General features: G+C 58.5%; 45 protein-coding genes and 3 pseudogenes. 21 read left to right on the forward strand and 27 right to left on the reverse strand.

Going from position 1 to position 49,370, the window contains the following annotated elements; all coding sequences use genetic code 11:
* The 3 genes and pseudogenes from Q363_RS17885 to Q363_RS44270 form a co-directional block, all read right to left on the reverse strand.
* On the reverse strand, positions 1-437 hold a 437-nt coding region (locus Q363_RS17885; protein ID WP_035352840.1), incomplete at its 3' end, for an alcohol dehydrogenase catalytic domain-containing protein.
* A gap of 29 nt (positions 438-466) precedes the next feature.
* A complete protein-coding gene (locus Q363_RS44265; RefSeq protein ID WP_245632299.1) occupies positions 467-784 on the reverse strand; it encodes an alpha/beta fold hydrolase in 318 nt (105 codons plus the stop codon).
* A gap of 92 nt (positions 785-876) precedes the next feature.
* Positions 877-1,170, reverse strand: a pseudogene (locus tag Q363_RS44270) (alpha/beta fold hydrolase); the annotation flags it as partial.
* Between the two features lie 146 nt (positions 1,171-1,316).
* Here Q363_RS44270 and Q363_RS17895 point away from each other — a divergent pair.
* Both Q363_RS17895 and Q363_RS46425 read left to right on the forward strand, forming a co-directional pair.
* Positions 1,317-1,631, forward strand: a complete 315-nt coding sequence (locus Q363_RS17895; protein ID WP_035352843.1) for a hypothetical protein — start codon at positions 1,317-1,319, stop codon at positions 1,629-1,631.
* Positions 1,632-1,851: 220 nt separating this feature from the next.
* Entirely contained in the window at positions 1,852-2,001 is a 150-nt protein-coding gene (locus tag Q363_RS46425; protein ID WP_084080500.1) for a CGNR zinc finger domain-containing protein, read from the forward strand.
* Here Q363_RS46425 and Q363_RS46430 read toward each other — a convergent pair.
* The 7 genes from Q363_RS46430 to Q363_RS17935 all read right to left on the reverse strand — a co-directional run bounded on the left by Q363_RS46430 (position 1,991) and on the right by Q363_RS17935 (position 11,981).
* Complete coding sequence (locus Q363_RS46430; RefSeq protein WP_035352846.1) at positions 1,991-2,947, reverse strand: endonuclease/exonuclease/phosphatase family protein; 957 nt, start codon at positions 2,945-2,947, stop codon at positions 1,991-1,993. The two genes, Q363_RS46425 and Q363_RS46430, sit on opposite strands and share 11 nt — an antisense overlap.
* A 35-nt stretch (positions 2,948-2,982) precedes the next feature.
* Positions 2,983-5,490 carry a lysylphosphatidylglycerol synthase domain-containing protein gene (locus Q363_RS36275; protein ID WP_084080494.1) on the reverse strand — a complete coding sequence of 836 codons (2,508 nt, stop codon included), beginning with the start codon at positions 5,488-5,490 and terminating at the stop codon, positions 2,983-2,985.
* Positions 5,381-6,184, reverse strand: a complete 804-nt coding sequence (locus tag Q363_RS17910; protein WP_084080495.1) for a phosphocholine cytidylyltransferase family protein — start codon at positions 6,182-6,184, stop codon at positions 5,381-5,383. The genes Q363_RS36275 and Q363_RS17910 overlap by 110 nt, the downstream gene beginning before the upstream one ends.
* Entirely contained in the window at positions 6,181-6,924 is a 744-nt protein-coding gene (locus Q363_RS17915) for a hypothetical protein (RefSeq protein WP_035352849.1), read from the reverse strand. The genes Q363_RS17910 and Q363_RS17915 overlap by 4 nt, the downstream gene beginning before the upstream one ends.
* A gap of 2 nt (positions 6,925-6,926) precedes the next feature.
* Complete coding sequence (locus Q363_RS17920) at positions 6,927-9,368, reverse strand: TonB-dependent receptor (RefSeq protein WP_035352852.1); 2,442 nt, start codon at positions 9,366-9,368, stop codon at positions 6,927-6,929.
* A gap of 833 nt (positions 9,369-10,201) precedes the next feature.
* Positions 10,202-10,900, reverse strand: a complete 699-nt coding sequence (locus tag Q363_RS17930; RefSeq protein ID WP_051978945.1) for a MarC family protein — start codon at positions 10,898-10,900, stop codon at positions 10,202-10,204.
* Between the two features lie 181 nt (positions 10,901-11,081).
* Positions 11,082-11,981, reverse strand: coding sequence for an Fpg/Nei family DNA glycosylase (locus tag Q363_RS17935; RefSeq protein WP_035352858.1), 900 nt, complete (start codon positions 11,979-11,981; stop codon positions 11,082-11,084).
* A 110-nt stretch (positions 11,982-12,091) separates the two neighbouring features.
* Between Q363_RS17935 and Q363_RS17940 the strand changes: the two genes are divergently transcribed.
* A complete protein-coding gene (locus Q363_RS17940) occupies positions 12,092-12,721 on the forward strand; it encodes a response regulator (RefSeq protein ID WP_035352861.1) in 630 nt (209 codons plus the stop codon).
* Between the two features lie 106 nt (positions 12,722-12,827).
* A complete protein-coding gene (locus tag Q363_RS17945) occupies positions 12,828-13,337 on the forward strand; it encodes a Dps family protein (protein WP_035352863.1) in 510 nt (169 codons plus the stop codon).
* 848 nt (positions 13,338-14,185) lie between these two features.
* Here the strand turns inward: Q363_RS17945 and Q363_RS17950 are convergent.
* From Q363_RS17950 to serS, 3 genes are all read right to left on the reverse strand, one after another.
* Positions 14,186-14,851, reverse strand: coding sequence for a LolA family protein (locus Q363_RS17950; RefSeq protein ID WP_035352865.1), 666 nt, complete (start codon positions 14,849-14,851; stop codon positions 14,186-14,188).
* Positions 14,852-15,025: 174 nt separating this feature from the next.
* On the reverse strand, positions 15,026-15,418 hold the full coding sequence (locus Q363_RS17955) for a hypothetical protein (protein ID WP_035352867.1): 393 nt from the start codon (positions 15,416-15,418) through the stop codon (positions 15,026-15,028).
* 223 nt (positions 15,419-15,641) lie between these two features.
* Positions 15,642-16,967, reverse strand: coding sequence for a serine--tRNA ligase (gene serS, locus Q363_RS17960; protein ID WP_035352869.1), 1,326 nt, complete (start codon positions 16,965-16,967; stop codon positions 15,642-15,644).
* A 92-nt stretch (positions 16,968-17,059) separates the two neighbouring features.
* On the opposite strand from serS, the gene Q363_RS17965 reads away from it, so the two are divergent.
* Positions 17,060-17,983 carry a dihydroorotate dehydrogenase gene (locus Q363_RS17965; protein ID WP_035352872.1) on the forward strand — a complete coding sequence of 308 codons (924 nt, stop codon included), beginning with the start codon at positions 17,060-17,062 and terminating at the stop codon, positions 17,981-17,983.
* 175 nt (positions 17,984-18,158) lie between these two features.
* On the opposite strand, the gene Q363_RS17970 is transcribed toward Q363_RS17965, so the two are convergent.
* Both Q363_RS17970 and Q363_RS45540 read right to left on the reverse strand, forming a co-directional pair.
* A complete protein-coding gene (locus tag Q363_RS17970) occupies positions 18,159-18,518 on the reverse strand; it encodes a bleomycin resistance protein (RefSeq protein ID WP_035352874.1) in 360 nt (119 codons plus the stop codon).
* A gap of 57 nt (positions 18,519-18,575) precedes the next feature.
* Positions 18,576-18,782: a GDCCVxC domain-containing (seleno)protein gene (locus Q363_RS45540; RefSeq protein ID WP_084080497.1), complete on the reverse strand. Its 207-nt coding sequence runs from the start codon at positions 18,780-18,782 to the stop codon at positions 18,576-18,578.
* A 194-nt stretch (positions 18,783-18,976) separates the two neighbouring features.
* Between Q363_RS45540 and purH the strand changes: the two genes are divergently transcribed.
* The 4 genes from purH to Q363_RS17995 all read left to right on the forward strand — a co-directional run bounded on the left by purH (position 18,977) and on the right by Q363_RS17995 (position 24,739).
* Positions 18,977-20,593 (forward strand): bifunctional phosphoribosylaminoimidazolecarboxamide formyltransferase/IMP cyclohydrolase, encoded by a 1,617-nt coding sequence (purH, locus tag Q363_RS17980; protein WP_051978946.1) that lies wholly within the window; start codon positions 18,977-18,979, stop codon positions 20,591-20,593.
* A 163-nt stretch (positions 20,594-20,756) separates the two neighbouring features.
* Complete coding sequence (locus Q363_RS17985) at positions 20,757-22,814, forward strand: tetratricopeptide repeat protein (RefSeq protein WP_342667426.1); 2,058 nt, start codon at positions 20,757-20,759, stop codon at positions 22,812-22,814.
* Between the two features lie 27 nt (positions 22,815-22,841).
* Positions 22,842-24,047, forward strand: coding sequence for a dGTP triphosphohydrolase (dgt, locus tag Q363_RS17990; protein WP_245632295.1), 1,206 nt, complete (start codon positions 22,842-22,844; stop codon positions 24,045-24,047).
* A 50-nt stretch (positions 24,048-24,097) separates the two neighbouring features.
* A complete protein-coding gene (locus Q363_RS17995; protein ID WP_035352880.1) occupies positions 24,098-24,739 on the forward strand; it encodes a DUF4126 domain-containing protein in 642 nt (213 codons plus the stop codon).
* Here the strand turns inward: Q363_RS17995 and Q363_RS36280 are convergent.
* The 4 genes from Q363_RS36280 to Q363_RS18015 form a co-directional block, all read right to left on the reverse strand.
* Positions 24,736-25,614: a M23 family metallopeptidase gene (locus Q363_RS36280; protein ID WP_051978947.1), complete on the reverse strand. Its 879-nt coding sequence runs from the start codon at positions 25,612-25,614 to the stop codon at positions 24,736-24,738. The two genes, Q363_RS17995 and Q363_RS36280, sit on opposite strands and share 4 nt — an antisense overlap.
* A gap of 26 nt (positions 25,615-25,640) precedes the next feature.
* A complete protein-coding gene (locus tag Q363_RS18005; RefSeq protein ID WP_035352882.1) occupies positions 25,641-26,561 on the reverse strand; it encodes a DUF5996 family protein in 921 nt (306 codons plus the stop codon).
* Positions 26,562-26,614: 53 nt separating this feature from the next.
* Complete coding sequence (locus Q363_RS18010; RefSeq protein ID WP_035352885.1) at positions 26,615-26,971, reverse strand: hypothetical protein; 357 nt, start codon at positions 26,969-26,971, stop codon at positions 26,615-26,617.
* 72 nt (positions 26,972-27,043) lie between these two features.
* Entirely contained in the window at positions 27,044-29,896 is a 2,853-nt protein-coding gene (locus Q363_RS18015; RefSeq protein ID WP_035352888.1) for a TonB-dependent receptor, read from the reverse strand.
* Between Q363_RS18015 and Q363_RS18020 the strand changes: the two genes are divergently transcribed.
* Entirely contained in the window at positions 29,895-30,293 is a 399-nt protein-coding gene (locus tag Q363_RS18020) for a hypothetical protein (RefSeq protein WP_035352891.1), read from the forward strand. The genes Q363_RS18015 and Q363_RS18020 overlap by 2 nt on opposite strands.
* A gap of 195 nt (positions 30,294-30,488) precedes the next feature.
* Here Q363_RS18020 and Q363_RS18025 read toward each other — a convergent pair whose 3' ends face one another.
* Positions 30,489-30,863 carry a hypothetical protein gene (locus Q363_RS18025; protein WP_035352893.1) on the reverse strand — a complete coding sequence of 125 codons (375 nt, stop codon included), beginning with the start codon at positions 30,861-30,863 and terminating at the stop codon, positions 30,489-30,491.
* Positions 30,864-30,923: 60 nt separating this feature from the next.
* Here Q363_RS18025 and Q363_RS18030 point away from each other — a divergent pair, with 60 nt between their 5' ends.
* The 3 genes from Q363_RS18030 (at position 30,924) to Q363_RS18040 (ending at position 32,268) form a co-directional block, all read left to right on the forward strand.
* A complete protein-coding gene (locus Q363_RS18030) occupies positions 30,924-31,394 on the forward strand; it encodes a hypothetical protein (protein ID WP_035352895.1) in 471 nt (156 codons plus the stop codon).
* 138 nt (positions 31,395-31,532) lie between these two features.
* Positions 31,533-31,877 (forward strand): hypothetical protein, encoded by a 345-nt coding sequence (locus tag Q363_RS18035; protein ID WP_035352897.1) that lies wholly within the window; start codon positions 31,533-31,535, stop codon positions 31,875-31,877.
* A gap of 136 nt (positions 31,878-32,013) precedes the next feature.
* Positions 32,014-32,268, forward strand: coding sequence for a hypothetical protein (locus Q363_RS18040; protein WP_035352899.1), 255 nt, complete (start codon positions 32,014-32,016; stop codon positions 32,266-32,268).
* 2 nt (positions 32,269-32,270) lie between these two features.
* Here Q363_RS18040 and Q363_RS18045 read toward each other — a convergent pair whose 3' ends face one another.
* A complete protein-coding gene (locus tag Q363_RS18045) occupies positions 32,271-34,907 on the reverse strand; it encodes an AMP-binding protein (RefSeq protein ID WP_035352901.1) in 2,637 nt (878 codons plus the stop codon).
* Between the two features lie 781 nt (positions 34,908-35,688).
* On the opposite strand from Q363_RS18045, the gene Q363_RS18050 reads away from it, so the two are divergent.
* The 6 genes and pseudogenes from Q363_RS18050 (at position 35,689) to Q363_RS18075 (ending at position 40,082) form a co-directional block, all read left to right on the forward strand.
* Entirely contained in the window at positions 35,689-36,561 is an 873-nt protein-coding gene (locus Q363_RS18050; RefSeq protein WP_051978948.1) for a caspase family protein, read from the forward strand.
* A 159-nt stretch (positions 36,562-36,720) separates the two neighbouring features.
* Positions 36,721-37,224, forward strand: a complete 504-nt coding sequence (locus Q363_RS42885) for a DUF899 family protein (protein ID WP_211256238.1) — start codon at positions 36,721-36,723, stop codon at positions 37,222-37,224.
* 144 nt (positions 37,225-37,368) lie between these two features.
* Entirely contained in the window at positions 37,369-38,172 is an 804-nt protein-coding gene (locus Q363_RS18060) for a cyclase family protein (RefSeq protein WP_051978949.1), read from the forward strand.
* A 381-nt stretch (positions 38,173-38,553) separates the two neighbouring features.
* Positions 38,554-38,901 (forward strand): annotated as a pseudogene (locus Q363_RS38430) (transposase); the annotation flags it as partial.
* A gap of 177 nt (positions 38,902-39,078) precedes the next feature.
* Complete coding sequence (locus tag Q363_RS38435; RefSeq protein WP_211256239.1) at positions 39,079-39,375, forward strand: hypothetical protein; 297 nt, start codon at positions 39,079-39,081, stop codon at positions 39,373-39,375.
* A 302-nt stretch (positions 39,376-39,677) separates the two neighbouring features.
* Entirely contained in the window at positions 39,678-40,082 is a 405-nt protein-coding gene (locus tag Q363_RS18075) for an ACT domain-containing protein (protein WP_051978950.1), read from the forward strand.
* Between the two features lie 381 nt (positions 40,083-40,463).
* On the opposite strand, the gene Q363_RS18080 is transcribed toward Q363_RS18075, so the two are convergent.
* Positions 40,464-41,501 (reverse strand): LLM class flavin-dependent oxidoreductase, encoded by a 1,038-nt coding sequence (locus Q363_RS18080; RefSeq protein WP_035352913.1) that lies wholly within the window; start codon positions 41,499-41,501, stop codon positions 40,464-40,466.
* A gap of 188 nt (positions 41,502-41,689) precedes the next feature.
* On the reverse strand, positions 41,690-42,280 hold the full coding sequence (locus tag Q363_RS18085) for a MarR family winged helix-turn-helix transcriptional regulator (RefSeq protein ID WP_245632296.1): 591 nt from the start codon (positions 42,278-42,280) through the stop codon (positions 41,690-41,692).
* A 22-nt stretch (positions 42,281-42,302) separates the two neighbouring features.
* Between Q363_RS18085 and Q363_RS18090 the strand changes: the two genes are divergently transcribed.
* Complete coding sequence (locus Q363_RS18090; RefSeq protein WP_035352916.1) at positions 42,303-43,175, forward strand: SDR family oxidoreductase; 873 nt, start codon at positions 42,303-42,305, stop codon at positions 43,173-43,175.
* Positions 43,176-43,234: 59 nt separating this feature from the next.
* On the opposite strand, the gene Q363_RS45880 is transcribed toward Q363_RS18090, so the two are convergent.
* The gene (locus Q363_RS45880) at positions 43,235-43,555 is read right to left on the reverse strand and encodes a hypothetical protein (protein WP_035352919.1); all 321 of its coding nucleotides are present in this window, start codon (positions 43,553-43,555) and stop codon (positions 43,235-43,237) included.
* Between Q363_RS45880 and Q363_RS45885 the strand changes: the two genes are divergently transcribed.
* Entirely contained in the window at positions 43,451-44,038 is a 588-nt protein-coding gene (locus Q363_RS45885; protein ID WP_342667427.1) for a cupin domain-containing protein, read from the forward strand. The two genes, Q363_RS45880 and Q363_RS45885, sit on opposite strands and share 105 nt — an antisense overlap.
* On the opposite strand, the gene Q363_RS18105 is transcribed toward Q363_RS45885, so the two are convergent.
* The 3 genes and pseudogenes from Q363_RS18105 to Q363_RS40725 form a co-directional block, all read right to left on the reverse strand.
* Positions 43,986-47,372: a two-component regulator propeller domain-containing protein gene (locus Q363_RS18105; RefSeq protein WP_157467099.1), complete on the reverse strand. Its 3,387-nt coding sequence runs from the start codon at positions 47,370-47,372 to the stop codon at positions 43,986-43,988. The genes Q363_RS45885 and Q363_RS18105 overlap by 53 nt on opposite strands.
* Positions 47,373-47,413: 41 nt before the next feature.
* A complete protein-coding gene (locus tag Q363_RS18110) occupies positions 47,414-48,295 on the reverse strand; it encodes a LamG domain-containing protein (RefSeq protein WP_245632297.1) in 882 nt (293 codons plus the stop codon).
* Positions 48,296-48,847: 552 nt separating this feature from the next.
* Positions 48,848-48,971, reverse strand: a pseudogene (locus Q363_RS40725) (IS5/IS1182 family transposase); the annotation flags it as partial.
* Positions 48,972-49,370: the final 399 nt, after the last annotated feature.

Consider the following 49,370-nt stretch of genomic DNA (forward strand, 5'->3'; position numbering starts at 1 on the left):
ATCAGCAATGTCTGGCCTTTCACGAGCTCCAGATTGCGGAAGAGGCACGTCCATGCTGTCGCGTAAGACTCAGGAAGGGCTGCTAGTTCCTCCCAGGGAAGGTCCGACTCAAGTTGCACCACACCGTTAACGTCGGCACGCGTGTACTCGGCATAGCTGCCATTGATGGTTCTTCCCAGACCGCCCATCAAAGCGGCAACCTTGCTACCGACGGAAAACTCGCCGCTGGGACACGACTTCACAATGCCGACACATTCAATGCCGCTGACCGGCGCTGCTTCGGCCCATTCTCCGCGACGCATGTGCATCTCGGCATGATTGATTCCAAATGCCTTGACCTGAATAACGACTTTGCCTGGTTCTGGTTCTGGTTCAGGAATCTCCTTGATGACCAGACTGTCCAGACCTCCGAAGTGATCGAGTACGATGGCGCGCATAAATTTCTCCTTCCATATCCATATCTTGTCTAAGAAAGCGTCGCTTTAGCCACTTCAAGGATGATCTCTACAACCTTGTCTGGTGCGGTGAGCAACGGAGTGTGATCAACTGCGAAAGATCTCACAGTTGCCTTCATGCGTTCTGCCATGAAGTGCTGTGTATTGGGGTTAATCATTCGGTCCTCTTCTGCAACGAGGTACCACGTTGGCTTCGACTTCCAAGCCGGTGCAGGAGCCGGTTCTTGAATGCTCCTGACTGAGATCGGACGCTGCACGGCTTTAGACAACGCAATCTGCTCGTCAGTGGCGTTTTGGGCGAAGGCATTCGCGAACCCTTCGTCCGGCATCCAGATGAAGCCGTCCGAATCCGGCGCAAGTTGCGGCGCCTTTGATGAATTTCATCTCTGTAAAAGACCTCAGCAACAGTCTCTCCCTCGTTTGGTGCCAACGCTGCGACATAAACCAAAGCCTTCACGCGCTCGTCGTTAGCCGTGGCAATGACCGCACCAGCGTAAGCATGCCCTGCAACGATCAGTGGCCCCTGAGTTCGTGCGGTCGTTCGTTTCAAAGCGGCTGCGTCATCGCTCAAAGATGTGAGAGGAATCGGAGCGGCAATCACATTCAAGCCGCGCTCCTCGAGGGCATGTACAACGGCCCTCCAACTCGAACCGTCAGCCCACGCTCCGTGTACCACTACGATTGTCGCTTTCTCAGAAAAACTCATGATGTTCATCCTTTGGTAGTTCAACGTAATCCGCCTACAGGAATCAGATTATGTGACACCTATAAACGGTGCATTAGCGGTGTTATAGTTATCAATGGCCGAACCTGCTGGAGAACTGGCTGCGCGCGCTCGCAGTTGTTTATAGGGAGGGGCTAATGCGCGCTGCGTCTCAAGAGGTGAACGAATGGATCGATGGGTTCCTATTCGTGGCGAACAAGCCAGTCCTGGATCTGTTGAATATTACAAAGCCTGTGCTTGCAGACGGGCCCACGGAGTTGCTTTTGGATGTTCGCGCACTCGAAAGGTGGTTGATCGCTTCGGGGATGATGACCTCATCCAAGACTAAGGCCATCGTCCGAAGCTGGCGCCATTCAGCAGAGGCAGCCGCCTTTTTGGAACAACTAATTGTATATATATATATAGAGAGAGAGAGAGAGAGAGAGAGAGAGAGAGAGAGAGAGAGAGGCTGAGGGAGGTTGTCTTGCGGATAGAAAATGGATCATCCCCGACCGATGCTTTCCTCGCCGAAGTGAACTCGCTGTTGCTTCAGCATCCTCGTCATACTTCGCTTCACAAGCGAGACGGGAAGGTGATTCGGGAGACGTCGTTTGAGCCTCGTGAGCCCAGCGACCTCTTGGCGCCGATCATCATGCCACGGCAAATCTTCTCGCGGAAACAGAGTCGTCGCGCATTCGCAAATGCGAATCGTGTGGCGTTCATTTCTTTGACGCGAGCAAGAAGGGCTCACGTCGGTGGTGCAGTATGAACATCTGTGGTAACAAGCTCAAGGTGGCTGCTTATCAGAGAAGAAAACGTGGAGACAATGCCACTAAGAACTAGCCTCCCGGGCCGTAGAGATCGAATCCCGGTCAGGCTTCACAGATCGATAGATGAAAGCGAGCCTTACTGACAGTGGGTAGTGGTCGGAAGCGGAAACCGAGTTGTGAATTCGCAGGCCTGCGGCTCGAATCGATCCGCGCGTGAATATCCAGTCGATAGCCCGGGCCCTGTCGAACAGTGAACGCGGAGGTGTCGTTCGGACAGTCTCCTTCGGTGCCGTACTGAGAAACTGTGCTTGCCTTAGCGCGTTGGCGGCCATACTTAGGGAAACCTCGAGATTTAGGTCGCCCGCAAGGAGTATTGGTGTTATTGATTTGTAGCGCAGAGCATCGCTCAGGGTTTCATTGAGTTGGGAACAGCGCAAACCATCGTCGCCGCGGCTTTCAAGATGCAGGTTGTACGTCACCAATGTCCGCCCACCGATGCTCACGTCGCAGACCAAGGCCATTCGTCCACCAATTCTCTCTTGAAACGGCTCAATATTCGGAAGGAACCATCGCGGACGCCAGAAGTTTGATTGGCGGCGGAATCGGAGGATGCGGGGATTTGACAAGGGCCACGGGGAGAGTGTGGCCTGCCCGTGAAAGGCCGGCGAAATCCGTGTGCCCTGAGTGAGTTCCTGGAACTCGCGTCCGAAGATATAGTTCAGCTGCAGCTTTCGCGAAATCTCTTGTGCAACGTCGATCTTGTGAGTTCGCCTTGCGTTGAAATCCACCTCCTGCAGGAGAATCAGATCTGCGTTCGTGCTAGCCAGGAAGTCTATGATGCCTCCCAACTGAAGCCCGCGATCGATGTTCCAGTCGACTACCAGGATTGGGCTCCCAGGTCTGAACAACCGGCCTGTGGGCGCAAAGCTGCCGACTTCGATCTCCTGGTTGGAACTCATATTCTCGCTAATGAATAATTGAATAGTCGAAACCCACGTGCTGACCTCAAGCTGGCCCATCTTTGAAAATCAATACAACCGCACGGCCTGCACTTTCAGGCGGAAGTCTCAGAAACAGCAGAATTTCTTATCGGAGACCTACTGGCAAACGCAAAAGCGCAATAGGAGTAAAGGGAGATCAACCAAACTACATTCGAGCCAATTGCCGCCAAAAAGAAGACCACTTTCGTGAGGTTGAAGGCAGCGAAGAACAGGAGGGCATACGGCATGAAACAGCGCCGGATGACGAACTCGGTATATCGGCCGAAGTACAGAATTGGATTCGATCGCCGGCCTTCCGCCTTTGCCTGCCAGATACCCAGATACTGCTCGGGACGTCCCGAAGCGAGATAATGTCTCCCAAGTCCTGTTACCAGGAAACTCATAACGGCTCCAAAAAGAAGCAGGATTCCCCAGGTAACATACATCCTCTCGTCCGAACTCCGTATCAATCCGATCGCCATCCCGGCAAAGATAAGCAAGTAATACAGATAGTCGCAGACTGTCTCTAGCCAGCAACCAAAATCCGATTCCAGAAGCTTCAACCGAGCAACCTCTCCATCGCAGCCATCGAGAATGCTCGCCCAGAGTGACAGCACTGCACCAGCTAGCATGTTCCAATAACCACCGCACGCGAAGAATGCGCCGGAGGCAACGCCAACTCCAAGAGTAAACACGCTGACCATATTCGGTGTGATCGGAAATTTTATGAGTTGGCGGCTGATCGGCACGGATATCCTGCGATTCATTCGTGCGAAAACCCCGTCCGTGGGCTTCACGAGCCAACGGTCCAACTTCGCTTCCGCGGCGGTGCGATCTTCCGGAGTGAGCACTCGCTGCCACAAACTCCCGTCTACCGGTTTGCACTCGGCAGAGTGAGTTGAAATCAGCCAGGCATGTAGTTGGTCAAGGCTGCAGATCTCCGGCGGGCAGTGCTCTGCGGCGTCCAACGCGATATCGGCGGAGAGCGCGTAAATGCCAATAGGCTGGTCGTTGCCAGTCATCGTCAAGGCGCCGCCACTGTTCTTACTCCACTCCCTAGCCTGCCTGAACAGTGCCGGATAATAAGTGGCATTTCCCGCTACTAACATCATGTGATCGTCTCGGGATACGGATGCAATCTGCTTCAACAGTCGAGGCAGTGGCGTATTCGAACGTGCTTCGAGCCACCGTACAGAGGAGGGAAGCCGCCCTGTGCCCACCAGTTCGGACTCCACATATGATCTCGCGGTTGGATTAACGCACACTATGATTCGATTTCCAACAGCCTTTTGTACTGAGAGGATGTCTCGGAGCAGGAGGGGAAGCGCGCCGATCTGCATAAGTGGTGATCCGCCTTCGCCTGCTTCACGAAAGGCATTGGCAAAGATGATGGATGTGAACCCCGGGCTGGCTTCCTGGCCGTCCATTCCGGATTTCGGGGTATTCGTAACGCCTCTGAACATGCTTTCGCCGGAGTTGGCATGGGCTCGTGATTTGGATAACAGGAACAGGCAGAGGCCTCCAACAGCGGCCCAAAAGATTGCCCGCAGCCGTCTGGCGACTGCTACCGACAGCCCTACAGCGCCGGTGAGGCCGAGCATCTTTGCGATAAGCATATTTCCCCCCTCATAAGAGCCTACGTTCCCCGGATTGAAGGTCCCGACAGCATTCACCATCTTGGTAAAGACTTCAAATACAAGTCCGCCCAAAAGCCCAATTTTGACTCCCATCAGCCACAGAACCAGATACACCTCCAACACTGCCATGCCATGGCACGCCAAATTGAGAGCGAGGCTCGCCCAGAACAGGCCGGGCGTGTAGCGATGGAAATCGAAGACCTTTTTTTCGACAGAATGGATCAGCGGCAGTTTTGCTTCCACTCGGTGGCGCAGAAAGTACAATCGGCAAAATACCCGCGCGGACCGCGACACGAAGGGCCAGCGATTCAGCATTGCGAGCGCAATGGCAAAAAGTAGGCTGAACAATATCACGGTGAAGAGAACTGCGTACAAGCGCAGCGCATGAGTGAGCGGCATTGCGAGAACTGCGGCTACAGTCCCTACTAAGCTCACTATCGCGCCGGAGGCAATAAACATTGCCCGATCGAGGGTAACGGATGATATACGACTGTCGATCGGAATATTAGGGTCAAGGGCAGAGACTCGCAGCCCTTCTCCGAAGATCAGCCCCAGGGCTCCGGCCTGTCCCGCGGCTTCTGACGCCAGGCGAAGCTGGAGCATCCGTGTAAATGAAGCCTGGCCTCTGGAACTTGTGAGAGTGAGTCGCCAGGCCCAGGTCTTCACAAGATGCGCCACTCCGCCTAAAGCTATGACCAGTACAAGTCGCCACCCTAGCGTGGAGATATTCTGCACGAGACTTCCCGGTCCAACTCGCCAGATCAAGCAGGCCAGAAGCGCTGTGCCGGAAACGGCCGCGGCGGCCCGAAAAGCCGTTTGCCTCATCGTCGCCGACTTAGACATTGGTGTAACTCTCTGCGTAAGCAGTTCGGCAGAAGTGTTGGTCAAAGATGCTCTCCGCGTAGGCCAGCGCTTCCGGCGTGTCGACATCCTGCCACGCGCCATCCTCGATGTCGAAGGCGCGTAACCTGCCTTCCCGTCCCAGCATGCGCATGCCGTCCGACAACGAGCAATTTCCCTCCTTCTTTACCGACTCGAGAACGTCGAAGAGGGCAGGGCTGCACAGGAACATGCCTGTATCGTAGGCGTCGTACTTGGCGATCTGTTTGCCGATGTCCACAATGGAATCGCCGTCGCGTCGTACCTTCGTCGCGTCGTCAAGATCAAAGATGCGATCCAGTTTATGATCGACGGCCAGAATCACTTCGCCGGGCGCGAGCGGTTTTTCAAGGAGCGCTTTGGCCGTTCTCGACTCGAAGATGTGATCGGCCATGAGCAGCAGGAATGTGTCGCGGATGTGGTTCCTAGCTTTCAGAACTGAAACGCCGTTGTCCTTGTGGTACTCAAGGTTTTCCACCACATTTATCGAGACATCGCCAAGCTGGAGTTCGGTGAGCCACTCACGCATTGCGCCCGCACCATAGCCGACCACAATCACAAACCTGTCGATTCCGGCTTCCTTGGCTCCGAGGATTACATGTTCCAGCAATGACCTGCCGTGTAGCTGCACAAGAGGCTTGGGAGATCCTCCCGAAGCCTTGATGAGTCGGCTGCCGTTCCCTGCGGCCAAAATAAGACACTGATTGACTCGGGGCGTGCTGCGTCTAGCGGGAGGACGTAGGATTCCCATCTTTCTCATTGCGTATGACCTCCTGCCGACACCGCACTCGCTGTTTCGGTCGCTTGCGATCGATTCGGTATGTAGTCGAAGTAGTGAATGGTGAGGCTCGTTGCACCGAAAATACGCACCTCGGTGACACTCTCGGTAGAAACCGGGAACCAGAATGGACCGCTCTTCTGGTAGGTATGGACGAAGTGCACGCTGCTGGTCCAGAAGGAAGGATTCTTTGCGGGCTTACCCTCAACCCTGGCCAGCGCGTAGTCCTGGGCATCGATCCAGATCTGGCCCTCGAACAGTCGCTCGTCGCGTCGTCTGGGAACAACGTCGATGACGTAGGCCATGCGATCGCCCAACAATGCGGTTTGCGCCATGTGGAATTTGTAGTTTTCGGGACTCAGGCGAGTCTTAAGGCGGATCTCCGGAGAGGATGCTTCTGACTCCGTCGCGAGCATCCTTTGCAGAACATGTTTTTGGGCCGCCTTCCAGCCCTCCTCGCTGACAACTTCAAAGTGTTTCGTTTCGTCCGCGTCGCCTTCCACGCGTACCACCATCTCAGCATGCTTGTTCATGCGATCGTTTTCGAGGACGTATCGCCGCATTCCGTGATATCCCGCAAGCTGTCCCTGCCGCTCGACATTGTGTGCCAGCATTCTCGCCACAAGAGCGTCCGCGCTGGGAAGATCATCGCTCTCCGATATACCGAAGGCCGTGGCTGTGAACAGCAGAAGGAAGGTGCCGAAAATGAATCGATGTTTCATAGTCAGAACTGGAACACCAGCTTGCCGCGATACTCTCGCCACGCATTGTTGAAGAAATCGCCGAAGAGAGTGCTCTCTTCCACGTTCTGCACGTCGCGTGGGTTGAAGTGGTTGAAGACGTTGAATACGCTGAAGCCGGCCCGCATATGGAGGTGCCTCTCACCTAGGTGCAACGAGACCGGCCGCAACACCTGAAGATCTAATGACGAAAACCACGGATAACGCCTGTTATTCGGCGGGCCGACATATTCACGAAATTCATTTTTGGCCGAATATGGGAAGCCCGTGTGCAGGTCGTACACAGGAAGAAGCGACAGCTTCCATGGACCCTCGATATCACCCCAGGTCAAGAAACGATTCGGCACGTCGAAAGGCAATCGCGCCCGGGCATCCGGCGGAATCACTGCCTGGGGATAGTTTCCGAAGAACAGAGAAGGATCGTTAAGGTTTCCGTAAGCTCGCGAGTGGACATACGAACTATTCAAGGTGATACGCGAAAGCTTGTAGCGTCCCGCCACCTGGAGCTCCCGGTAAGAATCTCGTCCATAATTCGAGAGGGCAAGAATGCCTGAACTCCCATTGGAGGTGGGTGAGACCACGAAGACCTTGGAGGTGTTTCGCTGTTCATAGGCCACGCGGAGGGTAAGCGATTCCAGGACCTGCCTCTCGAGTGCAATGCTCCACGAAGTGCTTTGTGGATTGCGAAGTCCACCAGTGATCTGATTTACATAGGAGATTGAGCTGGACGCCTGGCCGTTCGTGTCAAGCAAGGACACTGTCCGATTCGGCAGTTCCTTAAAGATCGGAATTATCAGAGGCACGCGGTCGTAGAACATCCCCACACCGCCCTTGAGCAAGGTCCTACCGTCATTCGTCAGTGCAAGAAGAAAACCTGCGCGCGGAGCTACATTCGTGGATCCTGTTATCGTGTCGCTGTCGAAACGCATGCCGAGGTCGAACGTTATGCGTTGAGACAGTGCCCATCGATCAGACAGGAACCAGGAAGTCTCATTCTGAGAGATGTTGAACGAGGATGCATCCGTAAAATGGATGCGCTCTATGGGCGCACCCGATACGCCGATAATTTCGACCGGCAAAAAAGCTTCGCGGCCATCGTAAGAGGCGTAGGCATAATTCAAGCCGGCTCTCATTTGATGTGTGCCCAGAAAATGCCGCGGAGAGAACTCGTAGCTCTCGTTCCCCTCCAAGCGGTATGTCCGGCGCCCCTGACGGTTGAAGAATCCACCATTTGTTGTATCGATCAGAAGTTGATAGGGGTCATCGCTTTGCGCGGTAACATCGGCATCGTAGCGTTTGTAACTCAACTGCGAAACGAGGGCGCTTTCGGGCCCGGTCACATACCGATGCTGACCGTAAATCTGATACCCACGTTGATGGAAATCAGCCGTGGCTGGCTGAGGTGTAAAAGTGTCCAGCCCCATGTACTTCAGCTTTTGGGGATAGACCACGAACGACACTGTCGCCGTTTGTCTGGAACTTAGATTCAGGTCGAACTGTGTATAGGAGTTGTAGCCCTGCAGCGTCGTGTCTCGTTGCAGCGGGGGAAGGCTGTTTACCGGGGTGCGCACAAAGCGGTATTCCAAAGACTGCGTGAAGGCGATGCGGTTCTTGATCAGCGGACCGGTGAAGGTCATCCTTGGCGTGGCGGCTCCGATGCCGATGATGTGCCCATCGCGGTTTCGCCACCGCGGAAGCACATTCTGAATGGAGAAGTGGTATTTCTCATAATTCCCCGTCTTTGTCTCGACGGATGAGACCGCTCCCGTGAACTTTCCGTATTGCGGGTCATAAGGATTCGACATGACATGCACCGACGACACCACATCGATCGGCAGGTTGATGGCCGAAGAACCGGTTGCTGGATCTGTGACATTCGCGCCGTTGACGAGTGAGCCGCTCTGTGTACTGCTGGCGCCCTTTAGATTGATGTGTCCGTCAGGTCCGCGAACAACGCCGGGAACGAGGGGAAGGAGAGTATCGAACCGCTCATTCATATTGGGAGCGTCGCGAACTGTCTTCTCGTTGATGATCTCCATTGGAGCGGAGCTTTTGGCATCCGTCTCGCTCGCATTTACTGTCACAGAGGTGTTGACCTGTGTTGGCCTCAAATGGAGGGGGACCTGAACCGCCTGATTGGCCTGGACGGCGATCGTCTGTATAGCCTCGAGACCAGCGGAGGAGGCTTCGATCGTGTAGGTTCCTGGAGGCAGCGCGACAAAGACGAACTTGCCATCTGCGTTTGTCACTGTTTTGAACTGGACGGGGCCGTCGCTTGCCAGAACCTTAGTCCCGGACATATACGATTGATGACCTTCATCCCCCACAAATACGGTTCCTTCCAACCTTCCGGTCTGCTTGCCGTTGTCGTTAGCCAGCGCCTGAGGAGCGAACCCGCAAAAGACAAACATCAGGAAGATAGCCATCGGTGATCGCAACCATCGAAAACTCCACCATCGAGATACTCGGTGTATCGGCGGGTGGGCTTCGAGTCTCGTGGAAGTCGTGAGCACACTTCTTCCTTTCGTGATAGACGACCGCTAACCTACGACATCGAGCGGCCGAACGCCTCTCTACTTCGATTTGCAACGGGAGGGCCACTTGCAACTGATTGAATCCAAAGTCCCGGCCGACGAGGACTGATAGTCTTTTGACAGCAGGCTGTCAGAAGTGCCAATGAATGACCACGCCAGTTCCCTGTATTCATCTAGCAGGGCGCTGGGAGTCGATCGGGATTATTAGCCAGGGCAATCTATGCGCAGCAAAAGACTTATCCGCCGCAAATAGACGAATGGGGAGTTGCAATCTCCGTGTGGGCACGATCGTCGAAGCACAGAACTGGCCACGAAGCCCAAGGAATGTCTCGAATAGGTCGTGGTTCACGAAATGATAGGGGTAGATCTATTTTCACCGTCTTGCAGGTGCCGTCGATCTTGTACTAATCGATGTGCTGGGCGATGTCAGAGGTGTTTTCACCTAGGTTCTTCTCGTGGATGACTCCGTCCTGCGTCACGACAAAGGCTTGAGACGGCGAATACCGTCACCAGAGCAGTAAGTAAGGAAGACGGCTCCTCGGAGAGAAGGGCGATGGGTGAATCCTTGCATGATCACACCTCGCGACGCATAGGGATGCTGCCTGAGGTCTTCCGGGACACGGAGGGTCGATTCCAGCCGATTGTTTCAACGGAACGGCGTGAGCCCTTGAAGCAGCAGGATCACGTCAACCGAACGAAGCAGACAATGAGAGCCAGGCCTTATGTCAACTGCCGGTAAGCAAACCCAGGCTCTGCAAGCCTCGAAGTGTAATAGAGAGTCCGAGCGCGACCTGAATGATCCCCAGGACGGTGCCAAACAACATCAACGGCATCTGCAGATATTTGAGGATAGGACGCGCAAATAGCATGGCGACGAGATTCAACAGCATAAGCCCGAGGAGCGTGGAGTAGATTTCGATCTTTGTGACGTAGTCCGGCGTCAGCGCCGTGCAGACGATGACAGCCGCGACGCCATAGGGAGTGACGATCGTTGGGAACGCCAGCGGAGAGGCGGCGTATCGCAAATTCGGCTCATACTGCTTCGGGGCAGCATCCGGATCAGTGTTGAACTGTTCCAGAACGGAGCGCAACGCAACCAGGAAGAGGATGATTCCGGCGGCGATAGCGAGGACGGAGACTGGAATGTTGAATTTGCGAAGCGAGTTTTCCCCGATGAATACGGCGAGCAACAAAGCGGCACAGGAGTGGAGGAACGCGCGAATGGCCATCCGCCGGGCAAACGCAGCGTCTCCGTTTCGGGTGATCTGGACAAACGGGCCGAGGATCTTAATGGGACCGAGCATCAGGAAGAAGAACGTAAACATCTCTCCCAGAGAGAAGGTGGTCCTTAGGTAGCCGACCGCAGGAGCACTCTGCTGGCCGAACGCTGCGGTTGACAAGAGCATGGTTAGCGACGCCAGCATGAGGGAGTTTCTTAGGCGATTTCGAGATTGTCTTCGACGCATAGAGGTGACTTAGCCTTTCCGATAGGAATGGATTGGTTACTCGTCTTCTGCAGAACTCGAAGCTACGGAAGGTTGGTCTCATAGCGTATCCGTCCTTCCTCTCGACCGCAAGTGGAATAGAGGCCGATCGCAGACGAGGTCATCTCTGTTTGAGCGCCTCAAGCTCCTCGAGCGTCCGCGGCCAGTCGGATCCGAGGAGTCGCGAGAGGCTGCGGTCTGCGAGAACCTTTCCTCCGGTCTGGCATCGAGCGCAGTAGTTGGTCTCGTTGTCGGCGTAGCGGATGCGCTGGACTTTTTCGCCGCATCGCGGGCAGGGTTCGCCGAAGCGACCGTGAACGGCCATCTCTTTGCGGAAGGCGGTGACCTTCTCGGGGAAGGCTTTGTCGGCCTCGGCGTTCAGGCGGTCGATCCAGAGCTTGAGGGTTTCGCGGGTTGCTGCGTAGAGTCTTTCCCATTCCTCGGGCTTGAGCTTGTGGGTCAACGCGATCGGTGAGAGTTTCGCGGCGTGCAGGATCTCGTCGGAGTATGCGTTGCCGATTCCGCTGAGGATGCGCGGATCGGTGAGCGCTCGTTTGAGGGTGCGATTCTCGGCGGTGAGCGCGCGGCGGAAGGAGTCGAGGCCGCTGGAAAGGACCTCGACACCTCCGGGATCGATCGAGCGGAGGCTATCTTCTCCGCGGAGGACGTAGAGCGATGCGCGGTGTTTGCTGCCGGCTTCGGTGAGGACGAGCGAGCCGTCGGGGAAGTCGAAGGCTGCGAGGTTGCTGCGGCCTGCGAGCTTTGCATCGCGCGGACGCCAATGAAGGCGGCCTGCGATCATCAGGTGAAGGACGAGCCAGAGATCGTTGTCGAGTCCGATGGCGATGCGCTTGCCGATGCGGCGAAGCTCGCGCACGGTATGACCTTCAGCCTGCGCGATCGGCGGTTGCGCGGTGCGGAGCAGAAACGGGCTTGCCAAACGGACGCGCTCGAGTGGTTTACCGACGATGCGAGGTTCGAGCGCGTGGAGGTAAGCCGCGATATCGGGCAGTTCCGGCATCGCTAACAGCTTGCATGGAACGGTGAGGTTTGGCAACGCGGGTTTAATGGAGCTGGTTTGAGGGAACGATGTGTTTCGGGTAGCTTATGAGAGCGAGATACGAGGATGCTATGGACGAGGAGAAGCAGATTCGAGTGATGAGCGTGGACGATCATCCGCTGCTGCGCGAGGGCATTGTTGCTGTGGTGAACAGCCAGAAGGACATGCAGATCGTCGCGCAGGCAGCGACGGCGCGCGAGGCGGTGGAGCAGTTCCGCCTGCATCGGCCGGATGTTGTACTGATGGATCTGCGGCTTCCGGATATGAGCGGGATCGACGCGATGATTGCGATCCGCGAGGAGTCTCCGGAAGCGAAGGTGATCATGGTGACGACGGTCGAGGGCGATGCGGAGATCATGCGAGCGCTTGCTGGCGGAGCTCGCGGCTATGTACTGAAGAGCATGCCTCCGAAGGAGCTGGTGGAGGTGATTCGCCAGGTGAATGCGGGGAAGAAGCGCATTCCGAGCGAGGTTGCGGCGCGTCTGGCGGAGCACTTCGACGGCGACGCGCTGACTGCGCGCGAGGTTGAGGTGCTGGCGCAGGTGGCGAGCGGCAATCGCAATCGCGACATTGCGGACAAGCTCTTCATCACGGAAGAGACGGTGAAGGTGCACATCAAGCACATCATGGAGAAGCTGGATGCGAAGGATCGCACGCAGGCGGTTGCGATAGGAATCCGGCGGGGCATTATTCACCTCTAATTGAACGAGAGATGGTGCTGTAACATCATCGAGGTATCGGTGGTTTACGCATCGTGGGTTTCAGCTCGCGACCCTGAGTGCGAGTCTTGACGCAATGAAGGAGCGAATGATGAAAAAAGAGAATAAGACAGCGAAGATGGAGATGAGCAGCGATCTCGGAACTGAAGCGGTAACCGCGATCTCCGAAGATCTGCGTCACCTGCTGGCCGATGTGTTCGCGCTCTATCTGAAGACCAAGAACTTTCACTGGCATATGAAGGGCCCACACTTCCGTGACTACCATCTGTTGCTGGACGAGCAGGCCACCCAGATCTTTGCGATGTCGGACGATGTTGCGGAGCGGTCTCGGAAGCTGGGTGCGACGACGCTGCGGTCGATCGGCGACATTGCTCGCAATCAGCGGCTGAAGGACAACGACAAGGCCGGGCTTTCTCCGAAGGAGATGCTGTCAGATCTTTGCAACGATACGCAGAAGCTGATCGGGTTCCTGCGCTCGACGCACGAAGTGTGCGACAAGCATGGGGACGTTGCGACAGCGAGCCTGATCGAGGTCTGGATCGACGAGGCGGAACGCCGTCATTGGTTTCTGGCAGAGACTGTGGGAGGGATGGAGTAGGCCCCCCATATTTCTGTAAATTATCTGTTTTCAACGTCTTGCGCGATTTGCGCAGGGCAAAATATTGAAAACATGGGGTTTATGGGGCAAAATCTTGATTCTAAAAGGGAAAGCCCTGCGGGCTAGCGACCTGCGGGGCTTTTCTTTGACTCTGTAACCAGTATAGCGAGTGGAGGGTAATTAATCGGCACTTTATATCGCTTGTTATTTCATGGAGTTACGCCAAAGTGGGACTTGACAGGTTTTCCTGTGGAAAAAAGCGGGGCGATTGGTCTCCCAACGCCCCAGGGTTGCTGTCTTTCCGTTGATCTACTAAGGAAAGGGTAGAAGTAGAATTGGGTTTGCGCAATTGTGCTAAGGGATGGTTTTGAGCTACCCCTATGGGGTTAGTCTGTCTGGCGTAGGGGTAGGCATACGTGGGGGTAAGAAGGGATATCCCGGGGCTTAAGTTTGCTTGCTTTTTTGGGGCGAGCGAGACGCCAGGGCTTAAGAGGGTGCGGAAAAAGTGTCTCGCGGGGGACAACACGACCTCAGCGGCTAAAGCCGCATTCAAAACAGGGCAGTTGCGGCACGGCTGAAGCCGTGCCCTTAAGCAAAACGGGTTTTTCAGCACCCTCTAAAAGTCCTGTGGTACCCAGAAGCCCGTCCTGGGTTGCCTGGTGGGGAAGGGGAGTGCGGGCGTTCTGCGAAGAGATACGGCGATTCTTCCCCTTTGGCTGGGCTCAGGGCCAGAATGACGGCCGTTTGTTCTGGAACGTTCTATTGGAGCGGATGGCACCTGCGAAAAATGCAGGTCCTTCGACTTCGCCCTGCGGGCTTCGCTCAGGATGACAACCGTGGAGTGATGGCTATTTTTTGTATTGGTAGGGCGAGGTGTTGATGGACTGGTTGTAGCGGATGTTGGTGTAGGTGGCGGTCTGGTAGTCGCCAGATGGAGTGAAGAACTGCTGCTTGAGGGAGATGGCGCGGTTGAGGTCGACCCAGATGACGATGTGGGTGAACATGTTGCGTACGTTGGGGTCTTTGGAGACGAGGTCGAGCTTGGTGACGGGGGTGGTGGCGGCGCCGTCGGAAAGCTGCTCGGTGCCGAGGTCGGTGATGGTCCAGGCTTTGGCGAGTTCGGTTCCGCTGCCGCCGAAGCCGAGGGTTAGGAAGGACTCGTACTGGGCCTTGTTCTGGCCGGCGGTGTAGACTTTGAGGTCCTTGGTGTTGGGATCGAACAGGGCTAGCTTGCCGTCCTTGTAGGAGAAGAAGCGGGCGCCGGGCGGGAGGATCTTCGCTCCCATCTCAAGCTTCGTTCCGCTCTTTTTGAAGTAGATGCTTCCGCGCTGGGTGGTGGTCTCTTTGACGACGCGCTCGTAGAACTCTTTCTGGAAGTCGGCTTCGGCGGATTTGAAGCGTGTGCTGGCGGCGTCCATCTGACGCAGATCGGCGTCGAGCTGGCCCGGTTTGACTTGGGCGGGTAGGGCGAGGGGGGCGGCTAGGAGGAAGACGGCGGCCAGGCGGCGGGTCATTCGTTGTTTTCTCACGAGAGGATTAGATGCGGTCTCTTTTGAAGATGATAGCGGGTGTGGATTGCGGGGCGTGCCGATTTTTTCAGCAGCGAACGCGGTTCCGGACGAACTACTGAGATTCTTCCCCTTCGACTCGCTCTGCTCGCTCAGGGTCAGAATGACGGCTTCTGGGTTCTAGCGGGTGATCCAGGCGTCGTAGGCGACGATGTGGCCGTTGGCGTCGCGGACGGGCTCGTAGCGCTCGAGGGTGACCTCGCCGGCGATGGGCTCGATGATGCGGAGGATGGCGGCGCGGAGGTCGGCGTCAGAGGTGGCACCTTTGGTGGCCCGCTGGATGTCGTCGGCGCGGATCTGATAGGTGAAGCGGCTGGAGCCGTTGGTGCTGCCTGCCGCCTTGACGAGGACCTCGGAGGAGTTGAGGGCGACGGTCTCGACGGGGCGATCGTTGAAGTCGACGAAGCGGGGGCCGAGGAAGAGGAAGAGGAGGATGAGGGTGACCATGACGTCGTAGTGGAAGCTTCCGCGCTCGTAGGTCCACCAGAAGTAGGAGCGGAGGGTTTTGAACATGGCTAGCGTACCTCAGGGGCTAAAGCCCCTTTTGCTGAATGACGATTGCGGCACGGCTGAAGCCGTGCCCTTAAGCAAAACGGTTTGTGCTTGTGCGCGAATACCCACCTTAGCGCCTGCGGCGCGAAGATGGGGCACCCGGCGACGATGGTAGAGAAGCAGGTTTCTCCACCCCGCGCTTCGGGCTCCGGTCGAAATGACAATTTTGCATGGAGGGCCGTGGTCATCCGATGCGCTCCTGTTTTGTGATGACGGTCTGGCCGTTCATGTAGGGGACTAGGGCCTCGGGGACTTGGATGCTGCCGTCGGGCCGCTGGTAGTTCTCGAGGATGGCGAGGTAGGTGCGGCCTACGGCGAGGCCGGAGCCGTTGAGGGTGTGGAGGTACTCGGATTTCTTGGCTCCGGCGGGACGATAACGGATATTCGCGCGTCGGGCCTGGAAGTCGGTGAAGTTGGAGCAGGAGCTGATTTCGCGGTAGAGGTTCTGGCCGGGGAGCCAGACTTCGAGGTCGAAGGTCTTGGAGGAGGCGAAGCCCATGTCGCCGGTGGAGAGGAGCATGCGGCGGTAGGGGAGGTTGAGGCGCTCGAGGACGGTCTCGGCGTGGCGGGTGAGGGTCTCGTGCTCGGCGTCGGATTTGTCGGGCGTGGTGAACTTGACAAGCTCGACCTTCTGGAACTGGTGCTGGCGGATCATGCCGCGGACGTCTTTGCCGTAGGAGCCGGCCTCGCTACGGAAGCACGGGGTATAGGCGCAGAAGGAGATGGAGAGCTGGGATTCGTCGATGGTCTCGTCGCGGAGGAGGTTGGTGACGGGGACCTCGGCGGTGGGGATGAGCCAATGGTCGCCGTCCTGGAGTTCGCCGGTGTAGGGGCCCTTGTCGTCGCAGTGGAAGGAGTCTTCGGCGAACTTGGGGAGCTGGCCGGTGCCGAAGAGCGAGCGGGAGTTGACCATGTAGGGCGGGAGGACCTCGGTGTATCCGTGCTCGCGCGTGTGGAGGTCGAGCATTAAGTTGGCGAGGGCGCGCTCGAGGCGTGCTCCGGCGCCGTAGTGGACGACGAATCGGGAGCCGGAGATCTTGGCGGCGCGGTTGAAGTCGAGGATGTTGAGGGCTTCGCCGAGCTCCCAGTGGGGTTTGGGGGGGAAGTCAAAGCTGGGGATGGTGCCCCAGGTCTTTTCCTCGCGGTTGGCGTGCTCGTCGGGGCCTACGGGGACACAGTCCTGGGGGAGGTTGGGGATGGTCTGGAGGATGGCGCGGAGGCGCTCGTCGGCGGCGGTGGCGCGGGATTCGAGGGTGTCGACCTCGGACTTGAGGGATTTGGTCTGCTCAGTGACTGCGGAGGCGTCGGTGCCGGACTTGCGGAGGCGAGCGATCTCTTCGGTGAGCCTGTTGCGCTGGGCCTTGAGGGTCTCGACCTGCGTGATGGCGTCGCGGCGTTCGCGGTCGATGGTGGCGAAGTCGCCGAGGGCCTGGGCGGGGTCCATGCCGCGGGCGCGCAGTTTTTCCTCTACGACGGGCAAGTTAGCCCGGACGAATGCTAGATCAATCATTTGAGTTTTATTTTAGCGGGTTGTGGGGATGCGGGGGATTTTGCAGTCTGTTCGTGTCTGAACGGGATTTAGACTGCCGATAGACTGGAGCTATGAGCAAAGTGCCGGATATGAGCGTCGCGGTGGCCGGGGTGGAGCTTCGTTCGCCGGTGATCGCGGCCAGCGGGACGTTTGGGTACGGGGTGGAGTTCGAGGAGATCGTCTCGCTCGACAAGATCGGAGCGTTCGTGACGAAGGGGCTGTCGCGGGAGCCGATGGCGGGGAATCCTACGCCGCGGATCATCGAGACGGCGGCGGGGATGATCAATGCGATTGGGCTGCAGAACATGGGCGTTCGTGCGTTTGTGGAGGAGAAGCTGCCGAAGCTGCGCACGATAAAGGGCGCGGTGGTGATCGCGAATGTCTTTGGCTACACGGTGGAGGACTGCCTGGAGGTGATCCGGGTGCTGAACGACGCTGAGGGGATCGCGATGTATGAGCTGAATGCGAGCTGCCCGAATACGAGCCATGGAGGGATGGTCTTTGGGACCGACTCGGGGCTTCTGTATGAGCTGGTGACGCGGACGAAGGGTGCTTCGCGGAGGCCGCTGATGGTGAAGCTTTCGCCGAACGTGACGAGCATTGGGCAGATGGCGAAGGTGGCAGAGGACGCGGGGGCGGACGCGGTGTCGCTGGTGAATACGTTTGTGTCGCTGGCGATTGATGTGGAGACGCGGCGGTCGCGGATTGCGAATGTAACGGGAGGGTTGTCGGGGCCGGCGATCAAGCCGATTGCTGTGCGGATGGTTCACGACGCGGCGAAGGCGGTGCGGATTCCGGTGGTTGGGATGGGCGGGATTGTGCGGGCTGAGGATGCTGTGGAGTTCATGATGGCCGGGGCGACGGCGGTGCAGGTGGGGACGGCGAGTTATGCGGATCCCCGGGCGGTGGAGAATATTGCGAATGGAATGCGGAAGTGGTGTGTGGGGCACCAGGTGGAGCATGTGGCGGGGCTTACTGGGGCGGCGGTGTTGTAGAAAGATATGCGGTGCTGTAAGGGTCAGGTACGGCTCTGGGATCGATGGCGCAATCCTTCATCTCCACCGTTCGCGCATCGCTGGCGAAGGAAAGGCGAAATGCCTAACACGCACAATCCACGGGATCGTGTGTTCAAGTGTAAGCCTTCCTTTCAGGAGGTCTCTCTCTCTTGGGCTAGTTCTGAATTAGGCGCACAAGAGTGCCGTCCGGGTCGACCAAGGCACCGATGCGCCCGCCCCACGACTCGACTTTTGGCGGGTGCAGTCGGGGTTGCCCTTTGCACCCCTCTGGTAGACCGGAGTCTTTGCAGGTCGCGTAGAAGGAGTCGAGATCGTCCAGCCGCAGACAGCAACTAAACCAACTGGTCAAAGGATCTAGTTCAGGATGAGGAAAGAACTCCAAGGTTAGATCGCCGCGCTTCAGAATCATCCAGCCCTGGTCGCGCCAACTTTCGGAGAAGCCGAGGGCTGCGTAGAACCGGGAAGTCTTCTCGAAATCGCGTGAAGGCAAATTGGGAGTGGCAATATCGCTCATTCTGTTTCTCCAGTCCGAGGCCAGCATCATTATTGCTTGGGACCGCAAAAGCGAGGTTCAACCATTACAGCAATGACCGTGCGATTGCACCGGAGGACATTTTACCGAGCCGTAAGAGCGGAAGACACAGCAATCTCCCACTTTGGGCCTCATCAAAGCGTGGCATTGAATACATTCATGGAAGAAGCGGCAGGAATCCAGAGGTATCTCTTCCGATGTTGCATGGCCGCATTGCGGACAGGCCAATGTTGATTCAAGGATCACCGTGGGCGCCGTCGTTGCTTTTGTGCTCCGCTATGGAGGTGAGGAAGAACATCGTTCTGGATGCGGGGTTCAACCACGGATTAACGTCATCTTCCACGCAGTGGGAGGGATTTGGGTTTACGTATGTTCTGCCGCACCGGCTTTGGCGGGCGCGGGAGTGATGAATCGATGGATGGCGCATAAAATAGGAGGTGATGACCTCTCATAGTGCTCCTGCTGCTGTCTCCGTCGACCTTCGTCCTGTTCGCCGCGCTCTTTTGTCTGTTACTGACAAGACCGGCCTTGTTGAATTTGCCAAGGCGCTGGCCGGGCATGGTGTGGAGCTGGTTTCGACCGGGGGGACGGCGAAGGCGCTGCGCGATGCGGGGCTGGCGGTGAAGGACATCAGCGAGCTGACGGGGTTTCCCGAGATGCTGGATGGGCGGGTGAAGACGCTGCATCCGAAGGTGCATGGCGGGATTCTGCACATGCGTGGGAATGCTGAGCATGTGGCGGCGGTCCAGTCGCATGGGATCGAACCGATCGACATGGTGGTGGTGAACCTGTATGCGTTTGAGAAGACGGCGCAGAGGCCGGGCGTGGCGTTTGCGGATGTGATCGAGAACATTGATATTGGCGGGCCCTCGATGGTGCGGTCGGCGGCGAAGAACTTTGGGGATGTGGCGATTGTGACCTCGGTGGCGGACTACGAGGCGCTGGCGGGGGAGCTGGAGGCGAATAAGGGGAGCCTAACGAGGGCGACTCGGTGGCGGCTGGCGAAGCAGGCCTTTGCTACGACGGCGGCTTATGACACGGGGATTGCGACGGCTCTGGAGAGCATTGCGGCTCCTGAGGGGAAGGCGGAGTTTGGCGATGAGCTTCCCGAGACGCTGCGGATTGTGTATCCGCTGGCGCAGGCGTTGCGGTATGGCGAGAATCCCCACCAGAAGGCAGCGCTGTATGTGGACGGCAGCGGCAAGGGCGTGGCCGCGGCGGAACAGTTGCAGGGCAAGGAGCTTAGCTACAACAACATCGTCGATCTCGATGCGTGCTGGGAGCTGGTGCGGGAGTTCGATGCGGCGGCGGAGGCGGCGGTGGCGATCATCAAGCACACGAATCCCTGCGGGGCTTCGACAGGTGCGACGGTGCTGGAGGCTTACAGGCGGGCGCTTGAGGCGGATCCCGTGTCGGCGTTTGGCGGGGTGATCGGGATCAACCGCGAGGTGGACGGCGCGGCGGCCGAAGAGATAGCGAAGCTGTTTGTGGAGGCGATTGTGACTCCGGGCTTTACAAAGGAGGCTCTGGAGCGGTTTGCGGCGAAGAAGAATCTGCGGCTGGTGAAGATTGATCCGGCGGAGACGAAGCGAGTGGTGAAGCAGGTCTCGGGCGGGCTGCTGGTGCAGGACGCGGACCGGCTGCGGGTGACGGAGGCGGAGCTGAAGGCGGTGACGGAGCGCAAGGCGACTCCGGAGGAGATGCGGGCTCTGCTATTTGCGTGGAGGGTGTGCAAGCATGTTAAGTCGAACGCGATCGTGTATGCGCGGTATTCGGACGGGCACGGGCAGACGGTGGGGATCGGCGCAGGACAGATGAGTCGTGTGGACGCGGCGAAGTTCGGGGCGATGAAGGCGGTGCTCCCGCTGAAGGGCACGGTTGCGGCGTCGGACGCCTTCTTCCCGTTCCCGGATGGTTTGGAGACGATTGCGGAGGCGGGGGCGACGGCGGTGATTCAGCCGGGCGGCAGCGTGAAGGACGCGGACGTGATTGCGGCGGCGAACCGGCTGGGCGTGGCGATGGTCTTTACGGGGGTCCGTCATTTCCGGCACGGATAAGGGAAAGACGGCTATAATCACGGCCATGCCACTGGAAGGGCTCTGTCGCCAGGGGCTGGTTGCAGCCAAACAGGCACAGCGGTCGTCTAAATAGTGTGAGTTGTCCGACTAGCCGGTCTGTTTCGTTCTGGTCTATTCATCTTGGCGGCACAGGAATTTATTGATGATGAGTCTACGTTTGCGTGCCTCCACCCTACGCGTGTTATCCGCAGCGGCCGTTCTAGCCACAGTACCGATATCCGCGCAGACTGCCGCGACGGGTGAGACGGTGGACCGCGCCTCAGCGTACTACCACTACGGCCTGGCCCACATGTATGAAGACATGGCGGTGAATGCGGGCCGTCCTGACTACGCGACGCAGGCGGTGGAGGAGTACAAGCTTGCGCTGGTGGCCGATCCGAACTCGGCGCTGCTGCAGAATGGGCTGGCGGAGCTGTACTTCAAGATCGGCCGGATCCGCGAGGCGGTGACCTCGGCGCAGGACCAGGTGAAGAAGAATCCTGACGATGTGGCCGCGCATGAGCTGCTGGGCAAGGTGTACTTGCGATCGCTGGGCGATATGCAGAGCCAGCAGTCGGGTCAGATGCTGAAGCTTGCGATCGGTGAGTACGAGAAGCTGGCCGAGCTGAAGCCGAACGATGTGGAGACGCGCCTGCTGCTGGGGCAGTTGTATGGGCTGAATCACGACTCGACGAAGGCGGAGGCGCAGTTCAAGGCGGCGCAGAAGATCGATGGCGGTTCGGAAGAGGTGGTGCTGAACATGTACCGGCTCTACACCGAACAGGGGGACTATGCGCGCGCGGCGGATGTGCTGAACTCGGTGCCGGTGGATGACCGCAGCTCGCGGATCGACTTTGCGCTGGGCGCGACGTATGACCAGCTGAAGAAGCCGAAGGAGGCGATTGCGGCGTATCGCCGGGCTCTGGACGATGATCCGGACAACCTGGACAGCGAGCGTGGGCTGGCCAATGCGTTGTGGATGGATGGCCAGCTGGATGAGGCGCTGAAGGTGTTCAACACCATTGTAGCGGCCGAGCCGCAGGATGCGCAGTCGCAGATCCGGATCTCGGACATACAGCGGCGTCAGGGTCATTATGACGAGGCACTGGCGACGCTGGAGAAGGCGAAGCCGCTGGCACAGGACTCGGTGGAGCTGAACTACAACCAGGCGCTGATCTACGACTCGCTGGGGCGCTACGACGATGCGATCAATACGCTGAAAGCGCTGCTGGACGGCACGGCGCACGCCGATGGAAAGTACACCGATCAGGAGAAGGGAAACCGGTCGATCTTCATGGACCGGATGGGAATCATCTATCGCGAACAGAACAAAACGGCTGAAGCGGTAGAAGTCTATAAGCAGATGAGTTCGCTGGGTGGCGATTACATGAAGAACGCCTACCAGGGAGAAGTGGACGCGTATCGCGATGCGCACATGTGGAAGGAAGCGACCGCGACGGCAGCCGAGGCAGCCAAGGCGATGCCGAAGGATCAGTCAGTACAGCTGATGTACGCCGGTCAGCTTGCAGACACGGGCAAAGCCGAGGAGGGGGTCGCTCTGGCGAAGGCGCAGATCTCTCCGGGAGGCGATGCCGCGGACGATCGCGAGGCGCACCTGGCTCTGGCGAACATCTACATCCGGCTGAAGCGGTGGACGGATGCGAACGCGGAGCTGAACGCCGGCGAGGCGCTTTCGCCGAAGCAAGAGGAGAAGCTGTATGTGTACTTCCTGCGCGGGACGCTTGCGGATCGACAGAAGCAGTACGACGCGGCGGAGGCGCAGTTCCGCAAGGCGCTGGTGATCGACCCGCAGAATGCGACGATACTGAACTACCTGGGATATATGTTGGCGGACCGCGGTGTGCGGCTGAGCGAGGCGCTGACGCTGATTCGCAAGGCGGTCGAACTGGATCCGCAGAACTATGCGTATCTGGACTCGCTGGGCTGGGTGTACTACAAGACGGGGCAGTATGCGCTGGCGGAGGAGAACATTCGCAAGGCGAACGAGCGCAACAGCGGCGACCCGACGATCCACGATCATCTGGGCGAGGTGTACGAGAAGACCGGAAAGCTGAAGCAGGCGGTGACGCAGTGGGAGCGGTCGCTGACCGAGTATGCGCGCTCTCTGCCGGCCGATGCGGACCCGGAGGAGGTCGCCAAGGTGCAGCACAAGCTGGACAATGCGCGCGTGAAGCTTTCAAAGCTGACGACGGTGAAGTAGGACGCAAAGCTGGGCGCGCTGCTCGGGATGAGCGGCGCGCCTGTTGCGTTTAAGGGCGGCGAAGGCAATCCGGTACACTCAGGGTTGAGTATGGTGAACGATCTGAAGCGCTGCGCTGTGGCTGGGAACGGGAGCGATCTGCTGGTCGCACGGGTGTACCCGGCGCCTCCGCGGTCGATGCGAACGGCGTTTCAGCGGGATCGGGAGCGAGTGGTGCAGTCGCGTGCGTTCCGCAGGCTGGCTGGCAAGACGCAGGTGTTTACGAGCCGGTACTCCGACCACTTTCGCAGCCGGCTGACCCACACGATCGAGGTGGCGGAGATCGCGCGGACCGCGGCGGGCACGCTGGGATTGAATGAGGACCTGGCGGAGACGCTGGCGCTGGTGCACGACATCGGCCACCCGCCGTTCGGTCATGCAGGGGAACGGGCGCTGGATCGCTGCCTGCGGCGGCATGGGCTGAGCTTCGACCACAATCTGCACGCGCTGCGCATCGTCGAGCACTTTGAGCAGAGATATGCGGCGCATCGCGGGCTGAATCTTACGCTCGGGGTTCGTGAGGGAATCATCAAACACTCGCGCGACTATAAGGCGGAGGAGCATCCGGGGCTGGCGGAGTATTTCCTGGAGGAGCGGCCGCCGATCGAGGCGCAGCTGATCGATCTGGCCGACGAGATTGCCTACCTGACGGCGGACCTGGATGATGGAGTGGAGTCGGGGCTGCTTGAGATCGGTCACATCCGGGAGAACGTCACCATTTTGGGGCGGTGCTATCGCGAGGTGGAGCAGCGGCATGCCGGAGTAGAGGAGAAGTATCTCTTTCACGAGGCGCTGCAGCTGATGCAGAACATCCTGACGGACGACCTGATCGCGAACACCCGCGCGAACGCCGAGGCGATGGGGGCCGAGGCGCTTGGGGACATTCGCAGGCATTCGTCGCGGCTTGCGCTGTTCTCTTCACAGATGGAGTCGGAGAGGCTTGAGGAGAAGCGGTATCTCTACGACACGCTGTACACTTGCGAGCACCTGGAGCGCGAGCACGACAAGGCTGAGGAAGTGGTCACGGCGCTCTTCGAGTACTGGGTTCGCGATCCGGAGGAGCTGCCGCCGAGCTACTTCGAGGAGGTGGAGGCCGAGGGGCTGGCGCGGGTGGTGGCCGACTATATTGCCGGGATGACGGACAGCTTCATCCTGGAGCAGTATGCGCAGATCAAACGAGCGGTGCGGCGCTGATTCCGGCTACGGATAACTGGGGTTGCGGGCGGGAGTAGAATTCCAGCACCATGAACTTCTCCCCTGCGAACATCACGGCGTTGATCGTCGCTGCGAGCTTTGCGGGCGGATTGAATATCTACGCCACGGTGCTGACGCTGGGCATTCTGGAGCGCACGCAGTGGGTGGCGCTTCCGCCGGGGCTGCATGGGCTGGGGAATACGTGGGTGATCGTGACGTGCGCGCTGCTGTTTGGGCTGGAGTTTGTTGCCGATAAGATTCCGGGCTTCGACATGATCTGGAACGGCCTTCAGACGGTGGTTCGCGTGCCGGTGGCGGCCCTGGTTGCGTATCATGCGAGCTCGCAGCTCTCGCCGCAGATGCAGATTCTGGCGACCACGATCGGCGCGGGGATTGCGCTTGCGGCGCATGGATCGAAGACGGCGGTGCGGGCGGCAGTGACGCCGAGTCCTGAGCCGGTCTCGAACATTGCGCTGAGCACGAGCGAGGACGTGCTGGCGATTGGGCTGACGTGGTTTGCGACACAGCATCCGATTATCGCGGCGTCGATGGCTGCGGCGCTGCTGCTGGTTGCGTTCCTCGCGGCGCGCGCTCTGCTGCGGGCGATTCAGAAGCCGCTCAGGAAGCTCTTCCGTCCCGACCTCGAAGAAGCAGAGGCGCGGGCTGCTGCTGAGAAGGCTCCTCCGGGTTAGGGCTTCGTGGGTGTAGGCAGATCGAGCGAGAAGAGCTTTGCTGGATCGAGATAGGCTCCCTGCCAGCGCACGCCGAGGTGAAGGTGGGGCCCGGTGGCGCGGCCGGTTCCTCCGCTGAGCGCGATGATCTGTCCGCGCTTGACGCGCGCTCCTTCGGCGACCTTGAACTTCGACAGATGCATGTAGAGCGTCATGAGGCCGAGGCCGTGATCGAGGATGACGCAATTGCCTTCGTAGTAGAGCGGTCGCGCAAGCACGACGCGGCCCGAGTTGACGGCGGCAATGGGTGTTCCGGGCTTGGCGCGGTAATCGAGGCCGCGGTGGACGCTGGCGAGCGTACCGTTGAAGACGCGGCGCGTGCCGAAGGAGTCCGTGCGCGGCGCTACAGGGAGGGGCGGCGAGAAGTGTCCGGACTCGAGGGGCTCCGGTGCAGTGCTGGAGAATGCTTTGTTCTTGACGAGTTTGTCGGCGGCGATGATCTTCAGGGCCTCGGCGTCGGGTTGAACGAACTTCTCGGGGACGCTGAGGGGAACCTCTTTGTAGGGAGCGGCGGTGATCGTGATGTCGCGATGGAGCGTCTGCGTGGTGCCATTGGCGGCGGTGATCTCGATGCTGAGAGGATAGTTGCCGGGAGCGACCTCGATGTCGATGCCGGCGAGGGCGTACCAGGAGTTCTGTGCGCGGAAGAACGAGAGCTTGTGTCCTTGCCACCCGCCTGTGACGGCGGAGGCATTTGGGGCTTGAATCGCGAAGAGGCAAGGGGAGCCGTTAGCGAGGCTTGCTGGTGTCCAGACGATCGAGGGCATCTGCTGCGACAGGCACGGGAGAGGAGCGAGAGCGAGCAGGACAGCGATTAGGCACGCACGCAGAGACATAGAAGGACTATAGACAGGACGAAGGCTCACGGTGTTGCGGCTGGGCGTTCTAGAGAGGTGCGGTCCCAATTCGCAAGCGTTGCGTCGGCCTCGTAGGTGCTTTGGAGGAACTGCATCACGGCGTGTTCGGGTGCAGCCGAGGTGCGGACGTCGTCGTAGCGGAGGAGGAACTCGCCGAGTTTTGAGTCGTAGTAGGCGGGATCCGGTTGGACGCGCTGCTGGTCGAGGCCGGCTGGTGCGGGTACGGTGTAGCAGTAGAAGGCGGGGGCGCCGAAGCCTCCGTTGCCTGGCCAGAAGCCTGCGCTGATGACCTCGTGTGAGTAGGCTTCACGGGTGATTGGGTCAGCGTTCTCGCGCGGAGGTGCGGGGCGTCCGCAGAACCGGCTGACGGCGAGATCGAAGCTTCCCCAGAAGAAGTGCACGGGACTCTTCTTGCCGATGAAACGAGAGGAGAAGAGGGTGAAGAGAACGTCGGCCGAGGAGAGGACTCGCCAGAAGCGGTGAGCGTATTCGGGGTCGTAGTCGTGATGCACCTCGTCCTCGGCGAAGGGGATGGGGGCGGCGATCTCGACGGGAACGGGATGGATGGTGACATCGACGTCGAGCGCGGCGAGACATCGCTGGTACTCGGCGTAGAAGCTCGCGACGGACTGCGGACGCAGTGGCACGGAGAGGATGGCGCCGGTGCTCATGCGGAAGCGGAGGTCGTGGCTGACGAAGTCGAACTCGATCTCCAGCATCTCGCCTCGATAGGGCATGGCGGAGGTGCTGAGGCCGCGGGCGCTGAGGTAGAGCGGAACGTTCCACCAGTGGTTTTGCAGTGGAGTGAGTTCGAGGCGCGTCTTGCCGACGATCTGCGTCCACATGTGCAGGGTTGCGGCGGTGTTCTTCCATGACTCCCAGGGCAACTCGGGCCAGGGGAGTGGATGCGTGAGCGCGGGATCCATTTGCAGCTCCTTCTGAGGAGAGATGCGTTCGGTGCGGCGCGTGCTGCTTCAGGTTAGCGCGAGACGGCGCGTGCGAGATAGATCTGTGGATGGTCGGGGCTGTTCCATGCGATGTAGGCATCGCCGTCGGGAGCGAGGCTTAGTGCGGGATAGCGGTCGCCGTTGTTATCCGATGGCACGGGCGCTGGTGCGGAGATGCGGCCGCTGGAGGCGATCCGAACGATGGCGACGGTGGCGGCGACGGTTGGGCGGCGGCCTGCGAGGTTCAGCGCGCGAGGATGCTGCTCGAAGAGGAAGGGCTGATCTGTCGTCGCAAAGAGCGGCTGACTGCGTCGCCAGAGAAGGAATGCTGCTGCGACGACGAAGAGGAGCAGGAGAACAGTTGCGATGCGAAGGAAGGTTGAGCGCATTTGGAGTCCGTGTCTTTGTCGGGGCAGGAGGGGGAAGGCGCGTGTCGCGATCGCCGCCTTCGATCCAGTGTCTTAGTAGGTCAGGCGCAGAGCGAGCTGTACCTGGCGAGGGTCACCGACGGCTGTGGGTTTGCCGAAGGAAGGTGAGGGTGATGTGGGATAGACACCAGTGCCGAAGGTGCCGTTGGGGATGAGGTTGTTGCGGTGGTTGAGTGCGTTGAATGCCTCGGCGAGGCCTTCGAGGCGGAAGCGCTCGCCGAGACGGAAGGTGCGGCTGAGGCGGGCGTTGAGTGTGAAGGAGTCGAAGCCGATGCCGGTGTTGCGGCCGATAACGGTTCCGGGAAGGACCTGCGTGCAGTTGGTGATGCCGGGGACGCAGGGGCGCATGGTGGTGCCCTGGATGCTGGTAGCTCCGGTGGTGACGTTGAAGGGAAGCGCGGAGTAGTACTGCAGGATGCTGCTGAGGAGGAAGCCGTTGCGGATGTGGCTCCACGTGCTGGTGGCGGGGTCCATGGACGTGTGGATGGTTCCGTCGAAGACGACGCGGTGGCGCTGGTCGTCGTCGGAGCGGCCGCGATCCTGCGCGATGTTGAAGTTGTTGATGGGCGAGCTGAAGAAGAATTCGCCGACGTCGTCGATCGCCTTGGACCAGGTATAGGAGATGCGATAGCTGCCCCAGCGCGAAGGCCGCTGGACGAAGGAGACGGAGAGGCCGTCGTAGTAGGAGTCCGCTGCGCCCTGGTACTCCCGGTTGTTGCCGTAGGCAGAGTTGGGGCGGCAGCCGTTGTTGGTGCCGGTCGCGACACAGGTGGGCGTGTTCAGGTTGATGGAGGCGATCAGGTGCAGTCCGCGGAGGTGCTGGTAGCTGATGCCGAGCGTGGCCTGGTTGGAGAGCTGCTGCTCGACCTGGAGCGTGGCCTGCTCCGAGTAGGCGTTTTGCATCTGCGGGTCCATGGTGGTGAAGTTGACGAGGACTCCGGAGGGCAGTGTGTTGATGATCGTGGGGAAGAGCGGTGCGCCAGCCTGCGTGGGAGAGAGGCTGGCGGTGAGGAAGGTCTGCGGAGTGATGTTTGTAGTGTTGCCGCTCGATTGCAGCGCGTTGGAGAGCGCACGCAGTGGCACACGGTCGTAGAAGAGGCCGAAGCTGCCGCGTACGAGCGTACGGCCGCCCGCGAACGGTGACCATGCGAAGCCGACTCGCGGAGAGACGTTGTTGGTGTCGGTGGCGATGGCTTTGAGGAACTGCAGATCGTAGCGGAGGCCTGCGTTGAGGGTGAGCGAGGGCGAGAACCTCCACTCATCTTGGGCGTAGAGGCCGAGATTGGGGTTGCCCTGGTGGACGACGGGGTTGCCGAAGGATTGCGTGTAGCCGGAGTTGTTGTAGGTGCCGGCGAGGAAGTTGGCGAGCGAAGAGAAGGAGTAGGCTCCGCGAGCGGACTGCGGGAAGGTGATGGTGAGGTCGTTGTAGAGGAAGTCTGCGCCAACGCGGAGAGAGTGCGCGCCGACCTGGTGCGAGAGGTTATCGACCAGTTCGTACAGGTTGTTGAGGCGGGCGGTGGGAGAGGCTGAGAGTCTGCCAAAGGATGCTACGCCGGAGATGCTGACGGCAGGGCCTATGAGGTCGTTCGGGGGTGCTTTAAGGTCGCTGTGTGTGTACTGGCCGCGTGTCTCGTTGACGGTGCGGGGTGAGAGCGTAATGATGTTGCTGGCTGCGATGGTGTTATCGACATCGTTCAGCGCGGCGGCTGCGGAGACGGCGCTGAGGCCACCTGCTCCGCGGGAGTTCTGGCTATCGACGGTGTAGAGGTTGTAGCGAACGTTGAACTCGTCGTGGGCGCTGAAGCGGTGATCGACTCTACCGAAGGCGTTGTTGGTTCGCACGGGGTTGGGATAGATGCCGGTTGCGATCTGCGGTCCCTGGTAACCGGTCGCGATCAGGCGTGCGTTGATGAGAGCGACGCTGGCCGGTGCGATGGTGACGATGCCGTTCTGGTTGAGTTGCTTGCGCTCGTAGTTGGCGAAGAAGAAGGTTCGCTGGTGCACGATGGGGCCGCCAATACTGGCTCCGTACTGCCCCTGGGTGAGCGGCAGCTTGCTCTGCGTGAGCGCATTGGTGGCGTTGAGGCGCTGATTGCGGAGGAAGCCGTAGACGCTTCCGTGCAGCTGATCGGTGCCGCTGCGTGTGACGACGTTGACATAGCCGGCGAGCGCGCGGCCGAACTCGGCCTGTCCGCCGGAGGTGACGACCTGCAGTTCGCTAACGACGTCGAGGCCGTAGAAGGTCCCGGTGAGGCCGGCGGCGTCATCGTTTGCGGAGATGCCGTCGACGATGAAGCTGTTGGAGAAGTTGCGCTGGCTGTTGACGGAGTAGCCCTGGCCCGATACGGCGGATGTCTCCGCATAGAGCTGCGTGCTGGCCGTGTTCGTGGGCGAGACACCAGGAACGAGGAGCGCGAGGTCGAGGAAGTTGCGGCCCAGCAGAGAGAGATTGCTGACTTCGTTCGGTGTGATGGTCTCGGCGATCTGGCTTCGGTTGGCCTCGAGCAAAGGCGCGGCGGCATCGACGTTGATCGAGGTCTCAGCGCTTGCAACGGTGAGCGAGATGGGCAGATGAAAGTCAGCGCCGACCGTCAGTGAGACGTTTCGGACGGCGGGTGCGAAGCCTGGCTGTGCGACGGTGATCCGATAGGAGCCGACGGCGAGGTAGGGGAACCGGAAGCGCCCCTCGTCGTCGGTGGAGGCCGTGCGAGCGATGCTGGTGGCAAGCTCGGTGGCCGTGACGGTTGCGTTCTGTATGACGCGGCCTGCTGGGTCTGTTACCCGGCCTGTAAGAGAGGCATTGTTGACGGTCTGTTGCGCCTGAAGCGCCGTGAGCAAGGCCAGGGCCGCAACCGCGGCCAGGTAAAGATGTCGGAGGCGTTTCATGGAGTCCCTCGCAGATGGAGCTGCGTTGTATGGGCGCGTCGTCGCGATGAGCGGATCTTACCGTTTACGAGAGGGAAGGGAACTCACAAGGCGGGCCGCGCTTCTGGCGGCAGCGGTCGAAGGATATGCGGTAGAGTGCGTCCGTCTGCGCGATGCGGACGGCGAGGCTGCTCCGGGGAACGGCGAGCTTAGTTCGGCGATGAGGCGGAGGAAGGAGATGCCTCGCAGCTATTTGAACCGCGCCTGGATAGCTGGGGCACCTTTCACGGATTGCTGCGAGCCGATGGCCGGCGCCGGTAGCAAGTCCCAGTTCCAAGCTCGGTATCACGCAGTGATGCTCTCCGGCTCTGCGGCAGCAGGCGGGAAGAGTGCTGGCGGCCCCGCTCGCGGCGAATAGGGGCGAGATCAGCGGGAGGCTGACAAGCACGAGGAGCGTGATGGAGACGATGCGGCGCACGGTCGAGTTCCGTTTTTGAGTGCCAGGCGACGAGAAGGTAGAAGGGTCTCCATCGCAGGGTTTATGCTCCGTGGCCGGGCGGCAATGCGACGGCAATTGCGCGTGGTGTTAGAGCGCTGGATGGAGATGAGGAGACTAGGAACGCAGGGTAGGAGGACCGCGTTCGTGCCGGGAGCGATCCAAGGCGTCGGGTGTCAGGAACGCCAGTGGGAGTGCGTCGACCGCACGCGCCGGCTGCTGCGAGAAGAGTGGAGAGGCCACCAGCAGTGAGACGTCATTGTGACGGATCAACGTGGTGGTCGCCGGATAGGCAGGGCACTTTTCGCGCAGCGCGGCTATCTGCGTGCCTTGCGAACGCCCGGTTGCCGTCGCTATGGAGCAGTGGTGGGCTCCGTTGCGGCGGCAGCATGCCGGCAATCCTGTATCCTGGTCCGCTCCCGCTGCAAAGAGCGGCGAGGCCATGGGAAGGCCAAACATGCAGAGCAGAAGGATGGACAGAAGGCGACGCACGGATTCATTGTAGCGCTAAGATGCCGGCCGGTCCCGTTTTTGTGTAGGATGTCAGGCACCATGTGCTACCGCCGGATGATGATCGTTGCCGTGATGCTCGCCGCCTCGACGCTGCAGGCAGCCGAGAAGTTGAAGGGAGTGTACTCGGGCAGTGGTGGACTGACGGCGGAGGTGCACCGGGTCGTGATGGTCGAGTTCGCCGAGGATGGAACGGCGATCATTCAGCAGAACTGGACTGGGAAAGATTCCCAGGTGTGGCACGCGCGCTGGACGCAGGACGGCAAGAAGCTTACGATTACGTTCGACGCGGTTAAGGATAAGCCAGCGATCGAACCTCTGCTCTGCGACCTGAAGCGTGGGACGCTTGTACCGACGTCATGGGATGCGAAGGTGCTGGGGGTCATGGGGCCTCCCCAGTTGACGCCATTCGGCGGCAAGAATGTGCAGCAGCACAGCGTGGCGACGTGCCAGAGCCTGAATTCGGGCAATCCGTCACATAACTGCGTTACATGGGATTCACGTGCGAAGTAGTTATCGCTTAACTAACGACCGACGGCGCTTTGCCGCTGGCACCTGCCACAATTAGAGTTCCCAGCGGCTTGCGCGCATTATGAGATGTAGGCAGATCAAGACCCTAGCAAGACCACAAATCCCGGAAGGAGTATTTCGATGTCAATTCTTTTGAAGTGGCGCGTAGGACTGTTGGCTGTTGCCGCGGTCATTCTAACCATTGGTGCACCGCAAGCTATGCTCGCCCAAGATGTGGTGCACGGGGTGAAGGGCGTGGTGAAGTCAGTAGACAAGGCTTCTAAGACGATGGTGGTAAAAACCGCCGATGGTGCCGAGCACACGATCAAGTGGACGGATAAGACCACTGTGGAAGGTACCAAGGACACTGGCAAAGACATTGAGGAGGGTACCAAGGTTTCGGTGAAGTACACGGAAAAAGCAGGGGACAAGACTGCTGTTGGGGTGAAGAATCTTGGCAAGGCGACTGCCAAAGCAGTGGATTGATACCTGACGGTATAACTGCGTCTCCCCACTCGCCTAGCAGAGGTGCGTCCGCTTGTGGGATCGTCGCAACATCGTTGGCTTCTAGCCGAGCGCTCAGAGCCTCGCGAACTCGCCCTGCTGCTGACTGCCGGAGTAGTTGACGCGCTATCGCGGCAAAGGCTTTGAGGAGATGGACACCGAGGCCGTGCTGCAGCGGAAGGCCAGCATCGCGCTGATCGATGAACTGGCGCATATCAACATCCCCGGCTCGGATCGTGTCAAACGATGGGAAGATGTTCAGATTCTGTTGGATGCCGGGATCGAGGTTTGGACCACGATGAATGTAACGCAAAGATCTCCGTTGAAAGGATCTTTAACCCGTGCACGGAAAGCATCAAAGGACAGCTTGTAGATCTACTCTTTGGATAGAAGGCGCCGTACGCTCTCTTCGAGCTTTTCGGTCAGTTGCGCGGCCTCTGCACCTTCCTCGACGGCAATAGCCTCGCCTACATGCACCTCCAGCTGCCCTGAACGGAACCATCGGGTCCTGCCTCCGCGCATCTCACCCAGCCCTATCAACGCTACCGGCAGCACGGGCACGCGCGATTGCTGCGCGAGGAGGCCGATCCCCGGCCTGAACGGGTGCAGCATCCCATCGGGACTCCGGGTCCCCTCTGGAAAGATTAGTACGGCGTATCCTCGATCCATTGCCTCGCCTGCATGCGCAAAACTCTTTCGGAACCCACGCAGACGGGGCAGAGGAAATACATTGAACAACGCTGTCACCAGCCAGTACGCAACCGGTGCGAGCAGGTTGTGCAGCCTGCTCTGCTGATTTTGCCCCCTCCGAAGATCCAGAAGCACCTCACCCGACATTGCAATTGCAACCCGTTGCCGCAGTCTTGCAGGCAGCGCGTATAAGACCAGTGCGCCGTCGTAGGCGGTCACATGATTCGCAATCACCAGCATTGGCGCGAGCGGCAGTTCTGCCGTCTCGCGCACTACCCGTGGCGCGGCGAGCAACCAGATCAGCGGACGCATCACGTGTTCGATAAAAGCAACGCGGACCGCACGAATCGGCCAACCCCACGGCCACCGTGGAAACAAAGGCTCAGGCGCATCTCGCTCTTTCGGGAGCGCCTTCTGGATTGGGGGCACAGACTCCGGCATTTCGGGGGGACTCGGCGAAGCACGACCGGCCTCCGCCGCGGTACGTGCTGGCTGCGACGGAAGCCCCGTCCCTTCCTTCCGCTCCAGCAACGCCCGCAGATCGCCCAGCGTTTCCACTCCGACAATGCGATCGTCCTCGAACTCCAGGCCCAACCGCTGCTCCAGCGCAGACTGCAACTGCACACGGCCCAGGCTATCCAGATGCAGGTCCTCCGACAGCCGTAGCCGGTCGTTGGCACCTGAGAGAGACTCGCCCGTGATCTCCGCAATCACGTTGAGCAGTACATCCGCTCCCCCGGTGCCCGAATCCCCTCGCTGCTGGCTGCTCAAGAGCGATGCGCAAGCCCACTCTGCCACCTCTCTGCGCAACAGTTTCCCCGTCGAGGTGTATGGGAACTGCAGATGAGGCCACCTCAGCGCTCGCCGAATGTGCTGATACTCCGCCAGCCCGCGGTTGGCTTGACCGACAAGTACATCAAGATCGGAATCGCTCCCCGAAAAGAGCGTGACTGCAACCGGCTCTGGGCCACCCATCATCTCGCACGGCACCACGACGCATCCGCGTACTCCGGGCAGTTTCGTCATCGCCTCTTCGAGATCTGCGGGGTGCACGTTCATCCCCGCGCCAGTGACGATCACTTCACCTTTTCTGCCGAGAAACCGCAGCTCGCCGGACTCATCTTTCACCGCCAGATCGCCGGTCGCCAGCCACTCGTCCCGGCGCGGACGCAATGTGCCTCCCTGCCACGTCGCGGCTGCCACCATGTCTCCGCGCACAAAGATCTCGCCTTCGTCGCTGATGCGAACCTCACGCCCCGGCAGAGCCTTACCGATTGTTCCGCGTCCGATACGAAATGGATGGTTGAGCGTCACAAGCGCGGTTGTCTCGGTCATGCCATAACCCTGAATCAGAGCGAAACCAAGCCTGTTCCAGAAATTTTCCAGATCGGCAGGCAATGTCGCTCCGCCCGAGATGACTGCCCAGAACTTCCACCCGAGAGCGCGATGCACCTGCCGGAAGCGCCACCACCGCTTCCAGACTGAGAGATCCTTTGCCCGTTCCAGGTCTCCTGCGAGCGAACCGTAACGCGCCAGCAGATGCGTCCTTAGCAGCTGCAAAACGCGCGGCACGGTGACCAGGACCGAAATACACTCACGATGTATAAGCTCCGTCATCCGCGACGGCTCAAGCTGTTCGCCAAAGTGGACCTCCGCCGCCAGCAGTGGAGGCGTCCACATGCCCATGAACTGCCCGAAGACATGGCTCAGCGGCAGGGTGTGTAGAAACCTCAGCGGATGCACCCACCGCTCGTACTTCAGGTATTTGGCGATCTCGGCCTCGATGGGCTGCAGGCTCGCAAGAACATTGCGGTGCGTCAGGACAACTCCCTTCGGTTCCGCAGTTGTGCCCGATGTAAAAATGATCTGAAACGGTGTCTGCCCGTTGACGGCATCGCTCACTGCGAACATCGGCGTAGTGGGCAGCTGTGCTTTTATTTCTGAGAGCAATAAGCGCGGAACATCGCTTTGCAGGGAAGCCAAGAGTCGGCGATCGCCCACGATCAGCTTCGCCGAAACATCTTTTACGACGCGGTTGGCGAACTCGGTCGAACCTGTCGCATCCAGTGGAACCGCGATCACTCCGCGCAGTAGGCAGCCGAAGAAGACGCCGAGCCACTCCGCGGAGTTCTCACCCCAGAGCACAACCCTGTCGCCCACGGCCACTCCGCGCCGCTCGAGTTCGGCCGCTGACCGGCCTGCAAGCTCTGCGAGCTCACCATACGTTGTCGGATAGCGCCGATTGCCGCGATGAGCCACCACCGCAGTCTCCGCAGCGTGCCGGCGAAAGTCCTCAACAAGGCTGGCCAGATGAAATCGCACTCCGCCATCATAGATGTCTATCTCGTTGCAGGCATGATTATCGGCGCCGTTTCAGGCATGGTCGGCATCGGAGGCGGCTCCTTCTTATCCCGGCTCTGGTCTACTTGGACTCGCAAGGGACAGAAGAATACGACCCGGAATCAGGTATGACGATCATGCCGGCACACGTGAACGGCATCGCAAAATGAGTAATGTTTGACGACGACCGCTTCAGCAAACTGAAGCAAATTCAACAGCCGTGTTCGGTCATCAACGAGTACAAAACCGTGCCTCGTTGCGTGAGTGGACCATTGTCTATTCACTTACGTAGACATTCTGATGAGCGGTCTTCGTCATGGATGTTGGGCCTTCGGTATGACCGTGTCGACCGTCTGCTTGCATGAAACTGCTTCTGTAGACTCATTGTGCGGGGTAGCTGACAGACCGCCTTCGAAGGCGCAGTTGAGCCGACTGATATAACTGACACTTGCGAGACGCCTAATTTCGCCTTACTCTGTTACCGTTCCTTGCGCCCCTTTTTGTACTAAGGCTGACAGCAAAGACCGAACAACTTGTTGAGCCTCCCTGAGTACTCGACCTGTCGGCCCGTTAACTCCTACCTGTGAAAGGAGGCATCGTCGGTCCAAACCAACGAAGAGCAATTTCTCGGAGTATCTCGGGATCAACTGCGAATCCACTTTCGACGTCAATTCGAAGTTATTACCCCGCCGGCGTCGCCGCGCGCGATAGATGATGCATAACGGCCCGACCGGTGGTAACTCAACAAGGAAAGGATGCAAACATGACTCGTGGACTCTCTCTACATATTGCTTTGAATGAAGTTGATCCAAACAGCTATGAAGGCTGGGACGGAAAGCTCGTAGCCTGCGAAAACGATGCCGATAGCATGCAGAAGATCGCTTCTTCGCTTGGGTACGACACCCAAAAATTGATCACTCCCAAGGCAACGCGCTCGGCAGTCATTGAAGCGATCTCAGAAGCTTCCCGGAAATTGGAACGGGATGACATCTTCTTGCTTACATACTCAGGCCATGGGGGCCAAGTTCCTGATACTAACAGCGATGAACCGGATAGGAAGGATGAAACCTGGGTCCTTTACGACGGTGAACTCGTAGACGATGAGTTACACGTGCTTTATACGCAGTTTAATCCCGGCGTTAGGATCTTTGTCCTCTCGGACAGCTGTCACAGCGGTACAGTCACTCGTGCGATGTACGAGCGTACTGCGCCCATTGAAGCGGAGTTCGGTGTTAGGCCTAGTTCAGTGTTTCGCTCGAAGTTGATCCCACATGAAGTTCAAGCGAAAGTGACCGAGTCCCGCAAGAAAATGTTCGAAGGAATCCAGAATGACACAAAAGCTGCCCTCAAGCGGTCACCGGAATCGACGGTATTGCTTATATCGGGATGCCAAGACAATCAGCTTTCGTCAGACGGGGATGTAAACGGCCTGTTCACCGAAGCCTTACTAAGGGCCTGGAACAACGGAAATTTCAAACAGGACTATCGTCACTTCCAGAAAGCGATCAAACTGCACATGCCACCTTCGCAGCAACCGAACTACTTCATTGTTGGTGCTGCGAATAAGCTTTTTGAACACCAACGGCCCTTCACTATCACGACGAGTTCCGCGGCCACCCGCATATCCGCAGCCTAAGTTGGACCACTTCCGACGCTGGGGCTACCTGATTTGAAGAGGTAGTACGAAGCCTGATCCCTGCCATGAGTCGTTGAAAGGAAATCCTTTCCGCTTCTGAACTGAAACCGTTACCCCTGCAGCAGGCCAGCCTTGGTCAGGTACTGGGCAGCGCGGGATATGTCACCTGAGCGGGTACGAGGAACAGCGGCCCACGCGCGCAGCGACATCTTCGCCCTCGGCCTGATTCTCTACGAGATGCTCATCGGCCGCGCGCTCGTCGCGCTCGAGGACGGGGTTGTCTACCACATATATTCCGCATATTCGCGCGGAGTGGACAGCCTCTGGGGTATGTACCAGTGGCTCGATCGCGCCCCCCAAGTCGCGTTACGAGACCGGCGTCTGGTGGCAGCGACACAACGAGTACGACAAGCGCTGAGCGATGTCGTGGTTGTCGTGGCGCAACTGCGGGACGGAGATCTCACGACGCATGGCTTCCGAGCGAGCTTTTCCCCGAGCCTCAGTTCCACGATGCTTCCTCAGTCGCTTGTAACGATGTTGGCGAAGACGCCTGCACTGCGGGCGACAGCGATTGTAAAGCCCTCGACCTCGCGTTCAAGGCAGGCGCGGATACTGTACAAAAAAGCCGGTAAGCTCCCGAGTGGTCGACAATCCAGATTCTGAAAAGCACACTCTGACCTTCGGTCGCCTACGACCGGGTGATGTGAAAGCGCCAGCAGCCGCGGTGCTGCTGAACTACAATGTTGTGCCAGACAGCTACAGAGGCTTGCTGAGGGCCGGGTGCGTAAGTAGCTCGAAAGGGTTTCTATGAAGCTGAAATGGTTTCTCTCTTCATATCTTCTGGCCTTCACTTCGCTCGCTCTGGGACAGAGTTCCGTAGCAAAGAGGTCCTTTGCACTGGACGGATCCAGACTGGTTGACCTGACCCACAGTTTTGATCAAAGCACCATCTACTGGCCGAATGCCGAAGCCTTTCACTGGGAGAAAGAGCGTTGGGGCAAGACTAAGGCAGGCACGTGGTATGCCGCTGGCAGATATGCTGCGAGTGAGCATGGCGGTACCCATATCGACAGCCCTATCCATTTCGCGGAAGGCAAAGCGACTGTGGACGAGATCCCACTTTCGAGCCTCGTTGGTCCTGCCGTCGTTGTGGACGTGACCAAAAAGTGCGAACACGATCCGGACTATCAGATCTCTGCGGCAGACATCCAGCGATGGGAGCGCGTTCACGGACGCATCCCAAAAGGCGCCATCGTGTTGCTCCGCACGGGTTGGGGAAAATTCTGGCTCGACAAAAATCGCTACATGGGCACTGATGTTCCGCACGACATTACCCACTTGCATTTTCCAGGTCTTTCGCGTGAAGCCGCGCTGTACCTGACGAAACACACAGCTATCGGAGGCATTGGCATCGATACGGCCAGCCTGGATCCAGGGGCTTCAGGTGACTTCATTGCGCACCAGATCATCAACGGCGCAAACCTATACGGGCTGGAGAACCTCTCGAACCTCGAACGGCTACCCGAGCAGGGAGCTTGGGTTCTCGCACTGCCGATGAAAATCACGGGTGGTAGTGGCGCTCCGACACGAGTCATCGCGGTGCTCCCATAGATTGTTCTCTGGGGGCAACCACACGAACCCTGCCGAGCAGCAACTATGTAGGAATCGATGCACCATTGCTGACTAGCCAGCAGAACGAACTAGCCCGGAAAATTCACGAAGGAACAGCAACGGAAGGCCTCATCTGCTACAAACATGTTGTCAAGACAGTGTTTGAAGAAGCAGAAGAGGCCTTCGCGTGTCAGAGGTTAGCCCAACAGAGCGTTTGTTGTTTCCGGATATTTTCGATAAGCCGACGGTGGTGGCCTTCGATCAGCGTCAGAGCAGTTCCGATGGGGGAGCCGTGCTGCTGCGGGCGGCCGAGCGGGGCTATGGGTTGATCTCCGGCATGGCTGGCTGCCTGCGCGATGAACGCACGCTGGGAAGGTCGATCATTCGTTGCGAGATCTGTTTGCGCAGCGCGTGTTCTCGATTGCCTGCGGCTATCCCGATGCCAACGACTCGGCCCGTCTCGGGGCCGATCCCATTCACAAAATGCTGCTGGACCGTGATCCGGTTACGGGAGTTGATCTGGCCTCGCAGCCTACGCTGTCGCGCTTTGAAAACTCTGTCGGACCCAGGCAACTCTATCGTCTGGGCGAGGCGTTGGCGAGCAGCGTGATCGGGCGTCATGCCCAGCGGTTGCACCACCGTGCCCGCCTGGTGACCATCGATCTGGATCCGACCGACGATGGCCATAATCATCCGCGACCGTGGGAGGTGTATTATATCCCATTATGAGTTCGTCTGCAACACCTGCAAAAACATCTCTCTAAGACCCTCATCATCGCAGAGCATGACACGGAAAGATCACGTGCCCTCAATTGTGGCAGTCGCGAGGTAGAACAACCCTGGTCTGCCTTCTCTACCCTCACTTCGAAGAAGAGCGCCTGAACACAACAGCACGAGGAGTTGCGCATGCACTTCGATAAATTTTCCTTCGGTACCCTCCGAATCGACGGCACCTACAAGCAGGATGCGGTGATCGACCGCGGAGTAATCCGCAAACGCAAGAAGACACCCTCCAAGAAATTCCGTGACGAGTTTGGGCATGCGCCCCGGTCTATCGAAGAAAAGATTCCCTGGAAATGCCACCGGCTAGTGATCGGCTCCGGAGCGTACGGCCGCTTGCCAGTTATGAAGGAAGTGAAACGTGAGGCGGAACGCCGACAATCGAATTGGTCATCGTGCCGACCAAGGAGGTCATCCGGTTAATCGAAAGGGAGTCAGCCGCAAACGCCATTCTTCACGTGACCTGTTAGAAGACTCGACAGAGACCAGCGATTGACGCCTGTTAAGGGCGGGTTATTCTCTGCCAGGCATTCACAGCCGCCTCGGCAAAAGGGCAGGGACAGGGTGAGATATTCCGCCCAGGGATCACCAAAATGCGAACGGGTCCACGCTTCCGGCAGAGCCGGTGTTAAATCCCCTGCAGCCGCCGATTGAAATAAGATGGGGCTCGGCGTAGCATTTTGTTCTGGCAGATATCTGCCAGATGGAGGTGAGTCATGCCAACTATGAAAGAATTCACCGTCCACTTGGAAGATCGCCCCGGCACTCTGGGCAAGCTCTGCCGGGCCCTCTCTGACCAAGGTGTGAACATCGTCGCATTCCAGTCGAATCCAGACGAAAAGGGCAAGAGCACGTTCCGGCTCGTGACAGACAACCCCAACGCAACGGAAGCGGTGCTGGAATCCGAGCACACTACCCACACGGAAACACAGGTAGCGGAAGCGAAACTCCCGAACCGTTCCGGGGCGCTGGCCGGCGCGGCCGCGAAACTCGGTGAAGGAAACATCAACATCAACTATGCCTATGCTGGAATCGAACCGGGAACGAACGCGCCGGTGGTGATTTTCGGGGTTGCGGACGCCGGCCAGGCATCGAAGATCCTCGACCAGGTAGCCGCCGCAGCCGCATAGGATTCTTCAGTTTTGCCAAAGCCCAGGCATTCCCGCCTGGGCTTCTCTTTTGCCCCGACTCTTAATCGACTGAATCAACAAGCGCATGTTGTTTGATGGGTAGTAGGTTCAGTCGGCTTATCGGAGGTCGCGCGCTGATTGTGAACGCTCGCGTGTGGGACCTCACGCGAGAGAACCTCTTCCGTTGCGCTCGCGCTGGCGCAACTTCCTGTAAATCGGGTCCAGGCGTTTCCGGTAGAGATCGACAGTATTTCCATGCCTGCCGCACTCATTTCTCCCGAGTGACGGGCACACCGCACGTTATCGGATAGGGGAACGGTTGCCGACTCTTCGGGAGCTTGCACATGATCGCCACCTTCCAGGGCAGCCGCGTAAGCCGCCTTATCCGCTCGAAGGAACCTGGACAATCGGCGCTACTTCAGTTCCGAGCAACTCGATTGAGCGCTTCATTGCAGCAGTTTCGAGCGATGCCGAACTCATTTGGAAAGTGATACGGTTGACGCCGCCGAGCGCATCGCTAGCATCGAGCATCTTGCTGGCAACGGTCGCTGGATCACCGATCAAGAAGGCGCCTTCCGGACCACACATTGCATCGAACTGCTGACGCGTGGGTGCTGACCAACCCCGCTCGCGACCGATCGTCGCGACCATATATGCCCGGCCCGGGAAGAAAGCGTCCTTGGCGTTTGCGGTGCTCTCTCCGACAAAGCCCATCGCGTGGACTCCGACTGTGAGTTGCTCAGCGGCGTATCCGGCTCGCAGCCCACTCTCGCGGTAAAGATCGACGAGGGGTCGGAAACGCTTGAAACTGCCGCCGATGATCGCGACCATAAGTGGAAGGCCGAGTGTGCCGGCCCGAGCGAAGGATTCGGGTGAGCCGCCGACGCCGAGCCAAACCGGGAGGCGCTCCTGATGGGGCCGGGGGAAAACGCCCTGCCCCGTGAGCGCCGGACGATAGCGCCCATGCCACGTAGGATGAGCCGTCTCGCGAAGCTTGAGAAAGAGGTCGAGTTTCTCCGCAAAGAGCGCGTCATAGTCGCGTGTCTGGAAACCGAACAACGGATAGGCCTCGCCGAAAGAGCCCCGGCCAACGACAATCTCAGCACGGCCTTCCGAGATGAGATCGAGGGTAGCGAACTCCTGAAACACGCGCACAGGGTCGGCGGCGCTCAATACCGTGACCGCGCTCGTGAGGCGGATGGTCTTGGTGCGAGCAGCTGCAGCCGCCAAGATGATGGCTGGGGCGGAATCCAGAAATTCGGCACGGTGGTGTTCGCCCATGCCGAAGACGTCGAGCCCAACTCGATCAGCGACCTCGATCTCTTCAAGAAGATCGGCCATGCGATCGGTTCCCGAAGGTGGCTTGCCCGTCCTAGGATCGGGGAGGATTGCTGCAAAACTGTCGATGCCGATTTCCATAATGGTCCCCTTGCAGAGTCTTTGGTGGCGAAAGCTTGGTTGTTTGGTAGCAACCTTCGCTGTTGGAGAAGCAAATACCAAAACTTATATGTTGTCCATACCTTGGCATAATCCACGTCTCGCCCCGCAGGTGATGCTTGGGTCAGAAATGAGCCGACAAAGAAGTGCCCGTAGTTAAAGACACGATCCTAACGGTGGCCCTCTTGTTCGCCCAATTCTTCGGCGCGTCTTCCGATTCTCTTGAGCACTTCTTCCATCTGGCGCTGCTCCTCGGGCGAGACATCCTGAAATGCACGTTGGATGAGAGCGGCGTGCTGGCGGAAGATCGGAACGAATACCCGGCGTCCCTTCTCCGTAAGCGAAACAGTGCGAACACGGCGATCGCTCTCGCTTTCTACACGACTGACCAACCCTTTCTTGTAGAGTCGATCGACTGCGACGCTGACAGATCCGGGGTTGAGGTCTACCTTCGGGCCAATGGCGTTAACGGGCATCGGCCCTTTGTGCAGTAGAACGTCAAGGACCCGGAAATCCGAGTCCCCCAGGCCCTCCTTAAGAATGGGAGGGAGAGCAAAGTGACGGACCGCCAGGAAAGCCTTCATCATAATGAGCCAGGTGTGAATCGCTTCCGGCGTTTTTCCGTCATCCATAAAAATGAATCCCTCCCCAGTATAGTCGACATCAGATATATCGATATAGATAGAAGCGACACCGATATTAATGCTGGAAGAGCGCAAATCGATGTCGACTTTACTTCGTATCGAGTTCAGAAGCGGCAAGTCGCCGCGGAAGGAGAAAACAATGAAGGTTCTTGTTACAGGTGCAACGGGCACGGTAGGCGGCGAGGTAGTCAAGGCGCTTCTTCAGCGCGGAGCGGATGTGCGGGCTTTGACCCGCAAGCAGCCCAAGCCAGGTACGTTTCCTGGCGCGGTAGAGATCGCGCTCGGCGACCTGAGTGATCCGGTCTCAGTAGCGGAAGCGATCAAGGGTGTCGACGAGTTGTTCCTGCTGATTGGCAATGTCGCCGATGAGTTCACGCAAGCTCTTATCGCTTATGGCTTGGCGAAGAAGGCTGGTCTGAAGCATGTGACGTACCTCTCAGTCTTTAAGGCGGATCAGTTTCTCGACGTGCCGCATTTCGCTGCGAAGTATTCCGTCGAGGAAGCGATTCGTGTAGGCGGGATGCCTTATACGATTCTGCGGCCAGGGTACTTCGTTCAGAATGAGCGCCAGCTCAAGCCTATGTTAACCGGACCCGGCGTATATCCGGTTCCCGCGGGGAACCAGGGTCTGGCCGTGGTGGATGTTCGCGACATTGCGGAAGCGGCCGCGATATCGCTGACAGAAGACGGCCACAAGGGAAAGACCTACGACCTGGTTTCGTCAGAGATGTTGCGTGGTCCGGATGCGGCAGCCACATGGTCGAAGCTGCTGGGCAAAGAGATCATTTACGCCGGACACGGAGACTTCGATGGCTTTGAAGCGCAACTGCGGAAAACTGGGAGTCCGAGTTGGCTGGCCTACGATCTTCGGGTCATGTTCCAGGGCTACGTCGAGCGTGGATTCAGCAACACGGAGGACCAGACGGCGCGCTTTGCGGCCTTGCTTGGGCACCAGCCGAGAACGTACAGCAGCTTCGCTGAAGAACTAGCAAAGGAGTGGGCTGCAGCGTAAGCCTTTGGTTAGGTTCACAAAACGCAATTTCAAACAAGGAGCAGAAAATGTCTACGACATCAAACACGGTAGCGATTCCGGCCGACGACCCACGACGGAATCTGGTGGTTCGAAACCCGGATGACAGCAATGCCCAGCATCTCGGAGTCGTGGGCGACACCTACACGATCCTGCTGTCCGGAACGGATACTGCAGGTCGATTCACCCTGATCGATATGCACGTTCCTCCCGGAGGCGGCCCTCCACCGCATCGTCATGATTTCGAGGAGACCTTTATTCTTCTCGACGGTGAACTGCAAGCTACTTTCCGAGGGGAGAAGCGTATTGCGCGCGCTGGAGAAACGATCCACATTCCAGCGAACGCTCCTCACCAATTCCATAACGTCTCGTCGAAGCCGGTGAGGATGCTTTGCATCTGCTCGCCGGCAGGTTATGAGGAGTTCTTCAAAGAGTTGGGAACAGCGGTTGCGACGCGTACCACTCCGCCTCCCAAGGTCGATGCAGCGCAGGAAGCAGCGTTCATCAAGACAGTAATTGAACTGGTTCAGAGGACGAGGTCCTTGTCAATTCGTAGCCCTCAATGTCAAATGGCCGCGGTTCATCCATCGTGGCCGTTGCGGATCATCTCAACAGCTGGAGTCGCTTTGGTGCGGAGGGCCGTTCTCGTTGGTTTAGCAACAAAAAGCCACTTGTCCGACGAGCCGACTATTCGGCCAAGTGCTCTGCGTTCCATGCTCGCTGAGCGCATTGGCGATTATGCATCAAATGACGCCGACTGGGCCCGCGTACCCACCTCTGCTGAATGCCGAATCACGCGGCATCCATGGGAGGGTTTGTTTCTGCGGGAGCCGCCGGTAAGGTAAAGTGGAACGTCGCGCCACCGCCGCCGTCGCCGTTGGCCCAGATCCGTCCGCCATGCGATTCAACGATCGACTTGCTGATTGCCAAGCCCATGCCGCTGCCTTGTGGTTTCGTAGTAAAGAACGCATCAAATATCTGGTCGGCCTTGCCCAGGGGTAGCCCGGGTCCTGTGTCATTTACAGAGATCTTGATCTGGCCGTCCTCGCCCAATTCTGACTTCACCGTAACCACGCCGCCCGTGTCCTTTATCGCCTCGATGCCATTCAGCATCAAGTTCATGAGCACCTGTTGAAGTTGCACTCGATCCGCCACGGTCATTGGAAGATCGTCTTTGATATCGGTGCGGATTGATACTCCGTGGCTTCTGGCTTCGCTTCTCAGCATCCCGGTCATTTCGCCTATTACCTCATTTATCGCGACCAACTCTCGTTTGGGAGGGGTCTTTTTGTACAACGATCGCAGACGGTTGATGATTTCCGAGGCAAGGGTGCCCGCCTCGATGATGCTTTCCGTCCCTTTGCGAACTTGCGTCAGATCGGGCGGGTCGCGCTGAAGCCATCGCAAAGATGCCTTGGCATTATTGGTTGTGGCCGTGATGGGCTGTGCGAGTTCGTGCGAGATGGAGGCGACCAGTTCTCCCATCGTGCTGACCCGGCTCGCATGGGTAAGATCCGCCTGGAGCCGTTCAGCATGTCTGCGATCTTCAATGTCGTTCGCCACTGCACACCACTTCACGATCTTGCCTCGGTTATCGCGCAGTGGCCGGGCGCGCGTCTGGAACCAACGATAGACTCCGTCCGATCCACGCCGAAGCCGCACTTCATAATCCAGCGGTTGGCCAGTCGTCCGCGACGCGAGCCATCGTTCGGTGACGCGCTTGAGATCGTCGGGGTGAATCGCCTTCTGCCAACCTGAACCTGAGGCCTGTTCCGAGCTCAAGCCGGTGTATTCAAGCCATCCCCTGTTAAAAAACGTGCGATTGCCATTGGGATCGGCAACGAAAGCCAGTGCTGGCATGGTTTCTACTGCGTCGCGGAATTTCTTCTCTTGCTCCTGCAACTGGTGAACACGCATTTGATAAACGGCCCAGAGCAGCGCAACTAAGGCTGCAAAGCACGACAAACGGAACCAGTAAGTTTGATAGTAGGCCGGGGCGACGTTCAAAGCGATCGCGGTTTCTGGCCCGTTCCACAGTCCCTCGCTGTTGCTGGCGACTAGCCGGAATCGATAGGAGCCGGGCCCAAGGTTCGTGTAAACGGCTTCTCGCGCTGCAACCGGCCGACTCCAGCTACGGTCGAAACTTTCAAGAAAATATCGAAAGCGAATCCGTTCGGGCGCCACGAGGCTCAGCCCCGTGTACTCAAATGTGATTCGCCTGGGAGATGGAGGAATTTGAACGGAGCTGGCGAGGTTCGCGGTGTTGTTATCGGCGGTGATCGCCTCGATGTGAGGCAGCGCGGGAACTGAATAGTCCGTGATCTGGGATGAATCAACAACCGACAAGCCGCTCCTGAGTGAAAACCAGATCCTGCCAGCTGAATCCGAGACCACCGATTGGCTCCGCTTCACTCCTTCAGTGCCCTCTAGACCGTCGGCTTGGTCATACTCGCGCGTATCGACTGCCTTCACAGCACCACTTAGCAGTTTGTCGCGCGGAACGCGCAAAACATGATCTGAGGTCGCGATCCAAAACCTTCCGCTCTTGTCCTCCGCCATTCCGACTATTTGTTCGCGCAAAACGTCGGGCGATTCATGAGGAACCTGAAAACGGTTAGAGGCAAAAAAGGCAAGACCGGCAGACGTTCCACTCCAAAGAGTTCCGGATGAATCCTCGAAAAGGCAGTTCACCTCTGGCGAAGGCAAACCCTCTACCGTTGTATAGGTTCTCCAATGGCCGTTTGAAGAAGAACTCAGCCCGCTAGGTGTGGCAAACCACATTGCACCATCGCGGGTTTCAAGGATGGACGAGACGGTATTCGAAGCGAGGCCGTTGGTCGTCGTGTAAGTGGTGAAGTGCCCATCTTTGAATTTGCTGACGCCGCCGTTTAGCGTGCCGGCCCAGACAGAACCATCGCGGCTTTCATAGACGGCATAGACGCTGTTTTGAGACAGTCCATTTGCCTCTGTATAGGTCTGGCTTCTTATCGCTCCATTCCGAATCTGTAGACGGGTGAGCCCGCCGCGTTGACGTCCGAGCCAAACCTCATCCCCACTTCCACTGATGGAATAAACGACATCATTTGCAGGTACCGCGGATATGACAGGTTGAACGCGGCCATTCTGGAGTACATACAGCTGACCCTGGGCGGGAGCGAACCAGGTGCGATTATCAGCGTCAACATAGATGGGTCCGTTGCGCTCAAGAGGAAGCCCCGTGGCTGTTGAATAGGTCACAAATGCACTGTCGCGGATGCGGCCCAAGCCTTGGGCGCCTCCAATCCAAAGATTTCCCTCTCGGTCCTCAAATAAAGCGTTAATGCCTCCATCCCCGCGAAGCTCCCTCTCTTCTGAGAACGAAGTACCTTTGGCATTGATACGCAGCAGTCCGCGTGCCGTGCCCACCCAGATATTTGAATCACGATCGCGCAGCATACTCAAGACATGGACACTGCCGAGCGATGACGGCAATTCAGCACGACGAAGGCCCTTGTCGTTCCCGTGATACAAGCCGTGGTCGGTCCCGACCCACAGCTCTTCATTACTGATCGGCAGCAGGCAATTGATCTTTCGGTCGGGCAATCCTGCGTCGATCTTGCCAGCTCGGCCATCTGCAAAAAGAAAGAGACCAGCGCCAAGCGTGCCCATCCAAATCTTGCCCTCGGCCGTTTCTGTCATAGAAATTACCGGTGAGGAGCCGGGTAAGACAGTGGGCGCTGCTAGTCTCTGAATCTCGTCTCCCTTGAAGCGGAAGGTGCCGTGGACGATGTCCGAAAGCAGTATTCCCCCGTTGCTGTCTTTTGAGACTGCAGTGATCTGGGAGGTGAGTGCTTCTGCACCGTATGTGACGTTCTCAAATTTGCCGTCTAGTTGACGCAGTACGTCGGTGCCCTGGGGACGCAGCCACAGCTTCCCGGCAGCATCCACAAGCAGTTGCAATATGGGAACCTTCGAAGCAGTGGTGTCGGACGTAAATGACACAAACTTGAAATTAAAACCGTCGAAACGTATTAGGCCCTTGTCGGTCCCAATCCAGAGGTATCCATCCGCAGTCTGCCCGATCGTGTTGACAGCCCCACCGGGAAATCTGCTCGCCCTAATCCATTCCTCGCGGACGTACTGCGATGGCAAGCGGTTGGGGTCGAGTCCACGTGCTTCATGGACGAGGCACAGTAGCACTATTCCGAAAAGGATCCATCGAATTGGCTTCAGCCAGAAAATCACGGAAGGTACTCGAATTTGTCAATTATGACCTCATTCTCGTTTTTCAGTGGGATCTGGCCCCTATGGAATACATATAAAGAGATACGCACCGATTCGCCACCCGGGGAAGGGACTCCCGAGGTAAACACATGCTGATTAATGAGGCGAGCGCTGCTCGAATTGGCCGAACCCGCTGTAGTCGAAAACGTTACCTGCCCGGGTTCCCAGCGAAACGAGTGTGTAAAGATACCGCTCGGCACCCGAAAGCGAACAATGTTAGCTGGAACGTAGTAGGGCTGGACGACATAGTGCGCATTGTCATTATCAATGTATCCCCAACGAGAAAGCTCAACGTCCAACTCGCGACGGTTCCGCTCCGAGCCAACACCGTCCCAGGTGACAAGAGTTAGGACAGCGGAGGGTTCGAGATGAGAAACATCGCGCACCTCGAAACGGTACGTTCCGTATCCCAGGCTGCGCGTAAGTTTCACCTCCGCCGCAGCCCACTTTCCCGGGCTTCCCGAGATGCGAAGATGCAGTGCACCTTTTTCGTCCGTCCAAACGTTCGCAGGATCGAAAAAGTTTCTTGACCCAGCGCGGAAAATCGGCCCGGTGCTCGTCGTCCACTCGTAACCGCTGAAGTTCAGTATCTTGGGCGACGGGAGTACCGGCGCGGGGCCTTCCCCGTTAACGACTGCCAGCGCCACCACGCCGTTGCCGGCGATCGGTAACGATTCAGTTTGGTCAGGCGGATTGTAGATTGGATCAACCAACAGGGCGGCATATTGTGTTCCCAGTTGAATCGAAGCTTTCCACCGGCCGTCAGGTTCGATATTCGTAAACGCCTGACTCGATCGCCCATACACGCCCCATCGTCCATCTGTCTTTGTGTACAACACGATTCGCTGCCCGGGTCGAGCCCCTGTGGCACGACCTTCGATTGTGTCTGTCTTGTAGTCACGACCCGGGAATATGTGTATCTTGTAGGGGCTCTCCTGATATGCCGCGGGGACCTTGCTGAAAGCAACAGTTGGAGCTGAATTTTTTGGTGAAGAGTGGCATCCGGTCAGCACAAAGTACACCAACAGCACTGAGAATGTTGCCGTACGTGCGACTATGTGCGAGCGCGACACCATCGATCTCCGTCACGGCGGGAAGAAAGCTGCAATCACAGCTCATTGGCGAGATTCGAGACAAACTCCACTCTGCAACTGCTACAAGGAGTTGCAGAGTGCTGCAACTCGCTGAGCCTAGTTTCCTTTGTGGTGATTGTACGCTAGGAACCTAAGGAAGCTCTGCGCAGGTTCCTGATTTGCGGGCGGCAAGCAGGTAGGTGTGTTGGGCAGGGTGTTTTTCAGCGATAGATCGCCGAAAGCGGCGGTTTTACTGCTTGACTCGGTGCCCTGCGAGGCCGTTTTCCGGCCTCTGGACACTACGCCCCCGAGCTCTGCCAGCCGTTTGCGGTGCAGATACAGATTCACCAGGGCGAAGTTCGCGCATAGCCGGTGATGGCTCTTCGCGATGCCTCTGTACCTCACCTTGTCGAAAGCCGAACACACGCTTCAGGATGCGGAACTGATGCGGGGTCAAGGGCGCCGTTTTTTGGCGTTCATCTTGACCCTTGACGCCGCTCCCCACGCGCATAAGCTCGGGCCGGGAACGAAGCTCAGGTGTTCTTTCTGAGCTTCGTTCCTTGACAGCGAGGTTCTTCGGGCCAGGGCTGCATGGGGTTGTTGGTTCAACTGCATCGTCGTTTGAAGCGTCGGGGGAACTCGCGTCCCCATCCATCTATCTACGGCCACTTCACTGCGGCCAGGATTACGGAGCCTGCCTCCCGCTTGCGCGGGAGGCAGGCTGCTCATTCAAGAGAACGGCCCCGAAGTGCGGCCATGTCAAGCCACGGGCTTGCCTGCGACGCGGTTACGCTGGCGAAGATCTCGGCCCTGGCTTCGCCGGCGCAACCTCCAGTAGAGG

Origin of the sequence: Edaphobacter aggregans DSM 19364 (assembly GCF_000745965.1) — a bacterium.
Lineage (GTDB): Bacteria > Acidobacteriota > Terriglobia > Terriglobales > Acidobacteriaceae > Edaphobacter > Edaphobacter aggregans.

Coding starts and splice junctions, on each gene's coding strand:
- Q363_RS17995 (WP_035352880.1), top strand. CDS start 24,098: ATGAACTTCTCCCCTGCGAACATCACGGCGTTGATCGTCGCTGCGAGC.
- Q363_RS17895 (WP_035352843.1), top strand. CDS start 1,317: ATGCGCGCTGCGTCTCAAGAGGTGAACGAATGGATCGATGGGTTCCTA.
- Q363_RS46430 (WP_035352846.1), bottom strand. CDS start 2,947: ATGGGCCAGCTTGAGGTCAGCACGTGGGTTTCGACTATTCAATTATTC.
- Q363_RS17935 (WP_035352858.1), bottom strand. CDS start 11,981: ATGCCGGAACTGCCCGATATCGCGGCTTACCTCCACGCGCTCGAACCT.
- Q363_RS17955 (WP_035352867.1), bottom strand. CDS start 15,418: ATGTTCAAAACCCTCCGCTCCTACTTCTGGTGGACCTACGAGCGCGGA.
- Q363_RS17970 (WP_035352874.1), bottom strand. CDS start 18,518: ATGAGCGATATTGCCACTCCCAATTTGCCTTCACGCGATTTCGAGAAG.
- Q363_RS18015 (WP_035352888.1), bottom strand. CDS start 29,896: ATGAAACGCCTCCGACATCTTTACCTGGCCGCGGTTGCGGCCCTGGCC.
- Q363_RS18050 (WP_051978948.1), top strand. CDS start 35,689: ATGACTCGTGGACTCTCTCTACATATTGCTTTGAATGAAGTTGATCCA.
- serS (WP_035352869.1), bottom strand. CDS start 16,967: ATGATTGATCTAGCATTCGTCCGGGCTAACTTGCCCGTCGTAGAGGAA.
- Q363_RS36280 (WP_051978947.1), bottom strand. CDS start 25,614: ATGTCTCTGCGTGCGTGCCTAATCGCTGTCCTGCTCGCTCTCGCTCCT.
- purH (WP_051978946.1), top strand. CDS start 18,977: ATGACCTCTCATAGTGCTCCTGCTGCTGTCTCCGTCGACCTTCGTCCT.
- Q363_RS17985 (WP_342667426.1), top strand. CDS start 20,757: ATGATGAGTCTACGTTTGCGTGCCTCCACCCTACGCGTGTTATCCGCA.
- Q363_RS36275 (WP_084080494.1), bottom strand. CDS start 5,490: ATGGCGCGTGGCAGGATGTCGACACGCCGGAAGCGCTGGCCTACGCGG.
- Q363_RS38435 (WP_211256239.1), top strand. CDS start 39,079: ATGCACTTCGATAAATTTTCCTTCGGTACCCTCCGAATCGACGGCACC.
- dgt (WP_245632295.1), top strand. CDS start 22,842: ATGAGCGGCGCGCCTGTTGCGTTTAAGGGCGGCGAAGGCAATCCGGTA.
- Q363_RS45880 (WP_035352919.1), bottom strand. CDS start 43,555: ATGGAATTGGTGAGGAGCGTTCGCTGGAATGTGGATCGTTTCTCCAGC.
- Q363_RS18005 (WP_035352882.1), bottom strand. CDS start 26,561: ATGGATCCCGCGCTCACGCATCCACTCCCCTGGCCCGAGTTGCCCTGG.
- Q363_RS18075 (WP_051978950.1), top strand. CDS start 39,678: ATGAAAGAATTCACCGTCCACTTGGAAGATCGCCCCGGCACTCTGGGC.
- Q363_RS17910 (WP_084080495.1), bottom strand. CDS start 6,184: ATGAGAAAGATGGGAATCCTACGTCCTCCCGCTAGACGCAGCACGCCC.
- Q363_RS18090 (WP_035352916.1), top strand. CDS start 42,303: ATGAAGGTTCTTGTTACAGGTGCAACGGGCACGGTAGGCGGCGAGGTA.
- Q363_RS17915 (WP_035352849.1), bottom strand. CDS start 6,924: ATGAAACATCGATTCATTTTCGGCACCTTCCTTCTGCTGTTCACAGCC.
- Q363_RS17950 (WP_035352865.1), bottom strand. CDS start 14,851: ATGACCCGCCGCCTGGCCGCCGTCTTCCTCCTAGCCGCCCCCCTCGCC.
- Q363_RS18010 (WP_035352885.1), bottom strand. CDS start 26,971: ATGCGCTCAACCTTCCTTCGCATCGCAACTGTTCTCCTGCTCCTCTTC.
- Q363_RS44265 (WP_245632299.1), bottom strand. CDS start 784: ATGCCGGACGAAGGGTTCGCGAATGCCTTCGCCCAAAACGCCACTGAC.
- Q363_RS42885 (WP_211256238.1), top strand. CDS start 36,721: ATGTCACCTGAGCGGGTACGAGGAACAGCGGCCCACGCGCGCAGCGAC.
- Q363_RS18030 (WP_035352895.1), top strand. CDS start 30,924: ATGTGCTACCGCCGGATGATGATCGTTGCCGTGATGCTCGCCGCCTCG.
- Q363_RS17920 (WP_035352852.1), bottom strand. CDS start 9,368: ATGGCTATCTTCCTGATGTTTGTCTTTTGCGGGTTCGCTCCTCAGGCG.
- Q363_RS18035 (WP_035352897.1), top strand. CDS start 31,533: ATGTCAATTCTTTTGAAGTGGCGCGTAGGACTGTTGGCTGTTGCCGCG.
- Q363_RS18020 (WP_035352891.1), top strand. CDS start 29,895: ATGGAGTCCCTCGCAGATGGAGCTGCGTTGTATGGGCGCGTCGTCGCG.
- Q363_RS17940 (WP_035352861.1), top strand. CDS start 12,092: ATGGACGAGGAGAAGCAGATTCGAGTGATGAGCGTGGACGATCATCCG.
- Q363_RS18060 (WP_051978949.1), top strand. CDS start 37,369: ATGAAGCTGAAATGGTTTCTCTCTTCATATCTTCTGGCCTTCACTTCG.
- Q363_RS18080 (WP_035352913.1), bottom strand. CDS start 41,501: ATGGAAATCGGCATCGACAGTTTTGCAGCAATCCTCCCCGATCCTAGG.
- Q363_RS17965 (WP_035352872.1), top strand. CDS start 17,060: ATGAGCAAAGTGCCGGATATGAGCGTCGCGGTGGCCGGGGTGGAGCTT.
- Q363_RS17930 (WP_051978945.1), bottom strand. CDS start 10,900: ATGCTGGCGTCGCTAACCATGCTCTTGTCAACCGCAGCGTTCGGCCAG.
- Q363_RS17945 (WP_035352863.1), top strand. CDS start 12,828: ATGATGAAAAAAGAGAATAAGACAGCGAAGATGGAGATGAGCAGCGAT.